The sequence below is a fragment of the Cryptosporangium sp. NPDC048952 genome, assembly GCF_043197895.1.
Classification (GTDB): Bacteria; Actinomycetota; Actinomycetes; order Mycobacteriales; family Cryptosporangiaceae; genus Cryptosporangium.
In genome coordinates this window covers 1-42,621 of the sequence record NZ_JBICTY010000014.1, presented here as the reverse complement: position 1 = coordinate 42,621, position 42,621 = coordinate 1, and the positions used below count along the sequence as shown (strand labels likewise).

Genomic DNA, 42,621 nt, shown 5'->3' with positions numbered 1-42,621 from the left:
ACTGCCCGAACAGCGCCCGCAGATCCCCCTCGGTCGTGTCCCCGTCGAACCGTGACGTCGCGCCGGTCGGCCGCTGGCCTGGTACCGCTGTCATGAAGTGATCTGCCTCTTGTTTAGCCGTGCGTGGCACGATCGACGACTTCCCTGCCCTAAAGGTGAACAGCGTACGGAGCAGCCGTGCCCGCGTGGCGACGATGCACACCAAGGTCAGGGCGTATCCGCTCGCCGGACAGGCCGACGGTCATCCGACGAGTGTACGGACAGGCAGCGACCGCCGAACGAATCATCGGACAACCGTTCGGACTCAATGACAGCATTACCGTCCTGGCGACTAGACTGGCCTGCGGCCCGGACTCAACGGTCCCTGACTTCGAGGACCTGGTCGAGACCGGTGAGCTCGATCGGCCGCCGGACAGCGAGCGCCGGGCCGACCACCCGTAGCCACCCCCCGCGCTCAGCGGACCGTCGATGTAACCCGACCAGGTGACCGAGGCACGCCGAGTCACAGAAAGTCAGGGCGGCAGCGTCGATGATGACATTGCGGTAGCCCTCATCCAGGAGGGCATTCAGCTCAGCCACCAGCGAGCCATCGGCCAGGACATCCCACTCACCGGTCAGCGTCGCCGTCACGGTCTGCCCATCGGAGTGCCGCCGAACCGAATGCCTAAATTCCTGCCCCATCATGGACCAGCCTTCGCCCGCTCGCGCCTGACCTAAACCTGAGCGGACCCGGCTCGCACTCCACGACGCCACCTCGGCTGCCGGACGCCATCTGACGCGGCGTCCCACCGGGCTCGACAATCTGCGAGTTACCGCCGACTCGTACCGGCCCGCTCCGTACAGATCGACGAACCGCAGGTGGCCGTGGTTGTCCTGCGGCGTGCGAGCACCCGACAGCGCGGGGATCGGCAGCCCACTGGTTACCGGTGAAGGGATTGATTCGAAGATCCGGTAGCCGATGAGGCGTTGTGTGACGGATGAGGTTGTACGGCGACGGGTCGGCTTCCGGCGTAGCTGGGACTGGCCGCTTTTCGCCACCGCCGCACTGGTGGCGTTCAACGTTGTCTGGCTCGCCGTCGGACTGGCGGTCCCTTGGGGGCATCCGGTCGTCGGATGGCTTCCCCTGCCGGTCACTGCTCTGTTGGCCGGGTACGCCTGTTGGCAGGTGACGCGTCAGTCCGCGCTCGACGCCGGTACCCGGCGTTTCTGGCGGCAGCTGAGGGGGGCATGCGGGCTGTTCATCGCGGGCACGATCGCCAACACGGTCGATGCGGTGGGCAGCCGGGTGCCCTCGCAGCGCGTCGGCCCGGTCACGTTGACCCTCTACCTCCTCATGGTGGGCGTGGTGATGTGGGCGCTGCTACGTCTGCCGTCCTGGCAACGCAGCCGAAGCGACTGGATCCGGTTCGGTCTCGATGCCTGCATGGTGCTGATCACGGTCGCCGCGATCGTCTGGCACTTTTCACTGCGCGATCACCAGCAGTGGGTGACCCAGACGGGTTCGGCCTGGGCAATGTTGTCCCTCGCCGTGGTTGGGTTCCTGTCCATGGCGTCGTTCGTGAAGGTCGCCTTCGCCGGCGCCGGACGCCTCGACCGGCGCTCCCTGCACATCCTCGCCGTCGGAAGCGCGATCAGCGCCGCGTTCGGCAGCCTGTCGCCGTTCCTCGTGTCACGCCCGTACTTGTCCTCAAGCCTCATCGCCGTTCCGGTGGCTGCCCTCAGCATTCATCTCGCCGCCGTCCGGCAACTGCGCGCCGGCGCCAGCATGCCGGCACCTCGGAGGCGGTCCCGGCGCGTCAGCACGATCCCGTACCTGTCGGTCGCCGCCACCGACGGACTGCTGCTCGCCACCGGAAGCGTCGACCCCACAGAGACCGCGATCATGGAGGTCGCCGCGGTGACGCTGACGTTCCTCGTCATCGTCCGGCAGATCATCGCCCTCCGGGACAACCACCAGCTACTGGCCACCGTCGACGCACAACTGGCCGACCTGCGCCGCTACCAGGAACAGCTCGAATACCAGGCGACCCACGACAGCCTCACGACAGCCGGCAACCGGGCCCTGCTGGAACAGCACGTCGAGCAACTGCTCGCCGACGGCCAGCCGTTCCACCTGGTTCTGCTGGACGTCGACGACTTCAAGACCGTCAACGATCGTCTCGGCCACGGTGTGGGCGACGCCCTGCTCACCCTGTTGAGCACGCGCCTGACCACGATCGTCGGTGACCTGGGCATGGTGGCCCGGCTCGGCGGCGACGAGTTCGCCGCTGCCCTGCGCACGGATGCCACCAGCGTCGAAGTTCTGGTCGACGACATCCTCGCGGCGATCCGCGAACCAGCAGATCTCGGCCCCCACACCCTCAAGACGGCCACCAGCATCGGCATCGCGACGAGTTGGGTCGGCGACACCCCGAAGGAACTGCTGCGCCGCGCCGACGTCGCCATGTACACGGCGAAAGCCGCCGGCGGAGACCGCCGACACTGGTTCGACCCCGCCATGGACCGCGCCGCCGACGAGAACGCTCGCCTCTCCGCCGATCTCCGGAACGCGTTGCCGACCGGCCAGATTTTCGCGCTGTATCAACCGATCGTCGACCTCGCCACTGGCGAGACGATCGGCGGCGAGGTGCTGATGCGCTGGCGGCATCCCGACCGTGGACTCGTCCCACCGGACGTGTTCATTCCCCTCGCCGAACAGAACGGATGCATCACCGAACTCGGCTACTGGGTGCTCCAGCAGTCCTGCCAGCAGGCCGCGGACTGGCAGCGCCGCTACCGCGACCGAGCGCCCAGCAAGATCAGCGTCAACGTCTCCGCCCGGCAGCTGGCCGACCGCCACTTCGTCGACAACGTCGAGACCATCCTGCGGGAGACCGATGTCGACGCCTCCCAGCTCGTGCTCGAAGTGACCGAAACCGCCGTCCTCACCACCGACCTCGCCGCCGAACAACTCGGCCGGCTCAAACAACTCGGGCCGCGTATCGCTCTCGACGACTTCGGAACCGGGCACTCGTCGCTCAGTCTGCTGCTCACCTGCCCGGTCGACGTACTCAAGGTCGACAAGTCCTTCGTCAGTGGCGCCGCGGCCGACGGAGCCGGAGCGATCATCACCAAGAACCTCGCCGGGTTCATCACCGACTTCGGCATCGAGGCCGTCGCCGAAGGCGTCGAAACCACTGCCCAGGCCGACCGCCTGCGCCAGGCCGGCTACCGCCTCGCGCAAGGCTTCCTCTACGGACGCCCCATGCCCGCCGCCGACTTCGAAGAGCTCTTCACGCGCGTCGGCGCGCACACGAGCACCTGAGCACCTGCACCTGTCCAGCCGCGCAGTTCGCCCCGAGGCAAGGGCCGCGCGCCGCCGTACCCGACTGGAGCTCCGCGACGCGGCGCGGGTCAGACGCCGTGTCATCATCGTCAATGCTCGCTTCCAACCGAGGTAGGTCAGGGGCTACGTCACGATGCCGGATGGGCAGCCCAATTCGGGCGAAGACATGTTCGACGCGTTGCTGCACGCCTCGCACATGTGCCACCCCGAGGACCTTCCCACGCTGGTCGCGGCTCACGCCGGTCCGGTAGGGCTCCGCCATCCGGTCCTGTACCTCGTCGACCTCGAACAAGATCAGCTCGTCTGGCTCGAACCTCTGCGCCATACAGGCCCCCGCCCCGACACGCACCTGTCGGTCGACGCCAGCGCCGCGGGGTCCGCGTTCACCGAGCTGCACGTCCGTGTCACCGAGGCCGTCGATGGCCATTGGCTGTGGGTCACCCTCCTCGACGGCACCGAACGCCTCGGCGTGCTGCGGCTGACCGTCGAGAACCCGGACGAGACCACTGTACGGCGAGCCCGCAGGCTGGCGTCCCTGGTCTCGTTGATGCTGATCTCCAAACGCATCCACAGCGACACCTACCGCCAGCGCGCCCGGGTCCGGGAGATGACCGCCTCCGCGGAGATCCAGTGGTCGCTGCTGCCACCGGGGACGTTCGCGACCGAGAAGGTCGTCGTCGCCGGGATGGTCGAACCGGCCTATGCGGTCGGCGGGGACCTGTTCGATTACGCGATGAACGGCCCCGTATTGCACGCCGCGGTGTTCGACGCGGCCGGCCACGACCTGTCCTCCGCCGTCCTGGCCGGTCTGACCGTCGGCGGCTACCGCAACGCCCGCCGCCGCAACCTCGATCTCGATGCCACCGCCGCCGAGATCGACGCGACTCTCCACGGCCAGTTCGGCCACGGGAAACTCGTCACCGGGGTCCTCGCCCAACTCGACACCGACACCGGCGACCTGCGCTGGACCCTGGCCGGTCATCCCCCTCCGGTCCTCGTCCGCGACCACGACCTGCACCAGGTCCTCGACTGCCGAGCCGGCCTGCCCCTCGGTATCGGCCTGAACCGCGACCGACCGGTCTGCCACACCCGGCTTCGGCGCGGCGATCGGATCCTGTTCTATACCGACGGTCTCACCGAGGCTCGCGACGCCGACGGCGCGTTCTTCGGCCTCGACCGCCTGGTGACTTCCTCATCACCCATGACCGGCAAGGCCATACTGCGCCGGAGACCCTCCGCCAACTCGTCCGGGCGCTACTCGACCACCACGGCGAACGGCTCCGCGACGACGCCGGGCTGCTGCTCGTCGAATGGCGCCACGACCCGCGCCTGAGCCAACCGTAATTCCGCTGTGCTCCCCGCCGTGAGCTCGCGGGTCAGGCCGGGTCAGCGGGGAACTGCGCCCACACGTGCTTGGTCTTGCTGTCGTCGTCGACATACCAGCCGACGTCGAAAGCCAGGTCCCGCACGAGGTACAACCCAAGGCCGCCGTCACCCGCATCGCGGCCGGCCGCGTACTCCGGAGGGGCACTCAGGTCGTGATCGGCCACGTCCAAGACAAAGGTGTTCCCGGCGCGCAGCAACCGCACGACGCTCGGCGGCCTTCCGTGCTTGAGCGCGTTGGTCGCTAGCTCCGAAGCGACCAGCACCATCTTCTCGGGAATCTCCTCCAGCCGCGCGTCCGCTGAGAAAGGCTTGCCAGCTATCGCCTCGTGCAGCGAACCCCGTACCGAACGCAATTCCTCGGGCCCGGTCAGCTCCCACCGCCGAGTCTCGACATGAGGAGTCGGCGGAAGCGATTCAGTGAGCGACGCCATGACCACCGCTGTGCCCGATGCAGGCACCTGATACACCAGCGCACCACCCGCAATTACCGCGAGGTCCTCGCCGAGTGGGTCGAGTAGCCAGGATCATGATCGGCCCGGACCCGTCAGGGCGAAACGCCTATTCGAGACCGGTCGTTCCCGCAGCATCGAGTCCAAGCGGAACCGGCCTGGTTGCCGACGGCGTCACGACTGCGACCTGGAAGGCCGCTAGGTGGTCGTGGCGGACGCAGCCGGTCTGCACTTACCGGCCAGGCCACGGCGTCGGCCCAGGCCGACCGTTGGTGGGCCGGGTTAGTGTTGAATCGAGAGGGTCAACAGAAAGCCCTCGGGTCACTGCGCCTGAGTCCACAGCGCGGATGATCGCATTCGCACGGCTTCGGGCGCTCGAGCGAATGTCCTCGGCAACCAACCCACGGCCGATTTCCACCGCCGACACGCTCGTCACGGTTCGAGCCAGCCGATCGAGGTAGACGTCGGAGGGAGGCTGGGTGCCGGGTTCCGCTCCGTACATGCGGGCGGCCGCGCGGAGGTGAGCAATCCGCCAGCCCACGGTGACCTCGTCGATCGCCTCGCCGTCCTCGGCGAGGGTGCGGATCGTGCGGTAGATCTCGCGTCGCTGCGGGTCGCGGAACGTCGTGTCGGGCATGAAGGTGGCCAGTTCGAACGCTTGCCGGGGGTTCTGCAACAGATCGGCGAGCAGCGCGTGCTCGTGCTGCGCTCGGCGTTCCGCGGCTTCGGCCGACGGTCCGACGCTTGCTCGCCCGATCGCCGGTTGGGTCCGCCCTGGTTCGATGGTGACCAGGACGTCGTAACGCCGGGACTGGTCGGTCAGCGCCTCGGCGAATCTCCGCTGATGAACGGTGCCGTCACCAGACACCGAATACCCGGCTTCCGCCTCTGCCCGTTCGGCCTCGGCGGCGACCTCGCGCCGGAATGCTGCAGCCTGAACCATGGCCGCGTAGGCGGTGAGGTGACGCGGGTCGGGGCACTGAGTGCGCAACATCCACAGTTGGCGCCGACTGGCGCCCGGATCAGGGCCGCGCTGGGCGGCGGCGTCGATGAGAGCCTCCCCGCTGAGGCTGGGGTGGTCATAGCGCAGGGCAGTGATGGTCTCGTACAGCTGCCGGTGCCCGGGGGCGCCGAAATGGTCCGCGCGGAGCCGGCCGAGTTGGTCGGGTAACGGTTCGGCCGCCAGGAGTGCGCCGAGCACTGCCTGTTCAGCGCGGAACGTCAGATACGACATTAAGTCTCCTCCGACGGGTGTTGAGTGCTTCGTCGCGCAGCGGACAGCGCTCAGCCAAACCAGCGATGCGCTGAAGGCCTGCCGGGCCGGTCGCCGTGAGCAACGACTGGCGCCAGATGCCCGCCCCCACGCTCGCCGACAGCGATTACCGGATCGGCGCCCGCGCCCGCCATCAGCACGCGTGGCGTGCGGCGCGTAGATGCGCGGCTGTGCTTCTCTCGTCGTTGAATCTCATGACCCGCGAGGCGCACTTGGCCTTTCGGCCAGATGCTGATGGCGCAGAACGCTGCTGGCGGCTGCCGCGGCCAGGTCGGCGGCCGCATCGACGCGATAGCTGTCGGACAGGTCGAAAGCCTCGGCGGTGGAGACATCGGGGAGGGCATTCGATGATCCGCCACGCACCGGACTTCTCCGCTTCAACCCCGTCGCCTGCTGCGCCGGGCATCAGCTCGGTCGCCGTCCCGACGGTGAATACCATCAATGCCTCACCGAAGGCTCTGACCGTGTCGGGTAGCACTCGCCTCCGGAGTCCTGGACGGGCGAGGGCGTCGTGGCCCGGCACGGGGGCGGGGCCACCGATCGCCCGGACTCGCGCGCGGCGGCCATGGCGGGTGAGAAATGCCCATGTCAGAATCCCTTCTCGATCGGTGCTCGGGCGTGTGGCTCCTGTGCGTGCCTAGCGAGCCGTTAGTCCTCGATCCATTGACGTGGCTTGTTGAGCACCGCCAGCAGCCCCGGGTCGTCGACGCGCAGCCACCCCTCCGCCGACAGCAGCCACCAGTGATCACCGTGGTGGACGAAGTCGGTGACGAATCGCGACAGCGGCCGCGCAGCCCCGGTGGCCAAGGCGTCGCTCATCGCAACATGAGTCATGAGCATCGGATCCGATCCCAGGGGCGCCGCTCGTGTGACACCGGCCGCCGTCGGATCGGCTTCCTCACCATCAGCGATACCGACGCGACTGGTCGCCGCACCCACGGGCGGCGAGTCAGACCGTCCGGAGCGGCGACCGGCTGGATCCACTCCCGGACGGTCTGCCTTATCCCCGGCCGGTCCGTGGCCACTGCCGTCGCGGCCGCCGTGGTTGATGCGGTCGTAGCTGCTCATCCCGCCTCCTTCACCGCCCGAGCCGCGGTGACGGCCCAGCGTTGTTGTTCCTGGGGCTGCCCAGCGACGGGTCGAGCGGCGTAACCACGGGCCGCGCGGCTGTTTCGGGCGGGTTGAGTGCATGCACGATCGTGTTCGTCTGGAAGCTGTTGTGCGTCCGGATGTCCTCGGTCACGAGGCCAGCGCCGATCTGTACGGCCGACGTCTCCGGCGTCATGGCGGCTAGCCGCGACAGATACACGTCGTCCGGCTCGATCGGAGGTGGCCGGTCGTCGATGTCAGCCCCGTAGGAGCTCGCGATGGCCCGGAGCTTGGCCATCTGCCATCCGACGATGACCTCGTCGATCGGGTCACCGTCCGCGGCAAGGACCAGCACTGTGCGGTAGACCTCCTCGCGCTGCGGATCAGTGAACGACTCGGCCGGCAGGAACCCGGCCAGGTCGCGCGCCTGACGCGGGTTCTGCATCAGGTCGGCGAGCAGTTCGTCTTCGCGGCGCGCCCGCGGGTCGCTGTGCTGTTCTGGCACAGGCGGCGCGCCGAGCGCGATGCGAATCTCGGTGCGGTCCACGGTGGTCAGCGCCTCGAAGCGGCGTGCCTGTGCCTCAAGTGCCGTAGCCAGCCGCTCCGCGTACTTGGTGCTGTCCCGACGCGGTGCCCGAGCGGCCTCGGCCATGATGCGATCGGCGTGCGCGGCGGCATCACGGCGGAACGCCGAGGCTTGCACCAGTTGCGCGTACGACAGGACGTGCTGCGGATCCGGACATTGATCGCGCAGCCCCCGCAGGTACCACGCGACCTCGCCCGAGCCGCCGCTGTAGCGGGCCACCGCGTCGATCAACGCCTCGCCCCGCAAGGTCGGGGCGTCGCGGCGGACGGTCATGATGTCGGTGTAGAGCACGCGGTGCTCGCGGCCGCCGAAGTCGGTCGCCTCGAGCGTGCGCAGCTGCTCGGGGGGATCCTGATCGGCGACCAGCGCGCCGAGGAGAGCTTGTTCAGCGCGGAGTGTCAGGTACGACATCGGCCCTCCTCCGGCCTGGGTCGAGGACGAACGCGGCGTTGCGGCGGCGCACAGCGTCATCAGCGATGGCCAGCCGGGCTGCGGCGCGGTCGAGATCCGCCGCAGCGGTGCTGTCCGTGACCGCGTGCCAGACGTCTTCGCCGCCGGCAGCGATCCACCACGTGCCGCGGTAGTGCGCGATGTCGGGCACGGTCGCGCCCAGTGGTGCTGCGTGGTGCGCGGTGAGGGCGCGTTGCATGTCCCGGTCGGGCATGACCGCGCCCCCGCCGGTGACCGCCGCGCTGCGACGGGCCGTGGTGCGGTGCAGCGGGATCCCGACCAGGGGATCGGCGGCCAGCCACCGGTCGCGCAGTCGGGCGTCCACGGTATCCAGCGGCTGCGCGCCGCGGTGGGCGGCGCGGCAGCCGGCGGCGTAGACGGTGACCGCGGTCGTCAGCATCTGCCGCAGTTCGCCGTGCCAATAGCGGGCGGCCTGACCGATGGCCTGTCCGCCTCCGTCTGCGCTGTAGATGTCGGTACGCCACAGTTTCAGCGCGGCGAGTTCCTCGACCAAGCCGGGATGCTGCGGCCAGCACGGCGGCAGGCGTTCCTCGACCGACAGCTCGTAGCGGTCGTGCAGCCAGACCACCCAGTCGACGAGCTCCGCCCACGCCTCCAGGCGTTCGGCGGTGTCGAGCTCGTGCCATTCCCGCGCCTGGCGGTCCCCTCCGCCGGTGTCGTTTCCTGAGCCGGATCGTCGGTTGCCGGTGCCGGTGAGCAGAGTGCGGCGCAGCCGCCGGGAGGGCAGGCCGCGGCCGCCGGGCCATAGCCGCGCGATCGGTGGTCGTCGTGGATCGATGTCGGTCATGGGGTTTCTCCTCGAGCGCGGGTGGCTTCCCTTGCGCGGGTCTGCCGCAGTGCGACCGGGGCACCGTGTGGCAGGGACTCGGCGAGCCGGAGCCGCCGGGTCACCTCATCCGTTGAGCGCGCGTACTTCGCTGCGTCGGGGCTTTCGTAGTGGCGGGTCATGCGGGTGCGCACCGCGGGCGTGGTGGCGTAGATGATCAGCGCTTCGCGTTCGTCCTCGGCCAGCGTGCGGATCTCGTGCGGCTGGATAGTTTTGCGATCGACCAGGGTCGCCTGGGTCGTGGCGCCGTGCTGGTGGTGGTACTGGGTGGACCAGATGGTTTCGCGGTACTCCCCGGCAAGCGTCGCGAACGCCTGCAGTTCGTCACCGGCGAGGCCGCCGAGGGCGATTTTGACGGTCGCGTCGCCCCAGATCACGTCGGCGCCGTCGCGTCCCCAGCGTTGCCGGGCCTGCGCGAAGTTCTGCAGCACGGCGGTCACGAAAATCCCGGATCCGGCGGCGTAGCTCATCAGGCCCGGCAGGGTCGGCAGCGGCGCGACGTTGGCGACCTCGTCCAGGATCAGGCCCAGAGGCGGGTCCAGCCGGCCGGCCGGATTCGCTTCGGCCAGGCGCGCGGCGGCTCGGCTCACCTCGTCGACGAACGCGGCGACCATCGGAGCGAGCGCACCAGCTTCGCGTTCGGGGACGATCAGGTACGCGGTCCCGCTGGCGGCCAGGAACTCCTCGATGTTCAGCGACTCCCCCATCGGCGGGCAGAACACGGTGCGTGCGGTCGCCGACAGCAGCGGCGCGACCGCGGTCATCGCGGTGGTCCACAGGTTGCTGCGGGTCTCGACGGGACTGCGGTAGATCAGGTCGAGCATCGTCGCGACGCCCGGGGTGGCGAGGGGGTCGTCGCGCAGCAGCCGGATCGGTTCGTCGTCGCGTTCGTCGAGGGCCCACCGCAGGATGTCCTCACCGCTCAGGTTCGCCAGCGCCGCGGCGTGCAGCCACGCGGCCAGCAGGTTAGTGCTGGTCATGCCGAAGAAGCCTGCGTTGGTGGAATCCTGCTGGCCCGAGCCAGGTTTACCGACCTGCACCATCACGTCGGCGCGTTTGCGGGCCTGCTCGAAGTCCTCGCAGTCGCTGGTCGCCGTCCAGGTCAGCGGGCACGGCCACACAGTTCCGGTCAGATCCATCACCGCGACCGGCCCAACCGCCTCCCGCAGCGTCAGCGTGGCCAGCGCCACGTCCCGGCGGACCGAGGTGACCACCGCCGGGCCCGGCCAGCGGGCCACCCACGGGATGATCACCTGCGAGGTTTTGCCCTGTCGTGCCGCGGCGAGCAGCAGCACCGAGTTCTGGATGTTCGCCCACAACGGCATCCCCGAGCCGCGCGCGCGGCCCAGGGGAACAGCGACCTCCCGAACGAGTGCGCGGACCGGGTGTGGGGCGCCGACGAGACCCTGGCCCGCGTCGCAGGCACCATCCATGCCGGCCGGTGACGACCCGTCATCGCGTCGCGCGCGGATACTCGCCTGCAGTCGGCGCAGCGAGGTCGTGCGGGCTGCGGGCAATCCCGGTCGCAGCCGCGGCAACCAGCGCAGCGCCGCCTGCTCCGACAGAGTCCGCTGCAGCTGCCTGCAGGAGGCATAGCCGCGGATCTGCTGGCGTCCGCTGAACAGCCGCCATACCACCGCGGTCAGGATGAGGCCGCCAGCTGACACCACGACCGCGCTCACCGCGAAGCCGATCGGGCCGGGCAGCTGATCCCGGGTCTCCGGTGGCCAGGCTTGACGTGGGTCGCTCCAGTGCGCCGGTAACGCGATCGTGGCGGCCCAGCCCGCAGTGAGGGGGACGTTCGGCCAGGAACCGCGGAAGAGCAGCCCGGCCACTTGTCCGGTCAGCCAGACGCCGGTCATGACACCTGCGACGACCCCGAGGACGACCGCGACCAGTTGTTCGCCGGCCGTTTCGAAGAACCGCTGCCCGACCACGGTGTGGTTACGCGACTTCACCGGCTCACCCGCCCGCTGTCGGCGGCCGCACCGTTCGCGCTGCCTCCACCGGCCGCGCTGCCGGGTGCAGGGCGGCGTGCGCCGGCCGCAGGCAACGCACGAGCGGCCTGCGCGGGCAGGACGTGGCCGGACGCTGGCGGTGTCGCGGCGACGGTCAAAGACGTGTCATACAGGCTCGCGTCGATGCTGCTGGTGAGCACGGCCCGGGCGTCGTCCGTGACGGATTCCAAACGCGGTACCGGCATGCGGTCGAGGAAGGCCAGATCCGCAGTGACCCGCGCGTGCACGACATCGAGATCGAGGCTTGCTGGATCCGTATGCACCCGGTCGGCCGGTGGGAGGCCCCGATCCTGGGAAGCGCCCGGCGTGGCGACCCCGATCGACTCGGCGCGACGTTCGGCCATCTCCCACGCCACTGACAGCCGGTCGATGACGCCGCCTCGGTGTTTCACCGCGACGAGAGCCTCATAGATCTCGCGGTGCAGCGGCGTCCGGAAGGCCTTCGCCGGCACGAATGCCATGACCGAGTCGAACCAGCCTCCGATCAGCAGACCGCTCAGGACGTTCTCTTCGCGGGCCTGAGCAGGGTCGTTCGGCGCGGGCCGTCTCGGTTGCGGCACCGGGCCGGGGACGTCCTGCCCGGCTTCTCCTGGTAGCAGGTGTGCGTGCAGGCGCGCGGAGCGGTCCAATGCCGCAGCCAGGCCGGCCAGCTGGGGTATGTGCGCGCAGTGTGGTCCGGCGGCCTCTCTCGCCACCGCGTCGGCGTGGAAGGCCACGTGACGCCGGAACCGGCCGACTGCGAGCAGTCGGCCGTATTCGCGGATGTGGGTGGGATTCGGGCAGGCCCAGACCAGGCGCAGCACGTCGCCGCGGGTCACCCCGCGCCCCGCGAGCCGCTCGCAGACCTCGTCGACGAACGTTTTGCCGGGGATCCACAGGTTCTCGTTCTCGCGCATTTCCACGATCGTGGTGAAGACGTCCCGCCGCACCGGGTCGGTCAGTTCCGCGGCGCTGATCTTCCGAACGTCTGACTCGTACGACTCCCAAGGGAAGTCCTGGGCGAGCAGAGCGCCCACGAACGCCTGTTCGATCCGTGCGATCAGGACGGACATGAGGCCACCTCCGGTGGTGTCGGGGAGTGCCCAGCACGGTGACCGCTGTGCGAGTTCTGGCCGTTCATGCTCGGTCTCCCGTGCGCAGGTAGCCCGGTGCGCCGGAGAGCACCATGCGGTCGTTGGTGTAGAAGAGGTGCTGCTCGGCCGGATGCAGCACGGTCTGCACGACGTGGGAGGCGCGGCGGCCGACCTTCCACAGCGCCCGGCCGATCTGTTCGCCGGACCAGGCGGCGATGTGGGCGCATTCGGCGTCGGTCAGGCCGATCGCGTCGCGGGTCATCGCCAGCGGGGCGGTATCTTGGCGCAGGCAGATCCGTACGTCGCAGGAGCCGATGAGGTTGCGGGCGATCGCGACTTCGGCCGAGCCGGCCGGTCCGACGGCTTCGAAGTCGGCGAGCCGGTGGGTGGCCAGCATCTGGATGGTGCCCTGCGCGCGGGAAAGCCGCAGGTCGGCGTCGAGTTTGCGGATCATCGCCGGGATGCGCATGGCCCGCCACAGTTCGTCGCGCACTACCAGGCGGACCGGGCCGGTCGGGTCGTCGACGGCGGCCTGTCCCCAGCTGGAGACGCAGGCGAGGGTCATGGCGACGGTTTCGTCGCCGCGGCCGTCGATGCGGGACAGGTCGACGGTTTGGATCGGGGCGTCGAAGTCCAGGCGGACAGTGCTGGGCTGGTCGAACAGCCCGGACAGGCTGCCCTGGACCATGTTGCCGAGGGCATCGGCGACCGGCCGCACCATTTCGCGCAGCTCGTGGGTGTCGTCGTCGCGAATCCGCAGATCGGTGGCCATCGCCGTGGTCGGGTCGCGCAGCAGCGCCCAGACTTGCGGGATCGTCGGGTCAGCGACCGTCGCGCTGCCCGGCGTTCGCCGCAGCTGGGAGCCGTGGTGGATCGCCAGCGAGAGAGCTGCCTCCTCGGTGGGGGTCAGTACTCGGCCCAGGCGCATCTCCAGCAGCGAGCCGAGTAGGGTGATGCGGCGGCGATGGATCTCCTCCAGTACCTGCCGCGCCTGATCGCGGTCGCGGGGCAGGTGCGTACCGAGCGGACCGGCGTCCAACGGGTTGAGCCGGTCCGGAAAGCCGGGGCCGAGCTCGACCGGTGCCACGCCCAGCGCTCGAGCCAGCGGCGCGTACTCGTTCTTGATATCGCCGAGCACGAACGTTCTCACGCCGTAGGCCATCATCCGCAGCGCCAGGGCTTTGATGGTCGCGGACTTCCCCGCACCCGGGACGCCGGTGATCAGCAGGTTCGGGTTGGTGACGTAGCCGCGGCGCAGCCATTCGATCGGGTGGCAGGCGAATGCCCCACCGGACAGGCAGTCCACGCCGACGTACGCGCCGGCCGGGGCCAGCGAGGCGCCGTAGAGCCACGGATACAGGCCTTGGACCTGGTGGGTGGAGCCCCGGTAGGCCGGAACGGCGGGGGTGCGGGGGGCGCGTCCGGCGTTGGGCCGGGCCCAGCCGCGCGGTGGTGGGGGCACCGCACGGCTGGGCGGCCGGTTGTCCACGGGGCGGGAAGTTTCCCTGTGGACGGTCGAGGGACGGCCGAGCAGCTCGCCCACTCCGGTCTCCGGTAGAGCGATCGCGGCGCGGTGGCGGATCAGCCTGCTCACCAGCGCCTCCGGGGAAGTCCGAGCGCCAGCGGAAGGGCGCTCATCGCGAATCCGACGTCCTGGGCGAACCACATGCGCCGCAGCTCCATCCCGGCCGCGGCGCCGTCGGCCTCGACGGCGGCACAGGCGTCCTCGATCTGGCCGGGCTCGGTGACGGTGACGGTGACGTATCCGGTGAAGCGGACCAGCCCGTGGCCGGCGGCGCGTTCGGCGTCCTGACCGCGGGCCTGGTCCATCGCCAGGCGTTCGTGCTCGGGCACGACCTGGCCGGTGCGCCGGCGCATGCTGACCGCGACCGACCGGGCGGTGCGTTCCTGCATCACGGCGCGCTCGGCATGGCGGGGGCCGAGCGGTTCGAAGTGCAGCGACACGGCGCGGCGGTGGGTGCCCTCGCCGAGCAGCGGCGCGAGGACCGTGGAGTAGCTCTCGTTGCGTGGCCATCCGTGCACCCAGTAGGTCACCGATACGCCGCCGTCGTGCACATAGGAGCCCGGTCGTGCCTCGGCCGCAGCGGGCCCGGCCAGGGCCGGGTCCACGCCCGGGGGCAGGCGCCGCGGATCCGGCCGGACCGGCCAGCCGCTCCTGCCTGCGGGGCCGTTCGCGGCGGCCCTTCGTTCGGCCAGTGGTCGGACGGCGTCGGGATCGAACGCGGTGCGCAGCACCTCGGCGACCTCGCGCGGGCCGAGCCACGCGCGGATCTGCAGGTCCGCGCCGGCGACCGCCGCCGCGAGCCCCCGCAGCTGGCGGGTGAGCACCAGCGCGGCGCCGAGGCTGCCGCCACCGGCCGCTTTGATCGCCCGGCTTGCCCTGCGGGCGTCCAGCGTGAACGCGAGGTAGGCCTGCCGGTGGGAGGTGGCCAGGGTTGCGGTCGCCAGCAGCCCGGCGGTGACCTCCGTGGCCAGCCGCGGGGCGTGCGCGGATCGGTGGTCGGCGTGCCAGCGGTGCAGCGCCGCACCGGACTCCGGACCAGGCGCTGGAGTGCCTGGACGCGCACGATCGGGTTGTCCTCGGTGCACAGGCCGGCCAGGAGGGCGCCCCAGCCGCCGACGCGCTGTCCGGCGCGCCCGGAGTCCAGCAGACCGACGCCGCTGAAACTCACGGCTGCGACCGCGGTGAAGGTCCGGTGATGCGGGTGCTGCACGACAGCGAGGGGCCCGCCGCCGGGCATCTGGATCTCCAGCACCCGTACCGGGGCCAGTACACCCGGCAGGTCCATCGATGGCGCAGCGGCCGGGTCGGTCTTCGACCGGGGTGCGAACACGCCGGAGACGAACCGGTGCTGCCCCTGGAACCGCAGCAGCCCGTAGGAGGTGACCGCGGTCAGCCACTCGTCCGCGGTCCGGCCTCCGACCCGCAGCAGTCCCGCGACGCCGAGCACGAGCGCGACCGGCCAGGTGATGACGGCGACCTGCCAACGCGTGATGACCAGCGGCCAAATCGCCGCCACCACCGCACCCCCCAGGACAGTGAAGCGCTGCCCGGACATGCCATACAGGAAGGCCACGCGTTCGGGTTGCCAGCCGAAATACCTGCGCTCCGCCGACGGGCCGCTGGCTGCGGTGCTCATGTCTGCTCCGTTCATGATTCGGCGCCGCCGGCCTCGTACTCCGCCGTCGGATAGTCCGGCGGGGGTGCGCCGTTCTCCGCCGGGCGCCGCGGCATCGCCGGCGGCACGCCGCGCGGATAGCCCGCCGGATACGGCCAAGGGCTGGCGCCCTGCATGCCGGCGTGCCCGGCGGTCTGCTCCATCCGGCCGACCAGCGAGTTGGAGGCGCGCTGCGCCACGTCGAGGGTCTGTCCGACGGCAGCGACCACCGCGGCCCCGACACCACCGGCCGCCGCCGCCCCGCCGCCGCCCGCGCCGGCGGCGCCGAAGTCGCCGCCGCGTTCGGCGAATGAGGCCATCACCCGGTCCTCGGACTCCCCGCCGAACTGACCCGGCGGCACCCCGCGCGGCGCACCGCCCCCGCTGCGCGCGTTGACCGTGTTGGCGGCCATACCGAGCACTGACGCCAGCCCGGCGCCGCCGCCGGAGTGCACCGACACGAACGTGAACAACCGGCCGATCGCCGGCCACGCCAGGACCGCCAGCAGCAGGATCAGCAGACCAGACAGCTGGGTGGCCACCTCGTCCAGCTCGGCCTCACCGGCGATGCCCAACCCGACGGTGAACACCAGCGCCACCGTGGGTTTGATCGCCAGCAGCTTCAGCGTGGAGACACACAGGTTCGTCCACCACGAGGTCGTGGATTCCGAGATCTGCCCGACCGCTGCGATGGGTGACGTCGCGACCAGTACCGCGATAGCCCCGTTCACCAGGAGCATCTCGAGCCAGAGCACCACCAGCATCGCGATCACCAGGATCGCGACGATGAGCAGCAACGTGGGGCTCGTCGAGAGCGTCAGCGACAGCGCGGCCCCGAGGTTGGTGTGCAGGTCGTCGGCCGAGTCGAAACTCTGGTTGATGATCGCCTGCGCGAGCTCTTCGGAGGCGGCGAGCCCGGCGGAGGCGACGGTCAGCGTGACCATGAACGCCAGCGCGGCCTTGCCGACACCCACCAGGCCGTGGGCCAGCGGCGCGCCCTGATGGGTGATGACCGTACGCAGCACCTGCAACAGCAGCAGGATCGCCGCGATCGACCCGGCGATGCCCAGGCTGATCGCGTATACGTTCCGGATTCCCGGCGAGCCCAGATCCAGGCTGGGCGCGACGACGAACCATTCGGCGAACGACTTCAGCACCGACGCCGCCGCCGTGCCGAACTCGCGGCACACCGCCTCCCAGGCGGTCAATCCGACCGAGGCCGCGAACTCCCCGGGTAGCGGTCCGACGCAGGTCACCGGATTGGTCAGGTCACAGGCCATGCTGCATACCCCCTCGCCGGCTCATCGGGTGTACTCCCGCCAGCCCGCCGCGGCGGCCGCCGGTGTGTCCGGCGCCAGGCGCAGGTCCGCGTAGTCCGGCGCGTCGTCGGGGCGTTTCTGCAGCTTCCAGTCGCCGGCCCACACCAGCAGGACGGGGAAGAGCACCAGGAAGGACTGCGGCGCCCGAGTGGCCGTGGTGCCGGTGACATAGCCGAGCGTCAGCACCGTGACGCGGTCGGACTCGCGATCTTTGACCTGGTAGGCCGACACCACGAACGACAACGAGGCGCCCGCCGGCACGGGCCCGGTGGTGGGTAACCCCAGCTGCTGCCGCCAGAACTCCGGTGCCGCTCGCAAGCTCGCGCCGTCGGAGCCATAGGAGCCGTCCGAGACCGCGCGCAGCACAGCGGGGGCGCGGTCCAGGTCGAGCGTCGAGGTGATCGCGGTCCCGTACTCGATCGCCGCCGCCACCGCGCCGGCCTGCGACTGCGGGAAGCCGACCTGGACGCCTTCGGCTTCGCGCTCGCCGCGCGGCAGACGCAGCGGTGCCCGCTCGGAGAACTCCGGGTTGTTCGGCGGCAAATCCGGGACGACGCCGTCGGACTCCGGCGTCGGCGATCCCCCCGCGACCGTGCCCGACGGCACGGGTGCCTTATCGTCCGGGCCGGTGCACGCGTTCACGACGACCGCGATCAACAGAAGCACGACGACCACCACTGCCCAGATCGTGATCAGCCGGCCGCGTCCGGTCCCGCTCAGCGACTCAAGTGTCCGCATCGATGCCTCAGCTCGCCGCGGTGAAGACGGTGTTGAGCGCCGGGATCACGATTGGTGTCGCGACGGCGCCGAGGAACGCGCCGAGCAACCCGCGCCGGCCCATGTGCGACGCCTCCGGACGATCACTGAACTTGCCCCACGCCATCGCGCCGCAGGACGCCAACCCGATCGCACCGCACACGATCAGCGAGCCCCACTTGATGTAGGCGAGGATCAATCCCACAGCCTTCGACCCACCAGTCGGATCCTCCGGCGGAGGATTAGGAATATCGACCGCGATCACAGAAATCACCAATTCATGAAGGGATGACACACGGACACCTCGGGTGCGAAGCGAGCCAGGCGCGAACGGTCCATTCGCGCCGCGATGCATTCCGGCCCCACACCGGGTCCACTGTGTTTAGTGGCTTTCGGCATCAATGTATGGACCGTCCGCGCGTCGGTGTCAACCGGTCGATGTTTCGCTCGGCATCCGCGTCGAGTGCGTGCCGCGCGGACGACGTAGACAGTCTGTGATGAAGACACGCCAGCAGCGCGACCGCATTCTTCACCGGGGATTGCGCCTCTATTCGGCGGACACCGCACCGGGCCGGACCGCCCCCTTCGCCTCTAGTGGTGAATCTTCTTACGTATGGACGTAAGAAAGGTGCTGGTCGCGCGCGGTGCGACCAGCACCGACACAACTCCACCCCGGAGCGATGCTCTGCGGTCCGCCTCCCTCGACCGATACAACAGCAAGTTCGCCATCCGGTGAAGATGATCGGAGCACCCACCTACCAAGAAAAGCACCCTCAGTAATCTCCGAGCGCCTCAACGACCTGCTATGACTTGCGTCACACTACCGGTCGCAGTGCCGGACCTTCGCAGCATTCGCTGCCGCATCGATCAACGCGAGCACTAGCACCGACCCGCCAAGGTTTAACCGTGCCTTAACTTCCGAATCCCGGTCTTGACCATGCGGATGACTGACGGCGTTATAGACGCACGGAATGGCGACTCCGACCGAATTTCTTAACCCGGCGGAGCGCCCTCGAACTCATCACCATTGGTGGAGTCCGATCGTTGAGCGAGTCCTCGTGAATATGAAGCGCGTATGGCCCATCGCTGTGCTGGCATTGTTTTTACCCATGGTCGCCGCGCTCGCCGTGGCCTTGATATTCGCAGCTTCCTTCCAGGAAGCTCCCTCCGAGGCGGCAGACTTGTGTGCCGAGACGTCGAGTCCCTCTGCCGCGCGTTGCCCCGCCGTTTCGGCGCAGGGCTGGACGGTCCCGGCGCTCGGGCACGTGGGTAGCGGTTTCCGAACGCCAGATCGGCCCGGTCACGCCGGGGTGGACATCATCGTCCCGCGGTACACGGTGATCCGTGCGGCCAGCGCGGGCATCGTCGTCACCTCGTTGTGCAACGCCTCGAGCGGGAATTGCGATGTCGACGGCAGTCCGGCGGTCAAGGGGTGCGGCTGGTACGTGGAGATCGCGCACACCACCGGGCTGACGACGCGCTACTGCCACATGGTGGAGCGGCCTGCGGTCGTGGTCGGGCAGTCGGTGGAGACCGGACAGCCGCTGGGGGAGGTTGGTTCGTCGGGCAACTCGTCTGGGCCGCACCTGCATTTCGAGACGCGGCTGAACGGAGATGCGGTCAACCCGATCCCGTTCATGGCGGCCCACGGCGCCCCGCTGGGCCAGTAGGCCTCTGCGACTGATGAGGTGCGAGTACGTACCCGGGGCCTCGTCGCTTTGCTCCTGCATGGATCGAGACCGGACCGAGCTGTCACTCAATGGGACACGGCGGGCCGCCTCATCGCGCAGTGGCTGCCCAAGCTGTTGCGCCGACCGCTGCGGGCGCGTCACTTTCGCTGCTGCAGATCGGCTCGTTCTTCGGCGATCAGCGCAGCCACCAGGGGCGACCGCCAGGCGTCGGCTACCAATAGCAGGTAGGCGACCTCGCTCGGGAAATCATTGTCCCGGCAGTGCGGTGCTCCCTCTCGGCGATACGGGGGCGGGCCGCCGGCCGAGCGACGCGCGACCTCGAGCGCGCAGGCCAGCTGAGCCGCATCAACCATCGCGTCCTGCTGCTCCCCCACCATTCCGCTCTCGGTCGCAGCAGCGCGGGCACGCTCGCCAACGCGAATATCGAGGAACTCCCATAGCTGAAGCCATACATCGTGGATCGCGATGAACGTGCGATAGACCTGCGCCTCGACCGTTGAATCCCCATCGTCCCTTCCGCCGCGATACACCTGAGCAGCAGCGGGGCGCCCATCATCGAGTACCTTCAGAAAGTTCTTGAGCTCCGCCAGCGCTCCCGTTTGTCGCTGTAAGGCAGCCAGGTTCGGCGAAGCTCCCCTGGCGAGCGAGAAGCCCGCCCTCTCCCCCAGCACGCTCGCGAAGGCCTCAGCTCCTAACTCGCGCTCCCCCGAAGCGAGCCGTGGTTCGTGCTCGAGGACAAGATGACCCAGCTGATGCGCGACAAGGTGTAGGAGGTGCGGCTGAGCCAACGCGAACTGCTCATGGATGACGAAGTCTTGACCATCGCCGGGAACGATCAGGCCGTCGCAAGGCTTTTGGAGGCGAGACGGGCGCAAGACGAGCCCGACTGGCCGGTTGCGGCGCTCGCCGAGTATGCGGCAGAGCTCCACCGGATCCCGCGCCTCTGGAGGCAGAGCCAGAGCAACGACGGCGCTCTCGGCCCGCTCGCGTAATTGCGCCCGATCGATGGCGACTCACTCCCGGAGTATGGGTCGTCGGATATTTGCATCGGGCGTGCCAGAAGTCCGTTTACTCGCCGCGCATCCGAGTTCGAAGGCTTAGCGAGAGCCTGCGCAGGATCGTCGATGATTGCGATGTCGAAACCACGCTTCATCGGCACAGCCGCATGGCGACTACGGCTCCGTGACCATGCAAACCATCCACAAGGGACATAGGGTTGAACTAACGTAACTGCACGATGTTGCTAGGGAGCATATTGTGATGGCCGGAGATGTCAAGGTAACTTGAGGGCTTCGAGGCAAGACCATCAAGAGGATTTGAGGTCCAGGGGTGAGCGAGGTGACACCTGGCAGGACCTTCGCCGACAAACTTGATCAGCTGATCGATACCACGATCGTTCCGGGGATCGGGAAGGGCGAGGGCGAGCGCTACAGCCACGCCCAGATCGGCCGAGCTGTCGGGGTGTCAGGGACCACGGTCACCAACTGGCGACTGGGCACTAGCGAGGCGAAATCGTCTTCTCGCCGGCGCCTGGAAGAGTTCTTCGGTCTCCAAAAATTCAGCCTCGACGACGGGGCCGACGATGCCGACGTGCAGAGCGATCCGCAGGCCGTCAAACTCCGCGAGGCCCTGGGGAGACCCGGCGTAGCGGCGCTGGCGATGCGCCTCGGGGACATGGAGACCGCCGACCTGCACTGGGTGGAAGCCATCCTCGATGCCAGACAGCAGCGTCTGCAGGATGCGGAGGACGGCGACCGATGACGTGGTGCCGGGCCGCCCGGCACGCGCGCCGGATGCAGCGGCTTTTCGATGCGCTGGACCTCCCCGACGGCATCACCGACCCCTACGAGCTGTGTCGGCTCGTCGGTGAGCACCTGGATTGCCGGATCGACTTGGAGTTCGCTCCGCTGCCGTTCGACCGCCCGGAAAGCCCGTGCGGCGTCACGCTGCTCACCCCGGGCGGATACCTGATGCTCGTCGAGGGCGGCACGTGGCCCGGCCATCGGCTCCATATCGTCGCGCACGAGCTCGGCCACCTGCTGTGCGGGCACGTACCCGCACCACGTGACGACATCCCCGGCCTTAGAGGAATTCCCGTACTGACCCGGCTGTCCTACCGCGACCCACGTGAGCGGGACGCAGAAGCGATGGCAGGCCTGATTGGGCGGCGCGCGATGCTGCCGCCTCGGCCCACGGGTCGCGCAGGTCGTATCTACAACTCGCTGAGGCCTAGGAGGTCCGGTGTCCGCCGCTGATGGTGTCGCGATCGCAACGACGGTAGTCGCAGGACTCGCGACGGTCGTCAAAGGCATGGATCTCGCTCGAGAGCCCGCCGACCGGGGCAACCAGAACCTCGTCGCGGCGCTGGCCTGTCTCACGCTGGCGTTCATCGTGGAGATCCCCGACGACCAGGGTCACCGGACCTTCTTCGGGGTCGACGAGATCACTCGGCTGCTCGGCCACACCCTTGCCCTCACTGCAGCCTGCGGCACCCTAGCTCTGTTGTCCGGGTGGTCACTCGGCTTCGACGTCGCGCGCGACGTCATCCGCCGTCAGTGGAGACTGCACGGCATCGTGCTCGTCGGCCTGACGGTCCTGTTCTTCGCCGACCCGACGCGCTCCGAGCCGAAAAGCACCACCGATCCCTACGCCGACGCCCACCCCGTGCTCATCGCCTACGGTCTTCTGCTCTACCTCTACATGGGCTACATGATGCGGGGCATCCTGCGGGGAGCGATCAGCAGCGCGACGCTGCAGTCCGGGCTGACCGCATTCGGGCAATGGTTGTGTGCCGCGACGGGTGTCTTCGGGCTGCTGGTGGCGTCCAACAAGCTGGCGTGGCTCGTCAACACGATCGCCGGCCAGCCGCTGAGCTGGCCGCAGGTCATGCTCGGCACAGCTCTCCAGGGCCTAGCGACGATCAGCATGTTCGTCGGCCTGTCGATGCCGTCCATCGACGAGCGCCTCTCTTCCTGGAAGGCCCGGCGCCGGGCTCGCGGCGACCGCTCCACCCTCGCGGCATTGTGGCAAGACCTGCGCGACCTGTTCCCGAAGATCCAGCTCCCCGAGGCGGATCTACACGACGTCTACCGCCCGCTGGTGGAGATCAGCGACGGTCTGCTCGCGCTGCGGCCCTACCTGGATCCGACGGTACGCGAGACTGCCACCACGGTCGCTCGCGAACACGGCGTGAGACCGGAAGAGCTCGAAGCAGTGGTGGCGGCCGCACAGATCGCTGTCGCCATCGACGCGGCTCGCGCGGGCCGTGAACTGCTCGGCGAACAGCGATCAACCACCGCTGTCGCCTTGACCGATGAGGCACCCGTTGAGCATGCCGGTGGCATCCAGCAGCAGCTTGTGCCGATCGCCGCCGCCTATGCCGGGTCGCCGGTCGTCACCCTTGTCCGCAACAACTACGACGATCGGCATGTCACCGCAGAGGGGAGCCACGATGAACGTTGACGCCGCTGCTGACATGACCGACGAAGTCCGCCGCGGCGGACCGGCTTACCGTCTCGCGAAGGTACTCGGCGTGGTCCTCGGGCCAGGGCTTCTGGTCTCCGTGCAGCCGTTCATCGTGGCCCTGGATCAGAACGGAGACGGCACTCTCGCGGCCCGACTGGCGTGGGCGGGGGTGATCCTCTTGTCTTGCGCGGCCGGGCCTCTCGCCGTCCGCGAAATCTGGATCCTGCGCGGCAAGGTCACCAGCGGGCGACGCGTGCACGAGCGCACCGAGCGGCTGGCACCGCTCACCGTCGCGCTCGGCGTGGTCGCGGCGGGGGTCGCCGCCCTACATTTCGGCCACGCCCCTGCCGACCTCCGGGCCCTGGTGTGGGCCATGCTCGCCGGACTGCTCGTTACTCGCGTCGTGACCGCCGTCTGGAAGATCTCCGTCCACACCGCGGTGATGGCCGGCACGGTGGCCATCCTCGTGCTGGTCGTCGGGCCGTGGGCAGCTCTGGCCACTCCGCTGGTTCCGCTGGTGGCCTGGTCCCGGGTGAGGACGCGCGCCCACACCCTCGCTCAAGTCGTCGCCGGCGCCATCATGGGCGCCGGCGTCGCCTACTCGGTCTTCGCCGCCCTGACCTAGCCCGCGGCACAGCCGCCGAACATCCGCGCAGCGTCACGACGAAGTGGCCGGCTGCGGACCAGCCCGGCCAACGATGCCGACCCTCCTGCACCCGCTGCGAATCGCCGCGGCGCTCCGAACTCCGGCCAGGACATCGGGTACGTGTCCTAGCCAGGGTTCAGGCTCGCCACAGACACGGCGGTGATCAACGTTGTCGTTGGCCATGGCTCAACCGATTCCTACACCGCCGCACCCGAATGGAGCTCGTGTGATGGCATGCGGTGAACACACCGCTCAACGCGATGTGCCCAACATCCCACCGTCGATCGACCAGTCACGCACGGAGAGCTGGATCCTGAATCTGGCCGCAGGGTCATCGGCGCTACTCGACGAGCAGGACGACGCGGAGCTTTTCCTGCTACTCGGGATACCGCCCGGCGCTTTCACCACCTGCCATCGCGACAGAATGCCCACCGACGCTGATTCGTCCGCCGCGACGCACGCCGACCTCGAACTGCTCCCCGCCCTGGGGCTAGCGCACTGGACGGATCCCGACGAGATGCTGATTACTCCCAGCACCGACCTTGTGCACGCTGCTGTCGGGCGCGGACAAGCCCAGCTCTTCCTCGCTGGGCTTCCGTGGATAGCACGACCCCTCGCAATCCACGAAGAGCTATTGGCGAAAGGACGGACGAACTGCCTCTTCGGCGTCTACCTGCACGACACCTCTTCGGAGACTCCGGCCAACGTCTACGACGCCTTCTCCGACCAGCTGTTCGAAGGTCATGCCGCGGTAGCCGAGATCCGCCTAAGGCGTCACTGACGGCCACTCGAGCACCGGCGGCCACGCTCTGCAGCTGCTCCAGAGCCATCGCGTCAGTTGACGGCATATCTGCGATGGCCCAACCTCAGATCTGCCCTCGATAGCTTGACGGGCTACCCCGGCCCCACGGAACTCCGATTACTGCTTGCTCCTGTCCGGACCGAAACCGCTAGGCTTCGATGCCGCCCCTTTGTCGCCTACCGTTACCGGCTAAAGAGGAAGCGAACCACGCGCGGCCGTCAGCTTCTGACCACAGCGCGAGACACCATCGTGGTACTAGTGACACCGGCCCGATCGGGGCGCCGCCAGGTGCCGGTCACAGCTCAGGGGGACAGGCAAAACGATGCCCGCAACGCCGCCCGATCAGCCGAGGCCGGAGCGCGACGGCCGCCGCGGCCAGTCCCGGCGCGTCCGCAATCGCTTGCTGGACGAGTCCCACCTCTACCCGGAGGTGAGTCAGGCCGTCCCCGAAGACCAGGCCCTCCCTGGCGAACTCCGGCCGCTGACCTACGCCCCAGGACGCACACAGCCTGTGACCGACGACGAGGCCCTCGGCGTGGCTATCCGTCGGTACCGAACCGAAAGGGCCAAAGGAAAGTCCCGGCCTGGAACGACGGAGCCAGATGCGCTTCCGCCGCACGATGCACCCAAGGTGGATGTTCAGAAGCGGCTCACTTCACGCGTAATGGCCCTCGTTAACGCCCGCGCGGAGCTTGAAGGGATCAACACCACCTCCGTCGTCGATGAGCACCTGCTGCGCTACGCGCTCGGCGTGCCCGAGGACCCGCAGCATGCAGATGAGCGCCAGCGCGTATTCCTGAAGTGGTTTACCGACGGCGCGCACGGCACGCCTCCGGCTGGCTGTAGCCCAGGGCTGATCTCTCCTCAACACGAACAGGCCCTCTACGAGGAGGCTGGCCGGCGTGGGATCTCCGCTCGCCAGCTCCTGACTGAGATTCTGGAGCGCGCGCTGCCCTAACAGCCGCATCAGGGGCGCCGGGCAACCTACGCACGTGCGTCAGCACGCCTGCAGTAGCCCGACCCGCGTCAGCCCACCGCCGTACCGGAAGGCCTTGGCCGCGACGCCGACCTGGACGCGCGCGACCCAGTGGCGCATCTCGCGTCGGTCGACCCGCCACTCCACAAAAGATGCGAATTTTCCTTACGTATGGACGTAAGAAAATTTGAGGCCTAATCTCGAGCCCGTCGACGTCTGGAATTCTTGAAGACTGCGAGGCGTATGAACGCGACTAGCCTGACGGCGCCCACCATCGAACTACGGCCTCCGGCCTACCTTGCTGACGCACCGACCACCGGTGGAATCTCTGCCCTGGCTGCCGGTTCGATGCTCACCCTGGCCGCGCTGGATCTGATTGGCAGCTACTGCGCACTCCGCTATGTCGCCACCGGCCACCAAGTCTGGTGGACCGGCGGCGCCGTCGCGTTCGTCGCGCTCTTCGGTGTCTACTCCGCGTGCTTACGCTGGGCCGAACTGAGCATCGTCACGATCGGCTGGATCGTGCTTATTCAGGTCGGCGTTCTCGCCATGGACTGGCTCTCCAATGGCTTCATGCTGCCCACGGGCAAACTCGTCGCCATCGCAGTCATCCTCTGTGCCCTTACCTACGTACTCTTCGCGCCAAATCACAAGTACGAGCCCAAGCACGCCGGCCGGCCGGCGCCCGCTGGCGGCGAGCACGTCATGGCAGCACGGGCCGGTCACGCATGACGCTCGCCTCCCACGCCGCCACCGCGAACGACGCCGATCCGCTCAATCGCACCGGCGCAACCAACCGCGACTTATCCGGTCCGGCCTCGCACCATCACGCCGTCCCACTCGTCGAGGCGATCATCCGCTACCGCGGCCTGGAGACTGGTGCGCTGCATGTCCCCGGCCACTACGGCGGTGACGGACCCGGCACCGACGAACTCCGGGAACTGCTCGGCAGCGACCTGCTCGCCTCCGACATCTGGCTGACCACCGGCGAACTCGCCGCCGCCCGGGCGCACTCCGAAGCCCTCGCGGCCAAGGCCTGGGGCGCCGACGCCGCCTGGTTCCTGCTCAACGGCTCCTCCGGCGGCAACCACGCCCTCCACCTTGCACAACCCGGAACCCCACACGGACGGCACGTCGTCCTCGCCCGCGACAGCCACACCTCCACCCTCGCCGGACTCATCCTCTCCGGCGCCACACCCCACTGGGTGCCGCCTCGGCTCGACACCGCCGGCTTCGGCATCAGCCTTGGCGTCCACCCCGCAGACCTCGACGCCGCCCTGCGCACCGCCGTCGCCAACGGCCGCGCCGCCAACCTCGTCAGCATTGCCAGCCCCGGTTACATCGGCGTCTGCGCCGACATCCCCGCGCTCGCCCAGGTCGCCCACCGCTACGGCGCCCCGCTCGCCGTCGACGAAGCCTGGGGCGCGCACCTGCCGTTCCACCCCGACCTACCCACCCACGCCATCGGCGCCGGTGCCGACATCGCGGTCGCCTCCGCGCACAAGATGCTGCCCGCACTCAGCGGCGCCGCGCTGATCCTGGCCCGCCGCGGTCGCACCGACCTACCCCGGCTCGACCGCGCCGTACGGATGATCCAGACCACCAGCCCGCTGCTGCCCACGCTCGCCAGCATCGATCAGGCACGGCACACCATGGTCACCCACGGCACGGCACTGCTCGACCGAGCTCTCGAGCTCGCCCACAGTACCCGCCAGCAGCTGGCCACCATCCCCGGCATTCGCGTCGCCGAACCGGGTGACCTCGGCGTACCCGCCAACCGCTTCGATCCCCTGCGCCTCGTCATAGAGGTCGCCGGTCTCGGCATCACCGGACTGGCCGTCGAACACTGGCTCCGCGAACCCGGCCCGGTTCCGCAGATGAATTCAGGCCGCCACACGAGGCAACGCCCGGCGATCGCCGTGGAAGGCGCCGACACCGACCACCTCTACATCGTGATCGGCGCGGCCACGCGGCCCCGAACCATCGAAGCCCTGATCGACGCCCTGCGTCACCTCGCGGCCAAAGTCCCGGTGGAACGAGCCAGCAGCCGGGCCGACCACTCGCTCGTGACCGCGCTGCTCGCACCCCGGGAGTTGGTCTGCACGCCGCGCGAAGCGCACTTCGCGCCCATCGACGTCGTACCTCTCTCGCGAGCACTGGGACGCATCAGCGCCGAGGCGATCACCCCATACCCGCCGGGCGTGCCCGCGGTTATGCCCGGCGAACGCCTCGATCGTGACACGCTGCATGCCCTCGCCTATGCCGCCCGAACCGGCATGCACTTCCACGGCACCGCCGACCCCAAGCTCAATACGCTCGGCGTCGTCCGCACATAGCCGCCAGCCGCGATGTCCGTCGGCCCGACCCGTCGACTCGTTCCAGGAACACCGGATCATGACCTCACTGACAAAGGGTGGCTCACGTGCCTCGACTTACTCGCGTGCTCCTCACTGGTGCCTTCCTCGGAATGGCGACGGGGGGCATGCTGCGCCTCCTATCAGAACTGACCGGCGACGAGCTCGCTGATATGCCCGGCTGGCCCTGGATCGTTGCCGCTCCGCTGCTCTTCGGCGGCGTGCTCTTCATTGGCGCCTGCCTCAGCCTCATCGCGGCGCAGTTGTCTTTCATTCGCACCAGGTCGATCGACCATGCAGCCGAGCGCACGCCACGCGATCCCCCGACTTCGTGAACCCAGTAGTGGCTGAGCTCAAGCCACGGGCGAGCTCAGCGAAGCCATTGCTGTCCGCCTAGGACACCGAACGACCGCGCGATTGCCGGCCAGCGGGTGGGCCGGTGGGGGCAATGTGCAAAGGGCCCGTCGTAGTGCCAGGCGCCCCTTTGCCGGTATGTTTGCGCACTTCAGCGGTGGTTGACTATTTGATACGTGGAGGCCTGCGCGTGCGCCACGGGCCGGGTGTTGCCGATAGGGGCGGCCCAACGGTCGGAGAGTCGAGGCGACCGCTGCAGTGTTCCCGCTGCACCTCTCGGGATCGTGATGCCCGCGGCGGAACTCTCCGCACCGTCAGCTGAGGCCGGGGAGGCTGCTTCGGTTGGTGACGACGGCGTGGGCGACGTCGGTCAGCTTCTTGTTGTTGTTACGGGCGTACGTGCGGATGCGGGTGAATGCCTCGTCGACGCTGATGTCGTGGATCTGGGCGACGGCGCCTTTGGCCTGTTCGATCACGATGCGACTGTTCAACGCTCCCTGCAGCTGCTCCGACAGGACTTCACCTCGATGGATGGCCCGCTCCTGCAGCAGCCCGATGGCCGCGACGTCGGCAAGGGCCTGCACGATCGGCACGTCGTGGTCGTCGAAGTCGCCGCCTTTGGTGTCACCGAAGACGTTCATCGCCCCGATGACGCTCGACCGCAGCCGCAGGGGAAACGCATGGACGGACTGAAATCCGCTGGCAGCGGCTTCGGGGGCGAACCGGGGCCACCGGCTGACGGCTGCACTCAAATCCACATTGATGACCGGTTTCCCGGTGCGATAGGCCTCCTGGCAGGGCCCTTCCCGGGTCTGCAACTGGAACAATTCGAGGAGTTTGACGTTCTCGTTCGACCCGGCCATGTACTCCAGACGACCGTCCCGGTCAGCGAGCACCAGCCCTACCGCGGCGGCACCCACGAGATCGGCCGTCCGGTCGGTGATCATGTGCAGAAATTCGATCAGGTCGAACTCCTCGACCAGAGTGTCGGCGAACTCGACGAAGACGGCCGCCAGCCGCTCAGTGGAAACGGTTGTCATGCCTGCCTCCCGGCGTCCGGCGGTGAAACCAACACGGTCACAGACGATCCCGGTCGAAGCTCAACCGGCCAGCGAGCACGTCGCGGGCGATCTCACTCAGACCACGACTCTCCGCATAGGCGTGGGCGCGCATGCGAGCCATGGCCTCACTGATTGTCCCCTCGATCTGCACCATGACCATCCCCTGCGCCTGGAACACTTCCGCCCGATGTTCGATCGCATCGCCGATGCCGATGTCGGAGGCATTGCCGGCTTCCTCGGTGCTCTCCTGCGCGTCGAGGAGCGCCGCGACCGTGACGTCGGCGAACGTCCGCGCGTCGATGAGATGGTCGTCCGACAGCGCACCCACGGTGTCGCGGAACACATCGAGCACCCCCAGGCGAACAGTCCCCATCTGCAGAGGGAACGCGAACACCGCACGCACCCCGGCCGCACGTGCGGCCGGGGCGTACATCGGCCAGCGAGTCGCTGCGTCGTCTCCGAGATCGGCAACCAGGACCGGGGTGCGGGTGTCGAAGGCATCGATGCACGGCCCTTCACCAAGGACGAACTGCATCTCTTCCATCCGTTCACTGCGGGCATCCGACGCGGCGCACACTCCGCGAACGGCGTCGGCGGTGAACACGCTGACCCCGGTGCCCGACGCCGACAACGCGCCCACCGCCGCGCGGCACATCTGGGTGAGGAATCCCGCCATACCCGGGACGGCATCGGGTTGAGCGTCGATGAGATCCCGGATAGCCACGTCGCGCTCAGCCACGAGGTCGACCCGAGCAAGGCACGGTGTCATCAGCCGCACAGGACGGAGGCGCGCTGAAGTGGCGTGGACGGTGCTTTTTCAGGGGCACGAGTGCGCCTTCCGAATTCCTCGACGTCAACCGCCAAGGACCGGGGCAGCAAGACCGGAGACTCCCGATCGGTGTGCTGACTCTACTCGTCGGAGGTGAGTTCTGTGAGCGACGGTGCGATCAGGCTCGCTGATCGGGCCGCGGCACTCTAGAGTCTTTACCGTGGCTCACGTCGCGAGCCGCTGCCCCGGACCCGGCACGCTACTAGCCCCACCGAGGGCGGAGCATTGCCACCTCACGGCACGTATTGCGGCTCTGAAGCAGGCCTCACGGTAACCGCAACAGCCCCTCCGATGCCTCTGGGACCCGCCCGATTGCGCCTCGTCGGTGACATCGACAGGGCCTCATCGAAGATGCTGTCCGAAACCGCCTACTGGTTGACTGCTCTCGCGCCGGCCAGCGTGGTCATCGACCTCGCTGCGGTCACCTTCGCCGGCTCGGCACTACTGAACTTCCTCAGTCGACTCTCCGGAGCCCTGCCCACGGACACCGATTTGATCCTCTGGCGACCCCAACCAGGAATCGAAATGATCCTCCGAGTCCCCGGCCTGACGCCCAAGTCCATCCTGTACCAAGGCCCCCTTGAGCCGTGGGCCATGGGCAGCTAACAGCACTCACCCTGCCGAGCTCGTCGTACGCCCTTGACGACAGGCGACGTGACGAGCTGCTCGTCGAACCTGCGGCGCCGGCCATCAAGTCGCCCAGCTGCTCCCAGCGCAACGCCGAGTGGTTGAGCGCCCCGACCTCTTGCGGCCGTGTCCCGTAATCCTGCCCACGCCGCTGATCTGCGCAGCATCCCTGGAGACGCTGAGAAAGACTGCGCCCAGGGAGTCAGCTCGAGAACCCGGGCTTATGACTACGGCCGCAATGGCACTACTGAGCCTCTGGTACTGATGTGCGACGTCTGTCGCCAAGCGTCCCGGTCAGGTCAGCGGCGAGAGATGCGCTGGTCTGGTCATTTGCCCTTGGCTCGGAACATCACGCACCGGTTTGACCGATGCGCTAGCCGTAAATAGATCGCCGGGCGCCGTTTGTTGGTTGGCCAAAAGGCAATCGACCATCTCCACCCGAGCCGCTGGAGGCGTCTCCTCCCTCGCGAGACCGAGGTCACCGGACATCGACCGTCGATAAGTCACCGATGCAGTCCTGCATGCAACGCCTAAAGCGCCCTCACCGAAATGCCCGCCGACCCGAGGGACCTAACCGACGTGCACGAGCATGACTTCGCCCGCCGCAGCGCCAGGCGCGGCGGGCTTCAGCCGCCGGGCCCAGGCACTCACTCTACTTTGCGTCGTAGGGGTCGCGGCTACCGGACTTTGCCAGGCCACGGCTGATCAGATAGCCGACCGTCAGGATGACGATGTAGAGCCAAGCGCGGTCAGCGCGGAAATAATCGCTGTGGCCATCATCGCTGCCCACGACCTGAGAAGCGATCAAAACGCCTACTACTGCTGCCACGTAGGCAATCAACTCGCTGGTCTTGAAAGAAGCCTTCGTCTCAGTGCTCAGACGGCGGGGAGCCGTCCGGTCGGACACCGTAGTTCCGGCCGCGTAGTCACCGGCGGGGCTGGCCGTGGCCATGGCTTCTCCAAGTTTCAAGCGGCGGCGAGTGTCGCGACCGCCAGCTGGCGATACCCCGGCTTCCTCTGTCCAGTCTCATTTGGACCAAGATTTTCGCGATTGCTCTCGATGAGCCAAATGACTGCTGATCCTATTGTCGCTGCCGTCACCAGCGGGCACGCTTTTCTTCAGCTACCAGCCTCGAGAGATCACCAGCGAACTGTCGGTGGGCCGCCTGGGGATCGAACCCCAGAACCCGTGGACTAAAACGTTGCGGTCGGCGAGCAGGACGGTCCGTCCGGCGCCCTGCCGGTGGGGCGCCGGGACTCCAGCCCTACGCGGCGGACCGCCACCGTCCACGCACGGCGTTTGCGTGAACCGCCTTCGGTTACCCGGGACCGACATGCGCCACTGCGGTGAGGGGTGAGCCCGAGCATGATCGTCGGCCCACGACCTACGCGCCGCCAATTGCCGGTTCCTAGCGATCGTCTCGTCCGCGTCTTGCGGGAGTACTGCTACCGGTTGCGCTCGGAGGACCTGGCCGACCTGGCCGAAAGCATGAGCACCGGAAGCTTCCCGTGGCTTCGCGACGACCTGACCGCCGCGCTCGAAGACGCCACACTGACGACCACATGGTGGCGCGCAACGGTCAGCGACGCGGTGTTCATGGTGCCTTGGCAGGCTCGCGGCAGCGTGGAAGCCGCCCAGCGTCACCTGTGGGACAGGCTGTTTCCCGCGCATCCCTTCCCGCTCGCATCGCCGAGGGACGAACGGTAAGTCCCAGCCGGTTCGGCAGCCGCATCGGGTAGATGTCCTGGTCCGGGGAATGGGTCGGAGCAGGTCGTCGGCTGGCGGTTGCTCCCGTCACCGGCAGGTATCGGGCTCATCGTGGCGGGTCTACTCGTGGAAGGCGGGCGTGGAGACGGCGGCGCTGGGCAGTTCAGCGGCGGGCAGGGTGAAGATGAAGCGGGAGCCGCCGCCCGGATTGTCGGTGGCGGCGATGGTCCCGCCGTGGCGTTCGACGATGCGCTGGCAGATGGCGAGCCCGAGGCCGGTTCCGGCGTAGTCGGCGCTGCGGTGTGCGCGGTGGAAGTTGGCGAAGATCGCTTCGTGCTGCCCAGCGGGGATGCCGATGCCGTTGTCGCTGATCTCGACTTCGACCATCCCCGCACCGGTCCCGGTGGTGTGGACGGTGATGTGCGGGACCACGTCCGGGGCGGTGTACTTGACTGCGTTGCCGATCAGATTGTCCAGTAGCTGGCGGGCCAGGACCGGGTCGGCGTTCACGGTCGCCAGCTCTCCGATGGCGAACTGGGGTGCCGGGCGGTCGGCGGCGATGGCCGCGTCGGTGCGGGCGATAGCAATGTCGGCGGCCAGGACGGCGAGATCGACCGGGACCGGAGCAACTGCGGCGTCGCGTGCGGTGGTGTAGGCGAGCAGATCGTTGATCAGTCCGCGCATGCGTGCCGCGGCGCGGCGTACCCGGGTCAGGCAGTCGCCGGCTTCGACGATCGTGTGGTGCGGCGGGGTGTCGGCCAGGGCGTCGGTGGCGGCTTCGGTCCATCCGTCGACCGTGGTCAGGGGGTTGAGCAGGTCGTGGGCGACGACGCCGGCGAAGCTGGTCAGCTCGTCGCGGTGGCGGCGTTCGGCGGTGACGTCGTGGAAGAGTACGACCGCCCGGCGGGTGCCTTCCTCGTCGGGCAGGGCGGTCGCGGTGACCCGCAGGATCCGGCCGTCCGGAACGCCGGCGTTGCGGACCAGGATGTCGCTGCCGTGCATCTCCTGCCCGCTCAAGGCGCGGGCATACGGCAGCTCGGAGTCGTTCATCGGGGTGCCGTCGAGGTGGAACAGCCCGTAATGCTCGCCGCCGACGACCTTGTCGTGCGGGCTGGTGACCCCGCCCAGCAGCGTCGTAGCCGCCGGGTTGCGCAGCACGACCGTGCCGTCGGCGTCGATGACCGCCAGCCCGTCGGCCATGGCGTCCACGACGGTGGTCATGAGCGCGGCGTGCCGCGCGGCGGCCTCCCGCCCGGCGGCGAGTTCAGCGATCAGCGCGACGCGTTCGTCGCGGCCGAGGGCCAGCGCGAGCCCGACGACCGCGACGACCGCCACGAACAGCTGGGCGACCAGCGCCCGGATCGGGTGCGAGTCGATCGCGGCGAACGGGCCGCTGCCCTGCAGCGTGAACAGCACCGCGGCCGTTCCGACCAGCAGGTCGTGCACGATGACGAACCCGGTCGACAGGCGCAGACCGGCCCATACCGTCACGGCGATCAGCGCGAACGCCAGCGGCAAGCCGGTCGTGTACGCGAACCCGGCGGCGTAGGCGGCGACCGAGCAGGCGGTCAAGGCCGTGTACTCCGCGGCGCGCCGCCACGACAGCCGCGCAACCGGCCGACCTGCGACCTGCTCCCTGGCCTTCGGTGACCACGTGCTCAGGAGGTGGCCGAAGCGGAGGCCGGCCACACCGATCAGCAGCACGCTGGCGGTGTTGCGGGCCAGCCACACCGCGGTGGTCGACGCCGCATAGGCGTCGGTGACCAGCCACATGCCGGCGCTGCCGAGGCCGGCGCCGCAGGCGGTGCTGACCACCGCGGCGGCCAGCACCGCCCACAGATCGCCGAGCCGGGACAGCGGCTCGGTGCCGCCGGCGCCCCACAACAACGGACGCCACCGAGCCAGCAAGAGCAAGAACACGGCCACCTGCGCGAGATTGGCGACGACGAACACGATCGCCATCGCGGCGCTCGCACCCGTGTGCACGTTGACCACCACGGTGACCGCGACCAGGGCCGCCGCATCCACCCCGATCCAGCGGGTGGAGCGGCGCGCGCAGAACCACACGACCGCCACCCCCGCCGCGGGCCAGATCATGCTGAGGTTCGTGCCGTCCATGACCGTCGCCCGGCCGGCGATCGTCGCCGCCGCGTATATCGCGGCGAACAGCACGGTCGTGGCGAGGGCCCGGAAGACCGACATCAGAATTGCTCCTGCGGTCCGGGTTGACCGCCCGCGCCGACCAGGTCCGTCAGCACCGCGTGGAGCCGGTCGGTGGTGAACGGCTTGCGCATCGGGACGCCGCCGGCCGCCCGCATCCGGGCTTGATCCGGGCCTGACCACAGCACACTCAGGAATACCGCGGGCAGATCGGTACGCCGTTCTCGTAGCCGTCCGAGCAGTTCGATGCCGTCCATCTCCGGCATCGCCACGTCCAGCACCGCCACGTCGGGCATGCCGTGCGCGTCGACGGCGTTCAGCGCCGCCGGGCCGCTGTCGGCTGCCAGCACGTCGCAGCCCGCGGAGCGCACACTCCGCACGATCAGGTCACGTACGTCCCGGTCGTCGTCGACCACCAGCACCCGCATCGCGCCACCTCTGCCCGCGCTCGATAGTCCAAGCCTCCATCGGCAGGAGCACCGCGGACCTGAGCAAGCACGGGTCAGCGATGCCCCTGCGCGCCTGGAGGCGGCTCATCGGGGAGCTAGCTCTGCACGCGCGCGACCAGATCGGCGGCCACCTCGCGTAGCTTCCGGTTGGCGTGCTGCGAGACCCGGGTCAGCTGCCCGAACGCTTCCTCCGCCGAGCAACCGCGCTGCGCCATCAGGATGCCTTTGGCCTGCTCGATCACCGCCCGGGACGTCATCGCCTGACGCATCCCCTCGGCCAACTCCGCCGTCGTGGCATACAGATGCGCGTTCGCCACAGCGACCGCCGCATAGCTGGCGAACAGCACGCCGGCCCGCACCGACTCCGCCGGAAAAGCGTCCGGGACCCCGCCGTAGATGTTCAACGCCCCGACGACATGCTCCTGCACCGGCAGCGGCACCGACAGGCTGCTGCGGGCACCCCGCTCCAGCGCCGCCGGACAATACCGCGGCCAGCGGGCCTCGGTGGCCATGTCCGCGATCACCATCATCTCGCCGCCGCGCGCGGCATCCAGACACGGCCCGAAACCCGCCGCGTACTGCCGCTCATCCAGCTCCAACGCGAGGGGTCCGGTGAACGCCGCCGTGGTCGGACGGTCCCGCACGACCAGCGTGACCGAGACCTCCGACGCGCCCGCGATGGCCTTGCGCGCCAAGAGCGCGACCTGCTCGAGCACCTCGTCGAGGGTCCGGTCGGCCAGCACGATCCGGCCGACCTCGGCCAGCGCCAGCGCAACCTCGGGCGACACGGCAGCAGCATCGGCCGCACGCAGAGAGGGTTCCATGTTTCTCGGTGTCCGCTTTCCACGCGGACGCCGCCACGGGAACGCGACCCGAGCGGCGTCGAAACCTCCTCCGCCGCTGCAGCGGCGAAGGCCGACGCATCCCGCCCCGGGATCCGTCGCGACGCCGCTTCCTGACGTCACCGGCACCCCCGACCCCGGGGACACCCGCAGCGACACGGTACCTGCCACCCGAGACCGGCACGCGCGAAGGCCTCGTTCAGCATCCCGACCTGTGAACGCTCGAACTGGCACGGTGAGCTCGACACGGCGTCGGGCGGGTCGTTCGCGCCGAAGGCCGCGAGCTGCGCTCCATCATGACGGGGCCGCCCCGGCGCGGCGCGTAGCGTAGGGACCGGCAATAACAGCAGTCACGATTACCTCGGTACTCGCTTCCGATGAGGTTTCAGTGGCTCTGGCTGAGCTATCCCTGCGTGGACCGGAAGTAACGAGGAGTCACATCCAGTGAACCCCCAGCCGTCCTCGAACGCGCCCGTACTCGAGGACGTGTACCCGCCCGTCGCGGTGTCCGTTGCCCAGGCGCGGCACGATGTCCGGCGGCTGCTGGCGCACTGGGAGGTCACGGACACTGCCGTCGAAGACGTCGCGCTGGTCGTGGAGGAACTCCTCGCCAACGTCATCGACCACGCCCGGACCCCGTTCCGTCTCACCGTCGATCGGCGCGACTCAACGATCGGGGTAGCCGTCCGCGACGAGAGTTCCGCGCTGCCTGAGATGCGCGATCTCGACCTCACCGCGCTGCGCGGACGCGGTCTGCGGCTCGTCGCAGCGATCGCTCAGCGCTGGGGCTACGAGCGCGAGGACACCGGCAAGATCGTCTGGGCCGAAATCGCCGTCTAACGGTGACCTCGGCGCAGACGCCCGGCGACGCTGTCACATGGTGATCAGGCGAGGCGACTCAGCGTGCTGAGTGCCATGTCGGGCAGGGCAACGCCTTCCTCTGCGGCGCGCATCCGCAGTGCCAGGTACGCATTCCTCGCCGAGCAGCGCTGACGGCCGGCGACCATACCGATGGCCCGTTGGATCTGGTCCCGGACAGCCAAGGCCTGGGCGACACCGGCGGCCAGGTCGGCAGCACCGGCGCTGTGTTTCCGGGAGGCCGGAGCGGGCGACGGCGACGGCGCAGCCTGAAATGCCGCGCGGACATGCTGCCCGAGCGACGTCATCGCGCCCTGATCGTGCCCGTAGAGATTCATCGACGCGACCGCCTCGCCGCTACCGGCGAACAACGGAATCGACAACGACGAGTGCAAGCCGATGGTGCGCGCTACCCGCCGGAACCCCGGCCATCGCATCGTCAATGCGACGTCGTGGACCGACACCGGCTGTCCCGTTTCCAGCGCCTCCAAGCACGGGCCCGCGCCGTCGCCGTACTGCGCGTCATCCACGGCCGCGGCCAACGGATTCGTTGCGGCGACCGTGGTGTACGAGTCCTCCCGCAACGCCGTGGTCGAGGCATAGCTCACCGCCGGCAGCGTCTCGGCGGCCAGCCGGGCGATCTCGACCAGCCGCACGTCCACGTCCGACGCATCGTCGGGCGTGCCGGCCAGCGCCACCAGACACTCGGTGATCGGGCCTTCGGTCGGGGCATCGCCCTGACCTGGGGCCCGCGGGACCGGCGTCACCGTCCGATCCAGACGTCACCACCACCGGCTATCACGGTTGGTCCCCGCCGTCGTGCGTCGTTCACCGGGACCGCATACCCGTGGTTTCCTCGGACTGAACATCGAGCTCTCATTCGGGAGCCGCGGACGTTCTCGACTTCGCTGACCCCCATGGCCGCCTGCCGGGCAAGCGGGCGGGAGAGCCGTGTGTCAATCGGTGAGCATGCCCTGGCGGAGGCGCGTCAACGTCGCCGCCAGCAATCGGGAGACGTGCATCTGTGACACCCCGATCTCCTGAGCGATCTGCGTTTGCGTCTGCTCGCGGACGAACCGCAGATACAGGATGCGGCGCTCCCGCGTGGGCAATTGCTTGAGCAGCGGCAGCAGCGCTTCGCGGCTGTCGATCAGCGCGAGGTCCGCGTCCTCCTCGCCGAACGTCTCACCGAGCGTCGGCGCGTCTTCTTCCGGGCCGGCCGGACGATCCAGCGACACGGCGGCGTACGCGTTTGCGGCCTGCAGTCCTTCGACGATCTCCTCACGGGAGCGGTCGAGGTGAGCGGCCAGCTCACTCGCCGTCGGTGCCCGGCCGGTGCGCTGGGACAGCTCGGCGGTAGCGCGGGCGAGGTCGGCCCGCAGTTCCTGCAGCCGGCGGGGCACCCGCACGTGCCAGCCGCGATCCCGGAAGTGCCGTTTGATCTCCCCGGTGATCGTCGGAATGGCGAACGACAGGAAATCGACGCCGCGGGCGGGGTCGAATCGCTCCACCGCCTGAATCAGACCGATCGTGGCGACCTGGCTCAGGTCGTCGAGGGACTCGCCGCGGTTGGCGAAGCGGCGCGCCAGGTTACGCGCCAGTGGCAGATGGATGGTGATCAGCTCGCTCCTGAGCGGGGCGCGCGCCGGGTCGTCCGTGTCCGGGCCCGCCAGTCGCCGGAACAACGGCTCAGCAGCGGAATAGCGGCTGGCACTGGAGTCGGGTGCAGCAGGCGACTGGTCTACGACCTCCGCTGCCTGCACCGCGCCTCCAGTTCTTGACCAACCGCCAAATCGTCGCGGTTCTTACGCCCGTACCCCGCCGCGCACCGCCCGAATCGACGCTCGAGAGTCCGAGCGGATTCTTAGTGTTCAGTGATCTGGATGACCTGGTCGAGGCCGGTCAGTTCCATCGGCCTACGCACCGCGAACGGGGGCGCCACGACACGCAGCCAACCCTGGCGGTCGCCGGTCCGGCGATGTAATCCCACCAGTTGCCCGAGGCAGGAGGAATCACAGAAGGTCAACGCGGCAGCGTCGATGATGACGTTGTGATACCCCTCCTCGTCGAGGATCGCGTTCACCGCATCCACGAGTGAGCCGTCGGACACCGCATCCCACTCACCGATCAGCGTGGCCGTCACCGTCTCACCGTCGGGATGCCGCCGCACCGAGTAGCTGAACTCCTGGCCGACCATGGACAGATCCTCACCCGATCGGCAGCGGCCTAAACCTGCCCTTCCGGATCGACGCTTCCGCATCCAATAGGCAGACCGGGCCGGACCGGAGTGTTCGATCGGTCGGACCATCGAGCGCCGCCCGGCGATCCCTCGTCCCCGGCCATCCGACACGGCGATTGCAGGCCGAGCAGTTTGCCCTCGGTCACGACTCGTCGGCCTGCAGGCTGACGGAGGACTGGACGCCGCCCGCCCGCAACAGCCGGGTGATGAATTGTCCGGGACGACACGTTGAGCAGCTGCACGGTGGCGCCGGTCGCGGCGAGCATCGCCACGAAGTTCACGCCTGTGGCGCCGAAGAACGTCACCTCGCGCATGTCGATGATCGCCCGGTCGAACAGTCCGCACCTGCTGGTGAGCAGCCGTCTGAGTAGATCCTGCATGACCAGGTCGATAGGCCCGGACAAGTGCACGCGCAGGGTCGTCCCGTGCAGCTGTGAGGAGCACGCGCCCGGCTCGAACGGATCGCTAGTGTCCATCCGAATCACCGCTCCTCGGACGAGGCGTCGTGTTCCCGGTCGGCGACCGCGCGAAGCACCCCGTTGATCGTAGAAGCGCGCGGCGCCGCAAGCCATGTGAGCCGACGGCGCGCGGTCATGTAGTCCAGAGGCGGCAGACGGTGGCCGGGCCGCCTGCCGACGAGGGCCGAGCGCGGCCGGTCACCGCTCATTGATCCTGGTCACAGGCACCGTTCCGGGGACTGCTGATCAGCGGCACTCCGGGCTGGGTCGCTGCATACTGCTGTACGTGGCTCCCGCGAATCTGCCCGGCACTGACCCGGAGACCGGCCGCCCGTTCGACGTGCTGATCGTCGACGACGACGCTGGAGACGTCCTGCTCATCGACGAAGCGCTCTCCGACCGGCAGATCCATCACCGGTTGCACACCGCCGCCGACGGCGTCCGGGCACTGGAGTTTCTCCGCGATCCCGCCCAGCCCCGCCCCGACCTGATCCTGCTGGATCTGAACATGCCCCGGATGAGCGGCCGCGAAGTCCTCGCGCAGGTCAAGGCCGACCCGGAACTGCGGCGCATCCCCATCGTGGTGCTCTCTACCTCGGTTATCGAAGACGACGTCAGCGCCAGCTACGGTCTGCGCGCCAACGCCTACGTCACCAAACCGGTCGACTTCGACGAATTCGTCGCCGCCGTCCAGCGCATCGACGAGTTCTATCTCGGCGTCGTCCGTCTTCCCCGCCGCGCCGCCTGAGCTCCCTGACGTATGTCCGCGAGGCGTCGGGTTTCGCTCGCTGATCAGCGGGCGTTCACCTGTTGCCGCCCGGGCGAACTCTGCAGCAGACTCTCCGCCCGCTGCAGAGCAGCGTCGTCGTCGCGGGATCGGCGACGACACCGGAAGCGACGTTAACCGACCACCAGCACACCGCCAGGCAGGCGCGCCACGGCCGCAAAGCCAGTGCAAGGCTCTCAATGCCGCCAGGACGACCTGCCCCAATGGATGCGCCCAGTGATCAGAGTGTCCCCCGCGACTAGAAACGCGTGAAGGGGCGATGATCGTGACGTGACTACCTGGATGGCAGGGCGAGCAGCCGGCACGGCCGGTGCCCTGATTGCCATGGCCCTCGTGAGCGGGTGCGGCGCGCCGGCATCGGTGCAGAACGAGGCGCGCGAAACCGCGGTCCGGTTCACGACCGCCATCAGCGCCGGAGAGCTCCCGGCAGCATGCGCCCAGCTGACCCCGATCACGCGCACCGAACTGGAGTCCGACGAGGAAAGCGCCTGTCCGGACGCGCTGCAGGCCGCTGCCCTGCCGTCCGCGGGCGCGCCCGGCCGCGTCGACGTCTACGGCCAGCAAGCCCGTGTGGTCTTCGGCGGCGACACGCTCTTCCTCGCCCGCACGCCGTCGGGCTGGAAGGTCAGCGCCGCCGGGTGCCAGCTGCACGCTGGCGACGTCTACGACTGCACCGTGAAAGGCAAGTGACGGCGATGCGCGCACTGTTCGTCGGATGCCTCCTGTTGATCGGCCTCGGCCTCGGCTATTTCTTCCTCCTCGGCGGGCTGCACCGATGAGCCGGCTCCGCGGATTGCGCAACCACGGGCTCGGCCTGGCGTTCCTGCTCATCTTCGCCGCCGCGCTGATCGGGCAGGCCATCGCCGGACACGCGGTGTTCAACGCCGACCAGGCCAGCAGCGGCCTACCTGGTATCTCCCTCGCCCGGTACGTCACCTCGGCGTCATTCGCCGCCGACGTTGCGGAGAACTGGCAATCGGAATACCTGCAGTTCTTCCTCTACATCTTCCTCACCGTCTGGCTGGTCCAGCGCGGATCCCCGGAGTCCAAACCGCTCGACGACGCCGGCACCGAGTCCGACGAGCAGCAACTCACCGGCGCACACGCCCGCCCCGACTCACCGGCACCGGTCCGCCGCGGCGGCTGGATCGGCAGCATCTACGCCCGGTCGCTCGGACTCGTCATGGGCGCGATCTTCCTACTGTCCTGGCTCGCCCAGTCCGTCGCCGGGGTCGCCGCCTACAACGAGACCCAACTTCGCGAACTCGAGGCGCCGGTCAGCTGGAGTCAGTACGTCACCTCCGCCGACTTCTGGAGCCGCACCCTGCAGAACTGGCAATCGGAGTTTCTGGCCGTGGCCTCCATGGCGATCCTCTCCATCTACCTCCGTCAGCGCGGCTCACCAGAGTCCAAGCCCGTCGGTGCCGCCCACACCGCAACCGGCACCGAGGGCTGACCCATCCCGCCCGGCCCGACTACTCGGGCGGACACGCCCTCTTGATCAGAACCGTCGGCCGCGTAGATTCTGGCGCTTCAGTGCCTCCAGTGCTGGGAAGTGCCCGCGCGATCTGACTCCCGCCCGCCGTCGCAGCATTCACACATCGGCCGAGGAAGACAGGCTTTCTCGTCGGAATTCGTACCGTCTCTGGACCGCGCCGTATTGCTGAAATGTGTCGGTCAGCAGGGCTCCGCCACGCTCCAGCACCCGCGCTGATCGTTGATTGCCGTCCTGGGTCACCGCGATCAGCAAATCCTCGTTCGTCGCGGCAAAGAACCATGCGACTAAGAACTCGAGCGTTTCCGACGCCAGCCCAAGGCCCCAGTGAGCGCGATCGAACTGGTAGGAGATCTCCCACGGCCCACGTTTGCGCCGGAGGTCGCCGCTCCCGATCACCGCGCGATCGGTCCGGGCCTCGACGACGAGGTCGCCCCAGGCACTGTCGGCGACGAGCTGAGCAGCCCGCCGTCGGGCGTCGTCCTCACCAAGCGGACCGCCGACGAACTGCCGCACCTCCTCATCAGTGAACAGCGCCACGAGCGCTGCCTCATCGCCGTGCACCGGGCGGCGGACCCGAACCCGGGACGCCGTCAACGGCGTCGGCAGCCATTCCACGTCGTCCATCCAGCCTTCTTCCCCGACCTCCGCGCATCCTTCGGCACGATTCTCGCCGCTAGCCGCTGGCCGGCGATCGAGTCTGGCCGTCCGGCATCGGGCCGTGGCTACGGAGGCCGCTTGCTGTCAGCCGTCCAAGGGAGAAACAGCGCGCTGAGCAGGCACAGCACCGCGGCGATGCCCAGAGACCACCGCAGGGACAGCCACCCGGCGAGCAACCCGCCGACCGCTATGCAAATCGGCTGGAACCCTCGGGAACTGGTTGACCACGCGGTCCCCACGCGCGCCATCAACTCGTCCGGCGTCACGGCCATCCGGTAGGTGGCGAAGAGCGGGTTGAAGGCGCCCGCCGCGAATAGCAGCAGGAACTGGGATGCGCCCAGGACCACCAGCGCTCCGGTGCCGTCGCCGAGGAAGGGCAGCGGAAGCAGCCCCACCGTGCGGCCGGCGCC

General features: G+C 68.7%; 42 protein-coding genes and 2 pseudogenes. 18 read left to right on the top strand and 26 right to left on the bottom strand.

Translation table 11 applies throughout. From position 1 onward, the window contains the following. Positions 1-354: 354 nt before the first annotated feature. A complete protein-coding gene (locus tag ACGFY5_RS44585) occupies positions 355-630 on the bottom strand; it encodes an STAS domain-containing protein (RefSeq protein ID WP_392731102.1) in 276 nt (91 codons plus the stop codon). A 340-nt stretch (positions 631-970) separates the two neighbouring features. On the opposite strand from ACGFY5_RS44585, the gene ACGFY5_RS44580 reads away from it, so the two are divergent. Both ACGFY5_RS44580 and ACGFY5_RS44575 read left to right on the top strand, forming a co-directional pair. Then, positions 971-3,304: a putative bifunctional diguanylate cyclase/phosphodiesterase gene (locus tag ACGFY5_RS44580; RefSeq protein WP_392731100.1), complete on the top strand. Its 2,334-nt coding sequence runs from the start codon at positions 971-973 to the stop codon at positions 3,302-3,304. Between the two features lie 187 nt (positions 3,305-3,491). Beyond that, positions 3,492-4,658 carry a PP2C family protein-serine/threonine phosphatase gene (locus ACGFY5_RS44575; RefSeq protein ID WP_392731099.1) on the top strand — a complete coding sequence of 389 codons (1,167 nt, stop codon included), beginning with the start codon at positions 3,492-3,494 and terminating at the stop codon, positions 4,656-4,658. Positions 4,659-4,701: 43 nt separating this feature from the next. Here the strand turns inward: ACGFY5_RS44575 and ACGFY5_RS44570 are convergent, their stop codons facing one another. The 12 genes and pseudogenes from ACGFY5_RS44570 to ACGFY5_RS44515 form a co-directional block, all read right to left on the bottom strand. Further along, complete coding sequence (locus ACGFY5_RS44570) at positions 4,702-5,142, bottom strand: ATP-binding protein (RefSeq protein ID WP_392731098.1); 441 nt, start codon at positions 5,140-5,142, stop codon at positions 4,702-4,704. A gap of 250 nt (positions 5,143-5,392) precedes the next feature. Further along, positions 5,393-6,394 (bottom strand): DnaB-like helicase N-terminal domain-containing protein, encoded by a 1,002-nt coding sequence (locus tag ACGFY5_RS44565; RefSeq protein WP_392731097.1) that lies wholly within the window; start codon positions 6,392-6,394, stop codon positions 5,393-5,395. Between the two features lie 687 nt (positions 6,395-7,081). Next, positions 7,082-7,252 (bottom strand): hypothetical protein, encoded by a 171-nt coding sequence (locus tag ACGFY5_RS44560; protein WP_392731095.1) that lies wholly within the window; start codon positions 7,250-7,252, stop codon positions 7,082-7,084. Between the two features lie 259 nt (positions 7,253-7,511). Beyond that, a complete protein-coding gene (locus ACGFY5_RS44555; RefSeq protein ID WP_392731093.1) occupies positions 7,512-8,519 on the bottom strand; it encodes a DnaB-like helicase N-terminal domain-containing protein in 1,008 nt (335 codons plus the stop codon). Beyond that, positions 8,494-9,366 carry a hypothetical protein gene (locus tag ACGFY5_RS44550; protein WP_392731092.1) on the bottom strand — a complete coding sequence of 291 codons (873 nt, stop codon included), beginning with the start codon at positions 9,364-9,366 and terminating at the stop codon, positions 8,494-8,496. The genes ACGFY5_RS44555 and ACGFY5_RS44550 overlap by 26 nt, the downstream gene beginning before the upstream one ends. Next, positions 9,363-11,363 (bottom strand): type IV secretory system conjugative DNA transfer family protein, encoded by a 2,001-nt coding sequence (locus ACGFY5_RS44545; RefSeq protein ID WP_392731090.1) that lies wholly within the window; start codon positions 11,361-11,363, stop codon positions 9,363-9,365. The genes ACGFY5_RS44550 and ACGFY5_RS44545 overlap by 4 nt, the downstream gene beginning before the upstream one ends. Then, positions 11,360-12,475: a DnaB-like helicase N-terminal domain-containing protein gene (locus tag ACGFY5_RS44540; protein ID WP_392731089.1), complete on the bottom strand. Its 1,116-nt coding sequence runs from the start codon at positions 12,473-12,475 to the stop codon at positions 11,360-11,362. The genes ACGFY5_RS44545 and ACGFY5_RS44540 overlap by 4 nt, the downstream gene beginning before the upstream one ends. A 64-nt stretch (positions 12,476-12,539) precedes the next feature. Beyond that, the gene (locus tag ACGFY5_RS44535; protein ID WP_392731088.1) at positions 12,540-14,090 is read right to left on the bottom strand and encodes a type VI secretion protein; all 1,551 of its coding nucleotides are present in this window, start codon (positions 14,088-14,090) and stop codon (positions 12,540-12,542) included. After that, positions 14,087-15,576 (bottom strand): annotated as a pseudogene (locus tag ACGFY5_RS44530) (SCO6880 family protein). Before ACGFY5_RS44530 ends, ACGFY5_RS44535 begins: the two are co-directional and overlap by 4 nt. 92 nt (positions 15,577-15,668) lie before the next feature. Beyond that, on the bottom strand, positions 15,669-16,955 hold the full coding sequence (locus ACGFY5_RS44525; RefSeq protein WP_392731087.1) for a hypothetical protein: 1,287 nt from the start codon (positions 16,953-16,955) through the stop codon (positions 15,669-15,671). A gap of 21 nt (positions 16,956-16,976) precedes the next feature. Then, positions 16,977-17,732: a hypothetical protein gene (locus ACGFY5_RS44520; protein WP_392731085.1), complete on the bottom strand. Its 756-nt coding sequence runs from the start codon at positions 17,730-17,732 to the stop codon at positions 16,977-16,979. Positions 17,733-17,739: 7 nt separating this feature from the next. After that, entirely contained in the window at positions 17,740-17,955 is a 216-nt protein-coding gene (locus ACGFY5_RS44515) for a hypothetical protein (RefSeq protein ID WP_392731084.1), read from the bottom strand. A gap of 859 nt (positions 17,956-18,814) precedes the next feature. Here ACGFY5_RS44515 and ACGFY5_RS44510 point away from each other — a divergent pair. Further along, on the top strand, positions 18,815-19,420 hold the full coding sequence (locus tag ACGFY5_RS44510; protein ID WP_392731083.1) for a M23 family metallopeptidase: 606 nt from the start codon (positions 18,815-18,817) through the stop codon (positions 19,418-19,420). 158 nt (positions 19,421-19,578) lie between these two features. Here ACGFY5_RS44510 and ACGFY5_RS44505 read toward each other — a convergent pair whose 3' ends face one another. Beyond that, entirely contained in the window at positions 19,579-20,370 is a 792-nt protein-coding gene (locus ACGFY5_RS44505; protein WP_392731081.1) for a DUF6545 domain-containing protein, read from the bottom strand. 400 nt (positions 20,371-20,770) lie between these two features. Between ACGFY5_RS44505 and ACGFY5_RS44500 the strand changes: the two genes are divergently transcribed. The 9 genes from ACGFY5_RS44500 (at position 20,771) to ACGFY5_RS44460 (ending at position 28,019) form a co-directional block, all read left to right on the top strand. Next, a complete protein-coding gene (locus ACGFY5_RS44500; protein WP_392731079.1) occupies positions 20,771-21,202 on the top strand; it encodes a hypothetical protein in 432 nt (143 codons plus the stop codon). Further along, the gene (locus tag ACGFY5_RS44495; RefSeq protein ID WP_392731078.1) at positions 21,199-21,696 is read left to right on the top strand and encodes a hypothetical protein; all 498 of its coding nucleotides are present in this window, start codon (positions 21,199-21,201) and stop codon (positions 21,694-21,696) included. Before ACGFY5_RS44500 ends, ACGFY5_RS44495 begins: the two co-directional genes overlap by 4 nt. Continuing rightward, positions 21,683-22,903 (top strand): MAB_1171c family putative transporter, encoded by a 1,221-nt coding sequence (locus tag ACGFY5_RS44490; RefSeq protein WP_392731077.1) that lies wholly within the window; start codon positions 21,683-21,685, stop codon positions 22,901-22,903. Before ACGFY5_RS44495 ends, ACGFY5_RS44490 begins: the two co-directional genes overlap by 14 nt. Beyond that, positions 22,893-23,531: a hypothetical protein gene (locus tag ACGFY5_RS44485; RefSeq protein WP_392731076.1), complete on the top strand. Its 639-nt coding sequence runs from the start codon at positions 22,893-22,895 to the stop codon at positions 23,529-23,531. The genes ACGFY5_RS44490 and ACGFY5_RS44485 overlap by 11 nt, the downstream gene beginning before the upstream one ends. Positions 23,532-23,778: 247 nt before the next feature. Next, positions 23,779-24,333, top strand: a complete 555-nt coding sequence (locus ACGFY5_RS44480; RefSeq protein WP_392731074.1) for a hypothetical protein — start codon at positions 23,779-23,781, stop codon at positions 24,331-24,333. Between the two features lie 532 nt (positions 24,334-24,865). Further along, positions 24,866-25,312 carry a hypothetical protein gene (locus tag ACGFY5_RS44475; protein ID WP_392731073.1) on the top strand — a complete coding sequence of 149 codons (447 nt, stop codon included), beginning with the start codon at positions 24,866-24,868 and terminating at the stop codon, positions 25,310-25,312. A 261-nt stretch (positions 25,313-25,573) separates the two neighbouring features. Then, positions 25,574-26,062 (top strand): hypothetical protein, encoded by a 489-nt coding sequence (locus ACGFY5_RS44470; RefSeq protein ID WP_392731071.1) that lies wholly within the window; start codon positions 25,574-25,576, stop codon positions 26,060-26,062. Beyond that, positions 26,059-27,666 (top strand): aminotransferase class I/II-fold pyridoxal phosphate-dependent enzyme, encoded by a 1,608-nt coding sequence (locus tag ACGFY5_RS44465; protein WP_392731070.1) that lies wholly within the window; start codon positions 26,059-26,061, stop codon positions 27,664-27,666. The genes ACGFY5_RS44470 and ACGFY5_RS44465 overlap by 4 nt, the downstream gene beginning before the upstream one ends. A gap of 104 nt (positions 27,667-27,770) precedes the next feature. Beyond that, a complete protein-coding gene (locus ACGFY5_RS44460) occupies positions 27,771-28,019 on the top strand; it encodes a hypothetical protein (RefSeq protein WP_392731069.1) in 249 nt (82 codons plus the stop codon). Positions 28,020-28,352: 333 nt separating this feature from the next. Here the strand turns inward: ACGFY5_RS44460 and ACGFY5_RS44455 are convergent, their stop codons facing one another. Together ACGFY5_RS44455 and ACGFY5_RS44450 are read right to left on the bottom strand one after the other, a co-directional pair. After that, positions 28,353-29,078 (bottom strand): GAF domain-containing protein, encoded by a 726-nt coding sequence (locus ACGFY5_RS44455; protein ID WP_392731068.1) that lies wholly within the window; start codon positions 29,076-29,078, stop codon positions 28,353-28,355. A gap of 37 nt (positions 29,079-29,115) precedes the next feature. Beyond that, positions 29,116-29,838, bottom strand: coding sequence for a GAF and ANTAR domain-containing protein (locus ACGFY5_RS44450; protein WP_392731067.1), 723 nt, complete (start codon positions 29,836-29,838; stop codon positions 29,116-29,118). Positions 29,839-30,219: 381 nt separating this feature from the next. Here ACGFY5_RS44450 and ACGFY5_RS44445 point away from each other — a divergent pair, with 381 nt between their 5' ends. Continuing rightward, positions 30,220-30,534 carry an STAS domain-containing protein gene (locus ACGFY5_RS44445; RefSeq protein WP_392731066.1) on the top strand — a complete coding sequence of 105 codons (315 nt, stop codon included), beginning with the start codon at positions 30,220-30,222 and terminating at the stop codon, positions 30,532-30,534. A 673-nt stretch (positions 30,535-31,207) separates the two neighbouring features. Here the strand turns inward: ACGFY5_RS44445 and ACGFY5_RS44440 are convergent. Next, positions 31,208-31,507 carry a hypothetical protein gene (locus ACGFY5_RS44440; protein WP_392731064.1) on the bottom strand — a complete coding sequence of 100 codons (300 nt, stop codon included), beginning with the start codon at positions 31,505-31,507 and terminating at the stop codon, positions 31,208-31,210. 414 nt (positions 31,508-31,921) lie between these two features. Between ACGFY5_RS44440 and ACGFY5_RS44435 the strand changes: the two genes are divergently transcribed. Continuing rightward, positions 31,922-32,263 carry a hypothetical protein gene (locus ACGFY5_RS44435; RefSeq protein WP_392731062.1) on the top strand — a complete coding sequence of 114 codons (342 nt, stop codon included), beginning with the start codon at positions 31,922-31,924 and terminating at the stop codon, positions 32,261-32,263. Between the two features lie 120 nt (positions 32,264-32,383). Here ACGFY5_RS44435 and ACGFY5_RS44430 read toward each other — a convergent pair whose 3' ends face one another. The 3 genes from ACGFY5_RS44430 to ACGFY5_RS44420 all read right to left on the bottom strand — a co-directional run bounded on the left by ACGFY5_RS44430 (position 32,384) and on the right by ACGFY5_RS44420 (position 35,696). After that, positions 32,384-34,465 carry an ATP-binding protein gene (locus tag ACGFY5_RS44430; protein WP_392731061.1) on the bottom strand — a complete coding sequence of 694 codons (2,082 nt, stop codon included), beginning with the start codon at positions 34,463-34,465 and terminating at the stop codon, positions 32,384-32,386. Beyond that, positions 34,465-34,851 (bottom strand): response regulator transcription factor, encoded by a 387-nt coding sequence (locus ACGFY5_RS44425; protein ID WP_392731059.1) that lies wholly within the window; start codon positions 34,849-34,851, stop codon positions 34,465-34,467. The genes ACGFY5_RS44430 and ACGFY5_RS44425 overlap by 1 nt, the downstream gene beginning before the upstream one ends. A 116-nt stretch (positions 34,852-34,967) precedes the next feature. Beyond that, positions 34,968-35,696 (bottom strand): GAF and ANTAR domain-containing protein, encoded by a 729-nt coding sequence (locus ACGFY5_RS44420; RefSeq protein WP_392731058.1) that lies wholly within the window; start codon positions 35,694-35,696, stop codon positions 34,968-34,970. A 462-nt stretch (positions 35,697-36,158) separates the two neighbouring features. Here ACGFY5_RS44420 and ACGFY5_RS44415 point away from each other — a divergent pair, with 462 nt between their 5' ends. Then, on the top strand, positions 36,159-36,554 hold the full coding sequence (locus ACGFY5_RS44415; protein WP_392731056.1) for an ATP-binding protein: 396 nt from the start codon (positions 36,159-36,161) through the stop codon (positions 36,552-36,554). Between the two features lie 44 nt (positions 36,555-36,598). On the opposite strand, the gene ACGFY5_RS44410 is transcribed toward ACGFY5_RS44415, so the two are convergent. The 4 genes from ACGFY5_RS44410 to ACGFY5_RS44395 all read right to left on the bottom strand — a co-directional run bounded on the left by ACGFY5_RS44410 (position 36,599) and on the right by ACGFY5_RS44395 (position 39,287). Continuing rightward, positions 36,599-37,270 (bottom strand): GAF and ANTAR domain-containing protein, encoded by a 672-nt coding sequence (locus tag ACGFY5_RS44410; RefSeq protein ID WP_392731054.1) that lies wholly within the window; start codon positions 37,268-37,270, stop codon positions 36,599-36,601. A 258-nt stretch (positions 37,271-37,528) separates the two neighbouring features. After that, positions 37,529-38,335, bottom strand: coding sequence for an RNA polymerase sigma factor SigF (locus ACGFY5_RS44405; protein ID WP_392731052.1), 807 nt, complete (start codon positions 38,333-38,335; stop codon positions 37,529-37,531). 101 nt (positions 38,336-38,436) lie between these two features. Next, positions 38,437-38,769: an STAS domain-containing protein gene (locus ACGFY5_RS44400; protein ID WP_392731050.1), complete on the bottom strand. Its 333-nt coding sequence runs from the start codon at positions 38,767-38,769 to the stop codon at positions 38,437-38,439. A 29-nt stretch (positions 38,770-38,798) separates the two neighbouring features. Beyond that, positions 38,799-39,287 carry a hypothetical protein gene (locus tag ACGFY5_RS44395; RefSeq protein ID WP_392731049.1) on the bottom strand — a complete coding sequence of 163 codons (489 nt, stop codon included), beginning with the start codon at positions 39,285-39,287 and terminating at the stop codon, positions 38,799-38,801. 268 nt (positions 39,288-39,555) lie between these two features. Between ACGFY5_RS44395 and ACGFY5_RS44390 the strand changes: the two genes are divergently transcribed. The 3 genes from ACGFY5_RS44390 to ACGFY5_RS44380 all read left to right on the top strand — a co-directional run bounded on the left by ACGFY5_RS44390 (position 39,556) and on the right by ACGFY5_RS44380 (position 41,512). Then, positions 39,556-40,017 carry a response regulator gene (locus tag ACGFY5_RS44390; protein WP_392731048.1) on the top strand — a complete coding sequence of 154 codons (462 nt, stop codon included), beginning with the start codon at positions 39,556-39,558 and terminating at the stop codon, positions 40,015-40,017. A 363-nt stretch (positions 40,018-40,380) separates the two neighbouring features. Beyond that, entirely contained in the window at positions 40,381-40,746 is a 366-nt protein-coding gene (locus ACGFY5_RS44385; RefSeq protein ID WP_392731046.1) for a hypothetical protein, read from the top strand. A gap of 85 nt (positions 40,747-40,831) precedes the next feature. Continuing rightward, entirely contained in the window at positions 40,832-41,512 is a 681-nt protein-coding gene (locus tag ACGFY5_RS44380) for a DUF6766 family protein (RefSeq protein ID WP_392731045.1), read from the top strand. A gap of 138 nt (positions 41,513-41,650) precedes the next feature. Here the strand turns inward: ACGFY5_RS44380 and ACGFY5_RS44375 are convergent, their stop codons facing one another. Further along, positions 41,651-42,178 carry a GNAT family N-acetyltransferase gene (locus tag ACGFY5_RS44375; RefSeq protein ID WP_392731043.1) on the bottom strand — a complete coding sequence of 176 codons (528 nt, stop codon included), beginning with the start codon at positions 42,176-42,178 and terminating at the stop codon, positions 41,651-41,653. A gap of 98 nt (positions 42,179-42,276) precedes the next feature. Then, positions 42,277-42,621, bottom strand: a pseudogene (locus ACGFY5_RS44370) (MFS transporter); the annotation flags it as partial.

What these genes read in the sequence shown, in the direction of transcription:
- ACGFY5_RS44400 (WP_392731050.1), bottom strand. Translation starts at nt 38,769, where the DNA reads ATGGTCGGCCAGGAGTTCAGCTACTCGGTGCGGCGGCATCCCGACGGT.
- ACGFY5_RS44565 (WP_392731097.1), bottom strand. Translation starts at nt 6,394, where the DNA reads ATGTCGTATCTGACGTTCCGCGCTGAACAGGCAGTGCTCGGCGCACTC.
- ACGFY5_RS44420 (WP_392731058.1), bottom strand. Translation starts at nt 35,696, where the DNA reads ATGGAACCCTCTCTGCGTGCGGCCGATGCTGCTGCCGTGTCGCCCGAG.
- ACGFY5_RS44380 (WP_392731045.1), top strand. Translation starts at nt 40,832, where the DNA reads ATGAGCCGGCTCCGCGGATTGCGCAACCACGGGCTCGGCCTGGCGTTC.
- ACGFY5_RS44395 (WP_392731049.1), bottom strand. Translation starts at nt 39,287, where the DNA reads ATGGACACTAGCGATCCGTTCGAGCCGGGCGCGTGCTCCTCACAGCTG.
- ACGFY5_RS44470 (WP_392731071.1), top strand. Translation starts at nt 25,574, where the DNA reads ATGAACGCGACTAGCCTGACGGCGCCCACCATCGAACTACGGCCTCCG.
- ACGFY5_RS44495 (WP_392731078.1), top strand. Translation starts at nt 21,199, where the DNA reads ATGACGTGGTGCCGGGCCGCCCGGCACGCGCGCCGGATGCAGCGGCTT.
- ACGFY5_RS44440 (WP_392731064.1), bottom strand. Translation starts at nt 31,507, where the DNA reads ATGGCCACGGCCAGCCCCGCCGGTGACTACGCGGCCGGAACTACGGTG.
- ACGFY5_RS44510 (WP_392731083.1), top strand. Translation starts at nt 18,815, where the DNA reads ATGAAGCGCGTATGGCCCATCGCTGTGCTGGCATTGTTTTTACCCATG.
- ACGFY5_RS44570 (WP_392731098.1), bottom strand. Translation starts at nt 5,142, where the DNA reads ATGGCGTCGCTCACTGAATCGCTTCCGCCGACTCCTCATGTCGAGACT.
- ACGFY5_RS44520 (WP_392731085.1), bottom strand. Translation starts at nt 17,732, where the DNA reads ATGCGGACACTTGAGTCGCTGAGCGGGACCGGACGCGGCCGGCTGATC.
- ACGFY5_RS44540 (WP_392731089.1), bottom strand. Translation starts at nt 12,475, where the DNA reads ATGTCCGTCCTGATCGCACGGATCGAACAGGCGTTCGTGGGCGCTCTG.
- ACGFY5_RS44425 (WP_392731059.1), bottom strand. Translation starts at nt 34,851, where the DNA reads ATGCGGGTGCTGGTGGTCGACGACGACCGGGACGTACGTGACCTGATC.
- ACGFY5_RS44550 (WP_392731092.1), bottom strand. Translation starts at nt 9,366, where the DNA reads ATGACCGACATCGATCCACGACGACCACCGATCGCGCGGCTATGGCCC.
- ACGFY5_RS44555 (WP_392731093.1), bottom strand. Translation starts at nt 8,519, where the DNA reads ATGTCGTACCTGACACTCCGCGCTGAACAAGCTCTCCTCGGCGCGCTG.
- ACGFY5_RS44435 (WP_392731062.1), top strand. Translation starts at nt 31,922, where the DNA reads ATGATCGTCGGCCCACGACCTACGCGCCGCCAATTGCCGGTTCCTAGC.
- ACGFY5_RS44560 (WP_392731095.1), bottom strand. Translation starts at nt 7,252, where the DNA reads ATGAGCGACGCCTTGGCCACCGGGGCTGCGCGGCCGCTGTCGCGATTC.
- ACGFY5_RS44430 (WP_392731061.1), bottom strand. Translation starts at nt 34,465, where the DNA reads ATGTCGGTCTTCCGGGCCCTCGCCACGACCGTGCTGTTCGCCGCGATA.
- ACGFY5_RS44575 (WP_392731099.1), top strand. Translation starts at nt 3,492, where the DNA reads ATGTTCGACGCGTTGCTGCACGCCTCGCACATGTGCCACCCCGAGGAC.
- ACGFY5_RS44375 (WP_392731043.1), bottom strand. Translation starts at nt 42,178, where the DNA reads ATGGACGACGTGGAATGGCTGCCGACGCCGTTGACGGCGTCCCGGGTT.
- ACGFY5_RS44455 (WP_392731068.1), bottom strand. Translation starts at nt 29,078, where the DNA reads ATGACAACCGTTTCCACTGAGCGGCTGGCGGCCGTCTTCGTCGAGTTC.
- ACGFY5_RS44525 (WP_392731087.1), bottom strand. Translation starts at nt 16,955, where the DNA reads ATGGCCTGTGACCTGACCAATCCGGTGACCTGCGTCGGACCGCTACCC.
- ACGFY5_RS44385 (WP_392731046.1), top strand. Translation starts at nt 40,381, where the DNA reads ATGGCCCTCGTGAGCGGGTGCGGCGCGCCGGCATCGGTGCAGAACGAG.
- ACGFY5_RS44485 (WP_392731076.1), top strand. Translation starts at nt 22,893, where the DNA reads ATGAACGTTGACGCCGCTGCTGACATGACCGACGAAGTCCGCCGCGGC.
- ACGFY5_RS44445 (WP_392731066.1), top strand. Translation starts at nt 30,220, where the DNA reads ATGCCTCTGGGACCCGCCCGATTGCGCCTCGTCGGTGACATCGACAGG.
- ACGFY5_RS44465 (WP_392731070.1), top strand. Translation starts at nt 26,059, where the DNA reads ATGACGCTCGCCTCCCACGCCGCCACCGCGAACGACGCCGATCCGCTC.